This is a genomic window from bacterium (assembly GCA_035307765.1).
In the GTDB taxonomy this organism is placed as follows: domain Bacteria; phylum Sysuimicrobiota; class Sysuimicrobiia; order Sysuimicrobiales; family Segetimicrobiaceae; genus Segetimicrobium.
The window spans coordinates 1-44,362 of sequence record DATGHU010000017.1 but is presented as its reverse complement, the minus strand read 5'-3'; the positions used below and the strand labels follow the sequence as shown (position 1 = coordinate 44,362).

The window sequence follows — 44,362 nt, the reverse complement described above, 5'->3', positions numbered from 1 at the left end:
CCTGCCGCTCTGGGACCGGCTGAGCAACCTGCCGCTGCGGGGTCGGCTGGACAACCTGCCGCTCTGGGACCGGCTGAGCAACCTGCCGCTCTGGGGCCGCCTGGACAATCTGCCGCTGCGGGGTCGGCTGGACAACCTGCCGCTGCGGGGTCGGCCGAACGTAATTCACCTGGCTAATTGCATGAGCCGGCGCATCCCAGCGTGAATCACCTTGCCGCACCGGAACATCCCGATAGACCCCCGTGTACGGCCTGTACGTCGGCCGGTAATAGTGCTGCCGGTACGGCCCGTAGTAGGGGTAGCGGTAGAAATGATTGTCTGAGTCACGGGTGAGGATATATTGGAAACTGTTGACCACGACGATCCCAAGCACAAATCCCGTAATTGCCGGGGCGACCGTGATGATTGGCGCCGATGCAGGATAGTATCCTCGGTACGGCCCGTACTGAGGGCGGTAGTAGTAATGATAGTACGCGCCGTAGTAGGGATAGCGATAATACCCGTCATCGGGACCATGCACAATCAGATAGACGAGCCCAGCCGCGACGATCGTCCCCAGAACGGTGCCGACGATCGGCAGCGGCGACACCGCCGCCGATGGCGCAGGGACCACGGCCGCGGGTCCCGTCACATCGATCTGCGTGGCCGAGAATTGGCTGCCATCGGGGATGAGCCAGACGTTCGTTGGCGCGCCAATGTACCCTTCCAGACTACAGAAAGGAACGCTGGTCGAATTCACCAACACCGCCGTGTAGTCGCCTGTGCCGAACGTTTCGGAGCCGTCGGACGCATTCAGGACGACGGTTCCCGCCACGCAGTCCACCGACGCGATAGTCCCCTGCACTTCGATCGCCGATTGAGCTTGACCGATTCCGGTCAGCCCAAGGAGCGGTAAAAGGGCACCCAGCACAATAGAGATGATCGTTCGCATCGTGTGCCTCCTTCTCGGGCCGCTCTGCTGGCGGCTGTGCGCCACGGACCCTCTGGTTCCGCCACCGGACGCTTCCAGCGACCGGTGGCCGCGACCATCAGTGATCCGTGCCGCAATTCCACTGTAAGCATCGGCCGTGAAGACTCTGCCAAGGACTGATGTGGAACTTATGAAGGACCTTTTGGGTCTTTGTGCCCGTGCCATAGGATTCTAGATATGGGGAAAGCCGGAGGACTGGAAGATAGGAGACAGGCGCTCGGCCGGATAGCCGGGCGCGGGGGAGGCATCCACGGGTGGACCTCTGGCGGGGCCTGCCCGGAGATTGGTCAGGTGCCGAGTGCTCGTACTGTACTCCAGAAATAAGGGACGTTCCCTTTGTCCCGGTGTATAACACGGCTCCGGTTGTGATAGGTTCCGTCAAATATTCAGGCGGCCGAGACTTCGACTAAACTCGGCCGCCCGTCGGTTGTGGTGAAAAGGGGTGACTAATTAGTACGTGGCCCCACCGCTCGACGATCCGTCGCTCGACAGAGTAATCCACACGCTGTCGGTGCTGTCCAGAGGACTCTGTAGTCCGCTCATCGTAATCGTCACGTTCGTCGCTGTCCCAGTGATCGCCGGTGTGTTCCAATACGAGCCACCCGGCATCGCGAGCCCAAGCGCCCCCCCCGCAGAGTCGAATGTGTTGTATTGCTGATAGTAGGCCCATTCCAGGGTCTTCGTCTCCTGGAGAATGTTGTCCGCCTCAGACTTGTACGCCTTCTTCCGAGCGGCCAGGTAACGCGGGACGGCGAGGGCGATCAGGATTCCCAGGATAGCCAGAACGACCACCAGCTCGATCAGTGTGAACCCGTGGTCCTTGTGTTTCAGGGTCTTACGAAGCAACGAGAACATTCGCATCCCCTCCTGCCGTCTCTTAATGCCCAAGACACGCCAGAGGATGGACCGCCACGCCCTCATGCGTCCGAACGATATCTCTCATCCATCCGATACGCTGGCATGAAAGGCTGGGGCCCAATTTTGCACCAATTCGTGGAATTTGCGTGGAACCGACGGAGACTTCATGCAGCCATCACGCTCCGGAGCGGAGGACTTCTGCCGGATGCGCAGGATACCAGCCAAGATCCTGGCGCCCCCTCACCGACCCAAGTTGAGCGATCGGCCTCCCTCCCCAGGGCTGCCGAGGGCATGGGAGCCTGGCGGAAATGACCGAACGCTATGTGTGCAAGCGGACTGGATAAATATGCAGCCGAGGACGGTGCTTCACGGAGTGGGGTCCACAATGGAGGAAGAGGAGGAGCGGAAGTCTATTCGCGTCGGAATGCACCGGATCACCGCAGGCGGAAGCAGCGCAGCTGCGGTTTTCCCGAAGTCACTTCACCGCCCGGAGCAGGTAGACCCATATCTGACCCTTGAAGTCGTGCGCGCCGACCACCTGGTACGCCTTCCCGAGCGCCGGGAAGAACGCACGCATATAGGGACCATACGGGCTGTACGGCCGGGCGACGATCAACCACATGCGTGGGTAGCGTGCTGCCAGCCATCGCAGCTGCGGTTCCGCGATGGGCCTCCGCAGATCGGTCGTCACCGAGGGGAGGCCGGGCAAGTAGTAGGAGAACGGCAGTTGGGCTGTGGCGCGGCCGACGAACAACCCGACGTCGTGCGGCCCCATCCCCTGCGCGACCACCGTCGAGACGCCCCGCCAGTCACGGCGGGATGTGGTGTCCAGGTAGTAGTCGGCGAGTGCCGGCATGCCGTAGGCGAGGAGCGCGCCCGTCACCACAATCGTGGTCCAAGCCCTCCACCGCTCGGGGGCTCTGGCGCCAATGTCGACGATCCCTCTGGCCAGGAGCATCAGGTAGAATGGTCCCAGAAAGGAAACCCAACGTGCGAAGAAGATCGGCACCGCCAACCGGAAGGCGACCAACACGGCGAGCGTGAGGCCGAGCGGCATGGCGATGAGGGCGATGTCCGGTCGCTCTCGCCCCGCGAGGCCGCGCCACAGAACGGCGAGGAAGGGCAGGAGCACGACGAACTGACCGGCCGGCCCGAGCGTCCCGCGCCGGAAGAAGTCGCCCATGCCGAACAGCGAGCCGCCGAAGGACAGCATGCCGATGGTGTCGCCGACGATCACGTTCGGCGACGAACTCGGCAGGAGCGACGACCCCGCCGCTTGCAAGATCTGGGCCCACAGAGACGGCAGCCACGGGGCGTAGAAGATTATGGCAACTGCGGCCGCCGCGAGCCACAGCCCGAACCGTCGGCGCGCGTACAGCAACGCCCACGCCCCGTGCGCGGCGAGGGCGAGGAAGGCGAAGTCGTGGGTGTAGAGCATCAGGGCTGCTAAGATGGAGTAGGCGGCCCACGGCTTCGGCCCGCCCCGGACCGCCCCCTCGTGCAGGACGAGCGTCGACGCCAGGGCAAGCGCGCCGAGGAGCGCGTACATCCGAGCATCTTGCGCGGCCATGACCTGGAAGGGCGACACCGCGACGAGAAATGCACTGAGGAGCGCCGTCCCTTCGGCGGCGATCCGACGCATCAGAACGTAGGTCAGGGCGACCGACACGGCGGCGAAGCAGGCCGATGGGAACCGAAGCGCTGCCTCGCCTGTACCGGCGAGGCTCGTCCACGCCTTGATGAGCACGTAGTAGAGCGGCGGGTGCACGTCGCCCTGCCGCAGGATCGGCAGAATCTCCCGCCACCCGTGGCGCACGACCCAGACGACGAACGCCTCATCGTCCCACAGGCTATTGCGCCCAAGCGATACGAAGCGCATCGCCACCGCCAGCACCATGACGCCTGCGAGGGCGGCCTGGGGGGTAATGCGCACCTCCCGAGCCAGGCACAAGGGGCGCAAGGGACCCGGGAGGGCCCTGATTCCGCTACTGCCTCTCTGTCCCACGTCCATGAGCACTCTTCGCTGGCGTAGATCTGGCGGTCATCCGGTCGCGGCGCCCTCCAACACATCGGGCTTGCTCGCCTGAGGATCGCCGGATGGATCCTGCTACACGGTATCTGCCCGTATCCGACCTCCGGAAGACCAGGGGGTTAGCGCGCGCCGACCAGTGCGGGGCGGGGTCGTTTGACCGCCGCCGCGCCGTCACTGCATCTGCAACGACGGTGCGCGCGATGGCGCCGCCAGTGTACCGATCTTGGGAACCTTACGACACTCGACCGCCAGGGCGCGGGGCACAACGCGCGTGGCGGACCCCCCACCCCGTCGCCGATCGGAGCGGCCGCGGATGATCGGTCAGAGCGTGCCTCGGCCCCGATCCCGCTCCACCCGCTCCAGAAACGCGGTCACCGTGGACGCATACCGCTCCGGCTCCTCGGCATGGGAAAAGTGCGCGCTCTCTTCGAAGAGCACCCATTCCGACCCCGGGATCCGCCGCTGGATCGTCTCAGCCATCGCCGGCGTGCACTCGTCGTACCGGCCGCTGGTCACCAGGACCGGCACCCGCACCAGTCCCAGGCGCTCCTCGACGCTCCATTCCCGAAGCGTGCCGGTGACGTGGAACTCGCTGGGGCCGTTCATGGTCAGGTAGACTTCGGGGTTCCTCATCAGCTGGCCGATCGAGCGCTGGACGCAGTCGGGCCACGGCTTGACCCGACACACGTGCCGCTCATAGAAGACCATCATCGCCCGCTGGTACTCGGGATCGTCGGTGGTGCCGGCCCGCTCGTGCCGGTCCAGGACCCGCTGCACCTCGTCGGGAAGCTCGGCGCGGAGGCGTCGAGCCTCGTCCATCCACTGCCGCATGCTGGCCGGCGCGCTGGCCACGATCAGGCTGACGATGCCGGGCGGCTGGCGGGTGGCGTACTCGAGCCCCAACATGCCGCCCCAGGAGAGGCCGAGCAGGTGGACCGCCGGGAGCTGGAGGGCCCGCCTGACCACCGCCAGTTCCTCCAGGAAGAGGTCGATCGTCCACAGCGCGGGGTCGTGGGGCTGGTCCGAGCGGCCGCAGCCGAGCTGGTCATAGAAGATCACCCGGCGGCCGGTGCGGGCGAGGACCGCGAGCGGCTCCAGACAGTCGTGGGCCGCTCCCGGACCCCCGTGAAGCGTGAGCAGCGGATACTTCCCCGGCGCCTCGCCGGACCCGACGATCCGGTAAAAGACGCGGTGCCCGCGGAAGTCCACGAAGCCTTCGGTCTCGGTCACGGCCGTCACGAGGCGGCGCCCGCCGAATAGGCGTGGCTGTCGTAGAGCTCCTTCGGCGCCTGGAGCAGGACGTAGCAGAACTCGTCTCCCGCGCACGCCACCTCGTGGGCCGTCTCCGGCTGGACCAGGAACACCGCCCCCGGTTCGATCGGGTGGTCGCGCGCGGTCCCGGCGGCGTCCCAGGTCCGGATCCGGCCGCGTCCCCTGACGCAGAAGAAGATGTCGTCGATGGCGCTGTGCCGATGCGCGGGGATGCGCTGGCCCGGCCGGAGCCGGAACAGCGCCGCCTGCGAGCGGGCCGTCTCGAACAGCGGAGCGCACGCGATCCGCTGCCCCTCCACATCGATGGTGGGGCCACCCCGCGCCAGTTCCTCCGCCGCGTGATTCAGGTCGAACGGAAACACCGAGTCCGTCATCGCACGCTCCTTCTGATTGCGCGTTTCGCCAACCACCTCACCAGGTAAATGTCCCCCGGGCGGTCGCGAGGAGTTTGTCCTCGGGTCCGGTCAGGACCGCGTCCGCCGAGCCGAGGCGGCGGCCGACCCGCAGGACGGTCCCCGCGGCGACCAACGGGGCGCCCGCGGCCGGGCGAAGGAAATCGACCCGGAGATCCACCGTGAAGCAATCCTGCCCCGCCACGGAGATGACCGCGAAGCAGGCGGCGACATCGAGCGCGGTCATGATCGCGCCCCCGTGCACGGTCCCGCCCTCGCCCGAGCGCGCCATCGCCGGCGGGGTGAATCGAAACCGCACCCGGCCCGACTCCCAGTCCAACAGCTCTAGGCCCACGGCGCGGTGCAGCTCGCAGGAGGCGAAGAGGCGCTCCGCCTCCTCGCGGGACATCGCGACTTTGTCCGCCGGATGCGGATCGTTCATCGGCTGGCCTCCAGCCCGTCCGGCAGGAGCGCGCTCGCCCGGCGCTTCAGCGCGGTCCGATCCAGCTTGTTGGTGCTGGAGATCGGCAGCTGGTCGGTGAAGAAGACCCGGCGGGGATGGGCGTAGGCCGGTCCCCGGGCGAGGAAGTGCGCCTTCAGCTCGTCTTCCGTCGCTTCCGCCCCCGGCTTGAGGACGACGAAGGCCACCGGGGCCTCGCCCTTCACGGCGTGCGCCACCGGCACCACCCCCACGCTGTCCACCGCCGGGTGGGTGAGGACGATCGTCTCCACTTCTTTCGGGTACACGTTCTCGCCGCCGACGCTGATCATGTCGTCGGTGCGCCCGCAGAAGTAGCAGTACCCCTGCGCGTCGCGGCGCATCAGGTCCCCGGTCCGCACCCAGCCGTCGGATGTGAACCGCTGCGCGGTCAGTTCCGGCTCCTTGAGATACCCGAGCGCGTTGGCGGGGGAGCGCGACCAGAGTTCGCCCACCTCCCCCGGCGGGCAGTCGCGGGTGGGATCGTCCGGCGGGGTGACCCGGATCTCGACATCGGGCACCGGCAGCCCGGTGCTGCCGAGCTTCTGCACCCCCCAGCGGGGGCTCAGCAGGTTGGCGCCGGCCTCGGTCAGCCCGTAGGTCTCCACCACCTCGCAGGGGAAGGTCGCCTTGATCCGCGACATCAGCTCCTCCGGCACGGGCGCCGAGCCGCACTCCAGCAGCACGATCGAGGAGAGATCGAAGCGGGAGATCTCCGGGTCGGCGAGCAGGAGCGAGTACATGGACGGGGTGCCGGAGCTAAACGTCGCCCGGTGCGTGTGGATCGCCTCGAGCGCCCGGCGGGGGTCGAAGTCGCGGAGGATGACGACGCTGCCGCCCGTGAAGAGCATCGGCAGCAGGGCTCCCCAGAGGGCGTTGGCGTGATAGAGCGGCCCCATCACCAGCGCCCGGTCCGAGCGGTCGAGGAGCATGGTCCGGGCCGTGGAGCGGGCCTGCCACCACGTGTTGCTGTGGCTGAGCATGCAGCCCTTCGGGCGGCCCGTCGACCCCGAGGTGTACATCAACAGGGCCAGATCGTCCGGCGCGGCGGGACGGGACGGCGCGTCCGGGGCCGCCGCCAGCGCCTCCTCGTAGGGGATGCCGCCGCCATCGGCGCCGACCGCCAGCGTGGCCCGGAGGCCTTTCGCCGCCCCGATCATAGCTTGGAGCTTCGGGCCCAGCGCGCCGTCCGCCACGATGAGCCGGGTCTCGCTGTGCGCGGTGATGTAGGCAAGCGCGTCGGCCCCCAGCTTCACGTTCGCGAGGAGCGCGACGGCGCCGGCGCGCAGCGTGCCGAGCAGCGTCTCGAGAAAGCGCCAGTCGTTGCCGAGCGCGAGCGCCACCGTCTCGCCCGGGGCGACCCCCGACTCGACGAGCAGCCCCGCGAAGCGGCGGGCCCGCGCCTCGAGCTCGCCGTACGAGTGCTCTTCCTGGCCGGCGATCGCCGCGATGCGGCCGGGATCGAGCGCCGCGGCCTCGGCGGTGATGTCCCCCAGGTTCGGGGTGAGGATCCAGGGCCGGCGCCGGTTCACGGCCTCGCCTCCAGGCCCTGGTCGCTGTGGGTGAGCAGCTCGCAGCCGCGCTCGGTGATCAGCACGTCGTCCTCCAGCTTCATGTTCCCGATCCCCGGCGCGTACACGCCGGGCTCGATGCAGATCGTGATCCCCGGTTCGAGCGGGGCCTGCTCGCCGTCCAGGCTCGGCCACTCGAACGAGGTGGCCAGGCCGATGCCGTGGCCGATCCGGTGCTCCAGGCTGAACCCGGCGTCCGTGATGATCCGGGCCGCGGCGCGCTGGAGCTCGCAGCACGGCACCCCCGGCCGCGCCAGCCCGACCGCGGCCTCGTACGCCCTCCGCACCACGTCCCAGGCCCGCAGCTGGGCCCGGCTCGGCGCCCCCACCACGAACGTGCGGGTCGCGTCCGCCTGGTACCCCTCCACCTCCGCGCCCAGGTCCACCATCACGCTGTCGCCGACGGCGAGGGCGCGGCCGGTCGGGCGCCTGATCGACACGGGGGCGTCGACGCCCGAGACGACGGTGGTCTCGAAGGCGCACCGGGCGCCGCGCCTGAGCGGTATGACGGAGAGCTCGGCGGCGAGCTCGGCCTCGGTGACGCCGGGCCGCGCCATCGCCCGAGCGGCGTCGAGCATCATGTCCGTGATCCGCGCCGCCGCCCGAAGCCGCTCCACCTCCAAGGGTGATTTCCGCCGGCGCAGGCCGGCCACGGAGGCGCTGAGATCGACGACCCGCGCGGCCAGCCCGTCCGCCAGCGCCCCGTGAACCGGAACCGGCATCCGCTCCAGGCCGGCGATCCCGATCCGCGTCGGCCTCATCCCGCGCAGGACATCCCGCACCAGAGGCACCGGGTCGAAGGCGCCCTCCCAGCGCTCGATCCCCGACAGCGTCCGCGCCTCGGGGATCTGCCATTGGAAGGTGAGGACGCAGCGCTCCTCCGCCCCCAAGATCAGCCAGCTGTCGCCCAGCACCGGCGCGAAGTTGGTCAGGTAGCGGAAGTGCTCGTTGTGGCCGTCGCAGCCGAAGATCACCCCGACGTCGCAGCCGCTCTCCTCGAGCAGCCGCCGCACCCGCCCCCGCCGGGCCGCGAGCTCCGCCCGCCACTGTGGCGTCAACGCGGCCTCAGTCATCGGTGCCCCTCCCCTGCCGCCGGCCCAGGTAGAGCTCGATCACCATCTCGTTCTCGAGCAGCTCCCGCCCGCTGCCCTCGAACCGCTTCCGCCCGAGCTCGAGCACGTACCCGCGATCGGACAACGCGAGGGCCCGACGGGCGTTCTGCTCCACCACCAGCACGCTGACGCCGGCGCGGCGGATCTCGAGAATCTTCTCGAAGACGAGCGCAACGTACCCCGGCGCGAGGCCCGCCGACGGCTCGTCCAGGAGCAGAACGTCGGGGCGGAGCACGAGCGCCCTGGCCATGGCGACCATCTGCCGTTCGCCGCCCGACAGCAGGCCGGCCTGCCGGCGGCGCGCGGAGGCGAGGGCGGGGAACAGGGTCAGCAGCTCCGCCACCCGGCGCCGCGCCTCTTCCCGCCCCAGCGGGCCCGCCGACATCTCGAGGTTCTCCTCAACCGTGAGCGAGGGGAAGACGTTCTCCAGCTGGGGGACGTACCCCATCCCCCGCTCCACGATCTCGTGCGGGGTCAGCTGGTCGACCCGCTCGCCCCGCAGGCGGACCTGGCCGGCGCGGGGGCGCAGCAGCCCGAACATCACCTTGAGCAGGGTCGACTTGCCGGCCCCGTTCGGGCCGACCACGGTGACGATCTCGCCTCGACCGAGGTGCAGGTCCACCCCGGCCAGGATGTCGACGTCGGGGACGTAACCGGCGGCGACGCCCTCCACCTGGAGCAGGGGGAGGCCGACCGCGGCGACGCTCATCCCACGTCCTCCGCCCGCGAGCCCAGGTAGGCGTCGATCACCGCCCGATCGCGCCTCACCTCCGCGGGCCCGCCGCGGGCGATGACCCGGCCCTGGGCCATCACGATCACCACGTCGGCGTTGTTCATGACCACTTCCATGTCGTGCTCGATAAAGAAGAAGGTCATGCCGCGCTCGCGCCTCAGCGCGTGGATGTGGGAGAGGATCTCCCGGCCGAGCACCGGGTTCACGCCGGCCAGCGGCTCGTCCAGCAGCACCAGCTGCGGGTCGGCCATCAACAGCCTCGCCAGCTCCAGCAGCTTGCGCTGTCCGCCGGAGAGCGTGCCCGCGTACTCCCCCGCCTGGCCGCGGAGCCGGAACCGCTCCAGGAGCTCCATCGCCCGCGCGCGGTTCAGTGCCTCGCGGCGGCGCCAGCCCCGCGGGTGGGTGAGCAGGCCGAGCAGCCGCTCGCCGGGCTGGTCGCGCGCGGCCAGCAGCATGTTGTCGAGCACGGTCATCGCGGCGAGGGCCTTGGTGATCTGAAACGTCCGCATCATCCCCAGCCGCGCGATCGCGTGCGGGGATCGGCGGAACACAGCGTGACCGTCGAACTCCACCTCGCCCCGATCGGCCCGGATGAATCCCGTCACCAGGTTGAACAGCGTCGTCTTGCCGGCCCCGTTCGGGCCGATCAGCGCGGTGATCGAGCCGCGGGCGACCGCCAGACTCGTCCCGTCCACCGCCCGCAGCCCGCCGAAGCTGCGCGAGAGGCCGCGGACCTCCAGGATCCACGGGGGCGCCGCGGCCGGCTCAGCCACGGAGGACCATCTCCTGGCGCTTCCCCAGCAGGCCCTGCGGACGCAGCACCATCACCCCGATCAGGACCAGGCCCACGATCAGCATCCGGACCGCGGCGACCTTGTCGGCGGAGATGGGCAGCTGCATGAAGCTCGCGCCCTCGAGCACGGTCCAGAGCAGGATCGACCCCCAGGCCACCCCGGCGAAGCTCCCCAACCCGCCCAGCACCAGGATGGCGAAGCCGATGAACGTGAAGTCGGCCGAGAACGCCTGCGGGTAGATGAGGGTGACGTTGAGGGCGAGGAGGTAGCCGGCGATGGCGCCTACGGCCGCGGCGATGCCGAGCGACTGAAGCTTGTAGGCGTACGTGTTCTTGCCCAGCGCCTCGGCCGCCGCCTCGTCCTCCCGAATCGCCCGCAGCACGCGGCCCCACGGCGTGCGCAGGACGAGCCGCAGCACGACCACCAGGACGCCGAAGGTGAGCCAGGTGACGACGAAGAGCGGGACCTGGCTCTCGCCTCCCAGCCCCACGGCGGAAAGCCGGGCGAGCATCCAGCCGGCGAGCGCCGTCCAGCTCGCGTCGAATCCCAGAAGGCCCTGATTGCCCCCCGTCAACCCTCCGGCGTTCTGGACGACGCTCCCGACGATCTGCGCCGCGGCGAGGGTGGCCATGGCCAGGTAGTCGCCGCTCAACCGGATCGACGGGATGCCGACGATGACCCCCGCCACCACGGCGATGCCCGTCGCCACGGGCAGCGCCAGCAGCGGGGACCAGCCGAAGCTCAGGATCAGGATCGCCATCGCGTACGCGCCGACCGCCATGAACCCGGCCTGGCCGAAGTTGAAGAGGCCGGTGAACCCGACGTTCAGCTGCAGCCCCAGGGTGAAGATGCTGTAGATCCCGGCGACGATGCCGACCCCGAGCCAGAAATCGGGCGCGCCGAGTGCCCCGAGGTTGAAGGCCGCGAGCGTCATTTGAGGGCCGGCCTCCCCAGCACGCCGCTGGGGCGCAGCAGGAGCGTCAGGATGAGGATCGCGAAGCCGACGGCGAGCTTCCAGCGGGGATCGATGAACATCGTCGACCACTCCTCGGCCAGGCCGAGCAGCACCCCCCCCACCACGGCCCCGTAGGCGTTGCCGATGCCGCCCAGCACGGCGGCGGCGAAGAGGCTGAGCAGGAGCTGAAACCCGAAGTTCGGCGTCATCACCCCGGCGGCCGCCGCGGAGAGCACCCCGGCCAGCCCGGCGAGGCCGCCGCCAACGAGCCAGGTGGTGACGATGACCCGGCCGGTGTTGATCCCCGCCACCTCGGCCAGGGTCAGGTTGTCGGCCAGGGCGCGCATCTCCTTGCCCAGGCGGCTGAAGCGGAGGAGGGTGGCGACCCCGAGCAGCACCACCAGTCCGACGATCACCACCACGAGCTCAACCGTGCCGACGCGGAGCCCGCCGGGCAGGGCGATCGCGGTGGTGACGTTCACCCGGAGCTGGAGCGGGTCCGCCCCGGCGACGAGCTGGATGGCGTTTCGGATCACGAAGGCCAGCCCGATCGCGATCAGCAGCAGCTGGAGGCCGCCGGCGCGCCGCGCCCGCATCGGCCGCCAGATGACCAGCTCGGAGGCCGCCCCCAAGGCCGCGGTCGCGATCACCCCGCCCGCGACCGCCGTGACGATCGACTGGCGGAGCGTCACGTTGAGCAGGAGGGCGATGTAGGCGCCGAACGTCAGCATGTCGCCGTGCGCGAAGTTGACGAGGCGGAGCACCCCGAAGATGAGGGAGAGCCCGACGGCCCCCAGGGCGAAGTAGGTGCCGGTGACCAGCCCGTTGATCGTGGCCTGGGCGGTCGCCTGGCCCCCCCTGGAGGCGACGAGCAGGACGACCACCCCCAGGACCGCCGCGGATCCCCAGACGCGTCCCGCCGCAGGCCCCGCCGGACGCGCGGGGGCTTCAGCGGTGCGCGGCTGGACCAGGAAGCCCAGCCGCCTTGCCGCAAACCGCCAGGATGCGTTCAGCACCCCGCCCGCCCCTTCCCCTCGAGCGGGCCCGGCCGCCGCGTCGGCCGGGGGAAGCCGCCTGGGGTAGGGGCCGCCGCGACGGCGGCGGGACGGGAGGGGCCCCGATCGGCCCCTCTCCCCCCCTTGACCGCGTTCCTCCGGATCACCCCTTGGTGTCGATCTTCCGCACCAGGACCAGGGTGCCGTTCTTCCACGTCGAGAGATCGAAGGTACCGGAACTCGTGTCCCCGCGTGAGTCGAAGTCGATCGGGCCCGACACGCCCACGTAGTGGATCTGCTTTCCGGCGGCCAGCGCCTTCATCGCGCTGGAGAGCTTGAGGTAGGTGAACGGCTGCCCCGCCGGTCCCGAGATCTTGGGCAGCTCGGCGGCGATCTTCGCGGAGGCGTTCGAGCCGGCGGCGACGGCGGCGAGCCCGCAGAGGATCGCCGAGTCGAAGTTGTTCGCGTCGAGGGCGAAGCGCCGCGGCCCGGGCGCGGCCAGGTAGAGCGCGTTGAACGCCTTCGCCTCAGGGGTGCCGGTGGGGCTCCCGGCGTTGGTGGCGTGGGCTCCCTCCAGGCCGGCCGCTGGGATCGCGGACGGGATCGGGGAGACCGCGAGCGCATCGGACACAAACAGCTTGCTGGCGGAGAACTTGCCGGTGCGCAGCAGCGCGGCGATCACCTTGCCGAAGGTGTCCGGGAAGTCGGCGAAGACGAAGGCGTCCGGATTGTCCTTCACGATCGCGGCCGCCTCCGAGTCATAGCTGGCCTGGTTGGGATCGTATCCCACCGGGCCCTGGATCTTTCCCCCCATCGCCGTCCACTCCTGTTTGAAGGTGTTGGCCAGTCCCTCGCCATAGGGGGAGTTCTGGTAGCCGATCGCCACCGTCTTGCCCTGGGCGGCGCCCAGCGCGCCCTTGACGGCGAGGACCAGCGCGCGCGCCTGCAGATTATCCGGCGGAGCGGTCCTGAAGATGGTGTGCCCGTCGTCCACCTTCCGCAGCTTGGTGCTCGTCGCCGAGGGCATCATGGCGATGTGCTTGAGCTTGGTGACCGAGTTCAGGATGGCGGTCGCCTCGGGGGTGGTGGCGGGACCGGTGAGGCACGTCGCCCCCGCATCGATGACCTGCCGGGCTGCCAGGATCGCTCCCTGTGGATCCGTCCGCGTGTCCGCGGTCGACAGCTTGAAGGTGATCCTGAGCCCTGCCTGCTTGGCGGCCTGGTTGAGTTGCGCCGTGGCCAGCTTCACCGCCTTGTCCGCCGGCGCCCCGAGCGGCCCGAGGTCGCCGGTGTACGGCTCGACGTCGCCGATCGTCATCGTGAAGCTCGGGCTGGCCCCGCTGACACCGCCGCTCACGCCGAACCCCAGCGCCAGGGCCAGCGACACCCCTACGGCAACTTGCTTCCACTCCGTCCGCTTCATGGATCTCCACCCCTTCATCAATTGGCCTCCCTTTGACTCGGTCCGCATCCCGGTCGGGCACACAACGTGCTACACCGCCGCCCCCACCCTTTCAAGAGGGATACCCCCTCCCCCCTGCCTGCGCGACGCGGCCCAGCTGCGCGTCGGGCACCAGCAGCACCTTCCCGAACGCCCGACGCTGCTCGAGCTCCGCGACCGCCTCCCGCGCCCGGGAGAGCGGCAGTACGGCGTGGATGACGGGGTGCAGCTCCCCCGCGGCCACGAGCCGGCTCAGCTGGAGCAGATCGTCGCGCCCCCAGCCGTCGGAGCCGCGGACGTCCACCTCGCGCGCCCACAGGTAGCGCAGATCGGTCACCGCCTCGTACCCGGACGTCGCACCGCAGCAGACCAGCCTGCCGCCGTGCCGGAGCGAGCGGAGGGATTGAGGCCAGGTCTCCTTGCCGGAGTAATCGACCACCACGTCCGCGCCCCGCTTGCCGGTGAGCTCCCAGACCGCTCGCCCGAACTGCCCATCGGCGGCGACCACACAGTGATCCGCCCCCAGCTCGGTGAGGCGCCGCGCCTTCTGGTCGCTGCTGGTGACGGCAATCACCCGGGCGCCGATCCGCTTGCCGAGCTGCACGCAGGCCACGCCGACGCCGCCGCTCGCGCCGACCACCACCAGCAACTCCCCCCCCTCGAGCTTGGCTCGGGTGAAGAGCATCCGGTGGGCGGTCCCGTAGGCAACCGGCAGGCAGGCGAACTCGAGCAGGCGCGCTTCGTCCGGAAGCGGCAGCAGGCTGGTCGTCGGGACGCTGACGAACTCGGCCAGCCCGCCGCGCCTGGTCTCCCCCAGCATCCCGTGCTCGGAAGATGGGTCGACCAGCACCGGCGCCCCCACCGCGATTCCCCCGCCGCCCGGACCGAGCGCCTCCACCCAGCCGACGATGTCGCCCCCGCCGATGTGCGGGAGCGGGACCGGCAGGCCGGGCATCCCGCGCCGCACGAAAATGTCGAGGTGGTTGAGCGCGCAAGCGCCCACCCGCACCAGAACCTCACCGGGGCCGGGCTCGGGGCGCGCGAACTGCTCGACGACGAGATGGTCGGGACCGCCGTGCGTGCGAATCACCGCTGCCTGCATCGACGTGGCCATCCGCTCCATCCCCTCGTCAAGGCCACCGCAGCCGGCGCGGGGCGGGGTTATCGTGAACGAACTCCTGCAATCAGCGTGCGGGCCGGGCCGAGGCGAGCGCCCGACACACCGGGGCCGCGCTACACACCGCTGAACGCGCTGAAGCCTCCGTCGACGGGGATGACCGCGCCGTTGACGAAGCGGCTGCCCGGGCCGCAGAGCCAGATCAGCGTCCCCACCAATTCCTCCGGCTCGCCAAACCGCCCCGCGGGCGTGTGATCGACGATCCGCCTCCCCCGCGCGGTGAGGCTCCCGTCCGGGTTGATCAACAGCGTGCGGTTCTGGTCCCCGATGAAGAACCCGGGCGCGATAGCATTGACGCGCAGGCCCGGCCCGTGCTTGCGCGCGAGTTCGACCGCGAGCCAGCGGGTCAGGTTTTCCACCGCGGCCTTTCCCGCGGAGTAGGCCGGCACCCTGGTGAGCGATCGCTGCGCCGCCATGGACGAGATGTTGACGATGCACCCCTGCCCGGCCTCCGCCATCGCCGCGCCGAAGACCTGCACGGGGAGGAGCGTTCCCAGGAGATTCAGATCCACGACGGACGCCCACGCATCGAGCGGAAGGTTGAAGATCGATTCCCCCTCCTCCAGGGTCGCCCGGGGCAGGTTGCCGCCCGCGGCGTTGACCAGGATGTCGATGCCCCCCCATCGCTCGACGACCGTCTTCCGGCAGCGCTCCAGGTCCTCGCGGACGAGCACATCGGCGGGCAGCGGCATCGCCTCCCCACCGGCCCGCTCGATCTCGGCCGCCACCTGCCGGGCGCGTTCCTCCCGGCGGCCGAGGATCCCCAGCCTCGCCCCGGCGGCGGACAGGCCGCGCGCCATGACCGCACCCAGGACGCCCGTCCCGCCGGTGACCACCGCCACCTTGCCGGTCAGGCTGAAGAGCGGATCCAACGTCAGCCCCGCACCCCGGGCGTGGGGGCGGCGAGCGGAGAGAGGTGCCGGATGAAATGACGTTCCAGATTGGCGTCGTAGGCCTCGGGGTGCGCGCGCAGCAGGGCGTGCACGCGGTCTCCGTAGCGCGCCAGCGCCGATCCGAAGGTGACGTGCAGCATCTGCCGGGCGTCAAAGCTGTCGAGCAGCGAGGCGAGTGCCGCATCCGACACCGCATCGGGTGCCGCCGCGCGATCTCGGCTCGCCGATACGTGATAGCTGGCCCGATCCTGCTCGTAGCGATCGTGCGCCAGCGCGTAGATCTCACGGAACAACCCCGGATCCAGCGCCGCGATGGTGCGCAGCGCTTCCAGGTAACTGGTCCCGGCGGTCTTGACGTGGAGCAGGTTTCCCGCCCGACGTGCGAAGGCGCCGTAGACGCTCAGTTTGTCGGATCCGGAATGGAGGCTCAGCTTGTACGGCCCGAGCCGCCGCGCGATCGCCGCGTGCGTGGCGGCGTCGGCATCGAACGCGGCGGGGTCGCCCAGGTAGTCCACCCCCTTCTCGAAGCGGCCGACGAAGCGCGGGGCCAGACCCACCCAGCGGACGCCCAGGCGACGGAGCTCGGTGGCGATGTAGATGTGCTGGGCGGGGGTGGTGGGGGTCTCGGTCTCGTCCACGGAAATCTCCACCTCCGCATCAGCGCTGCGCGCCCGAAGGTGGCGGTACAGGAGCAGCGCGTGCGCCACGGCGCGGCCGTACTTGACGGCGGCCCGAACGACCTCCTCCTCGTCGACGCGCATCGATCGGCCGCCGAGGTCGAGCGTCTGGCTGCGGTAGCGGTCCCGCATCCGCCCGCTGCTGTCGTCGAGATCCCCCCAGGGGAGCGCCTCCAGCGCCGCGCGCAGCGCCCCCTCCGGCCGGCCCTCCGCGGCCGGGTCGACATATCCCCCCGGGTCGAACGTGAAGAACGTGTACCCCGCCGCCAGGCACGCGTCGACGTCGGCCGTCGTCTTCAGGTGATCGGCGTCGGCGCCGAACCCCTCCCGCCACCCTTCCGCGAACACCCCCCAGGTGGCGTCATCCAGCACCTGCTCGGGGCTGCGGCCGGTCCGCTCCATCTCGCGGATCGACTGCTGGGCGAAGATCGGGGCGAGCCCCCCGCCCGCCGCCCGCATCGCGCGGATGTGCCCGGGGGTGGCACATCCGAGGCGGTCCCCGAACCCGAAGGAGCGCTGCAGTCCGAGGGGCCGGGGCGTGAGCCATGGGAGCAGCGTTCGCAGCGCGCGCAGGTTTCGGGGAGTGGCCGGCCCGACCAGGAGCCACCCCCCCTCGAACGAGGTCGTGTCCCCCTCAAGCCCCTCCAGCGCGGTCGGCCGGGTGGGGGCCAGTGCCGCGAGCCGATCTCCCTCCCGGGTGCGCGCCATCCCCAACTCGGCGTCGCCGACCCGGACCAGGGACTGCGCCCGGACGTCGAGTCCCGGGACGGACCGCAATCCCGTCATCGACGTCGCCCCCGAAGCGACACCGCACCGCGTGAAGCGGGACCGGCCGCCGCGGTCACGTCGACACGCCCGGCGGGGCCGCGTTCAGTGTGAGCAGGCAACGTCCCCGCGGGACGCGTGGGCGCACAACGCCCGCGCTCGTTCCGCCGTTGACGATCCTCCCCGTACACCGCATCGGTGCCCCCCTCTTGAGTGGACGGCAACACCATCGGAAATAGCGCTCCGATCTCCGGGGTCGCAGGAATCGACCGCGCCGTCGCATCCGAGTTGTCCCGCGAGACCCCATCGGCGGGACTGGGCTCGACGCACGTCAGCCCCGGGACGACTCCCCGGTCCTCAGGAAGACGCGGTTCTCCCGCACCTCGGTCGGGTACACGGCGACCCGCTTGCTCCGGTCGGTCAGGCAGCGGCCGCTCATGAGATCGAACTCCCAGCCGTGCCAGGGGCAGGTGACGACGGGATGCTCGCGATCGACCTCCACCCGCCCCGCTCCGGCGGCGACGACCTTACCGAAGACCAGCCCGCGGCAGAGCGGTCCCGCTTGGTGCGGACAGACGTTGCGCAGCGCGTACACCTGCCGGCCGAGCCGGACGATGCCGATCTCCCGCCCCCCGACGCTGAGAATCCGCATCTGCCACTCGGGGAACTCCTCGAGGGGGCCGACGTCCCGGATCACCCCCGGGCCGTCCCCCCGCCGGCCTGCGCGGGCGCGGTCTTCGGCAGGCCGAAGAACTCCCGGGCGTTCTCGTAGAAGACCTTCGGCAGCCACGCCTCGGGCAGCTTGCGCGCGATGTACTGCGGATCGTCGGCGTCCCAGTGCGGGTAGTCGGTGGCGAAGCAGAGGAGATCCTCCATTCCGCCAAAGGACTCCAGCACCTCCATCAGCTGCTCGGGGCGGGCGGGGTCCTCCAGCGGTTGGGTGGTCAGCTTCACCCGCTCGCGGACGTACTCGCTGGGCCGCCTCTTCACCCACGGGCTCTCCCGCCGCCAGTACCGGTAATTGTCGTCGAGGTTCCACAAGAGCCACGGCAGCCAGGAAACGCCGTTCTCCACCAGCAGGATCTTGAGGTCGCGATACTTCTCGAAGACGCCGTGGGCGATCAGGCTGGTGAGGTGGTGCTGCTCCGCCTGAGGGGCGAGGGTGATGTTCTCGAGCCGGGTGCTCGGCACCCCGCCGCCCGCGATGTGCGCGCCGGTGGCGCTCAGCTCGCCCGCGACGTGGAGCGCGACCGGCAGGCCGACGTCGGCCGCGGCCTCGTAGATCGGGTGGTAGGCGGGGTGCCCGAACGGCTTCCCCAGGCCGTTGGAGATCAGGATGACCTCTTTCATCCTCGGATGGCGGCCGACTCGCCGGACCTCCGCCGCCGCCTCGTCCGGGACCTGGGTGGGGACCAGCACCGCCCCGTAGAGCCGGTCGTCGCGGCCGTCCAGCCAGCGGTCGATCGACCAGTCGTTGGCGGCGCGGCACACGGCGGTCGCCAGGTAGAGATTCGGCAGCGCGGCGTTGTGGCCGATGCTGTACGACAGGATCGCCGCCCGGACGTCCAGCGGATCGAGGAGCTGGCGCTTCATCGTGGCGTAGTCCGATCCCGGGCCGCCCCCGTTGGGCGGGTAGGTGTCGATGCGCTTGTTCGTGCCGCCGGTGTGCGGGTACGCCATCGTGGCGGGGCGAATGCGGTTCGTCGTCTTCCCCGGCAGCCGCACGTACTCCCGCCACTCCTTGGACAGGTACTGGTGGAGTTCCGCCTCCGACGCCCAATCGTGGTGGACGTCGGCGTCTATGCACGGGCCGCCGTACCGCATCGCTCCCCGCCTCCCTTGCGGACGTCTGCGCTGATTATACGACACGGCGCAGGCTCCGGGCGCACCGCGGGCCTACGGCGGGGAGGTCCCGCCCCCGGCGGCGGTGCCGGGGCCGCGCGGAGGGCTCCCGCCCGGCCATCGGTAGAACCCCGCGGCGTTGGTGTGAAAGACTTTGGCGTGCCACTCCGCCGGCAGCCGCTCGGATGCGGCCGCGGCGGGATCCATCTCCCGGTCGGGGTAGCCGCTGGCGTAGCAGAGGAGATCCTCGACGGGCCCGAAGGCGCGCATGTGCCGCACCAGCGCCTCGCGTCCCGGCGCCTGCTCCAGCGGCCACGTCCCGATCCGGATGCTGCTCCAGAGCACCTCGCTCGGCGACCGGTTCAGCCAGGGGACCTCGCGGCGAAAGGTCTTGTAGTTCGTGTCGAAGCGCCAGAACAGCGACGGCAGCCAGGCGATGCCGACGCCGGCCACCATCAGGCGGAACCCGCGGTATTTCTCGAAGACCCCCTGCACGATCATGTTCACGAGGTGCGTCATGACCGGCTGCGCCTTCAGCACCTCGTACTCGGCGTAGGTCGCCGGCAGCCCGCCGCCGGCGGTGTGGGTGATCACATCCGGGGTCGCGTCCCCGCCGGCGTGCAGCACGACGGGCAGATCGCACTCCGCCGCCGCCTCGTAGATCGGGTGGTAGACGGGATGGCCGAACGGCTTCCCCAGCCCGTTGCCCCCCATCACGACGCCGACGAAGCCGGGGGTGGCGGCGATCCGGCGGATCTCCTTGGCCGCTTCGTCGGGGAGCTGGTTCGGGACCATGGCCAGGCAGGCGATCCGCTCGTCGCGGCCGATCCACCGCTCGGCCGACCACGTGTTGGCCGCCTTGGCGACCTCCAGCGCCAGATAGTGGTTGGGCATCGTCGGCGCCACGATCGCCGCGTCGTGCGCGAGCACGACCCGCTCCAGACGGTTCCGGTCGAGCAGCTGATGCCGAAGGGTGTCCAGGTCGGAGCCGGGCGGACCACCCGCCTCCGGCCAGGCCTCGGTCAGCTTGTCGCCCTCCGGGTGCTGGTACTTGTGCACCGGGACGGCGGCCATCACCCCGCCGCCGGGAAACGCGCCCGGGCGTCCCAGGAACTCGCGCCACCCCTCCGGCATGTACTCCATCAGCTCCAGCTGATTCGTCCAGTGGTGGTGGGCGCAGGCATCGATCGTCGGCCCGCCGTAGGAGGTGCGCGCCCCTCCGGCCGGATCCTCAGGCATCGGACGGCCCTCCCTGCGTGGCGCCGCGGGCGTCGACCACCACCGCCCCCTCCCCCGCCCGGCGGACCAGCACCGGGTTCGCTTCCAGGTCGACGAGGCGGCCGTCGAGATCGGCCCCCAGCCAGCTCATCCGGCTCACGATCTCGGCGACCGCGTCGGCATCGAGCGCCGGTCGTCCTCGAAGGCCCTCCAGCACGGGCCAGACCCGAAGCGCTCGGAGCATCTCTCGCGCACGCTCGACCGAGACCGGGGCCAGCGCGATCTGGACGTCCCGCATCAGCTCGGCCAGGATGCCGCCGGCGCCGACCAGGACGACGGGGCCGAACTGGGGGTCGCGGCGGACGCCGACGATCACCTCCGCCTCCGCCCGCGCCATCGCCTGGACCAGGCAGCCCTCCACGACCGCGGCCGGGTCGTAGCGGCGGACCGCGTCGGCGACCGCGGCGAACGCCTCGCGCACCGAAGCGGCGTCGGCCAGGTTGAGGCGCACCGCCCCCGCCTCGGTCTTGTGCACCACCCGACGCGACACCGCCTTCAGGGCGACCGGATACCCGATCGCCCCGGCCACGGCGACCGCCTCGTCGCCCGTCGCCGCCATCCGGCCCGGGGTGACGGGAATGCCGTACGCCGCGATCAGCGTCTTCGCCTCGGGCTCGGTGAGGGCGCCCGCGGGAGCCCGGCGCAGCGCCTCCGCCGCGCCGGCGGGGCGCGGCGGGTCTCCCGGAGGCACGATGGCCGGGCGCTGGAGCGCCCGCCAGTACGCGGTCCAGATCTCCCAGATCCGCACGCCGTCGTCCAGCCGGTCGTAGAACGGGCATCCGCTCTGGCGCAGGACCTCCCTGGGGCGGTCGGCGGCGGACCCCGGCATCACGATCGTCACCACGGGCTTCCCCGAGGCGAGCGCGGCCTTGGCCAGCTCGCGCGTCACCTCGGCGAAGAACGGCGTGGTGCTGAGCATGATCATGAGGGCCGACACGTCCGGGTCGGCCGCCAGCGCGGCCATGGCTTGGCCGGCGTTCTCGATGATGTCGGCGGAGAGGCGCCCGCCCAGATCGAGCGGGTTGTTCACCTGCGGCGGAAGCAGCAGGCCGCGCAGGCGGTCCCGGGTCGAGGGGTGGAGCGCGGCCAGCCGGAGGCCGCGCTCGGTCAACCGGTCGGCGGTGACCGACACCCCGCCGCCGGACGGCGAGAGGACGCCGATCCCGTCCCCGCGCGGCGCGCCCCAGCGGGCCAGTACGTCGGCGGCCTGCACCATCCCGTCGTTGGGGTCGTCGGTGAGGATCACCCCCCGCTCCCGGCAGGCGGCCTCGATGACGGCGAAGTCACCGGCCAGGCTGGCCGTGTGCGACTTGGCGGCGCGCACGCCCGGGCCGGTCCGCCCGACCTTGACCATGATCACCGGTTTCCTCGCCCGCTGTGCGGATTCGGCGGCGCGGAGGAACCGCATCGGATCCTTGAACCCCTCCACGTACAGGCAGATCGCCCGCGTCAGCGGATCCTCGACCATGTATTCCAGGAAGTCGCAGATCTCGAGGTCCGCCTGATTCCCGAGCGAGGCGCAGGCGCTGAAGCCGATCCCCGAGGCGTGGGCCCGGTTGTGGATGGATACCATCAGCGCCCCGCTCTGGCTGATCAGCCCGATCGCGCCCGGGATCAGTGCGGGCACCTCCATCGCCACCGAGGAGGTCAGGGCCAGATGGTGGTGCGGGTTGATCAGGCCGAGGCAGTTGGGGCCGACCAGCCGGATCCCGTACCGCCGGCTGAGCTCGACCAGGCGGGCTTGGGCGGCGACGCCCTCGGGGGTGTCCGTCTCCGCGAACCCGATCGTCAGGATGACGCAGCACCCGACGCCGGCCTGCCCGCACTCCTCCACCATCGGCACGAGCACCTCGGGGGGAACGGCGAGGATGGCCACGTCGATCGGGCCGGGGGCGGCGCCGATGCGCGGCACGCAGGGGCGCCCGAACACCTCGCGGTGGCTGGGATTGATCGGCACCAACCGCCCCTCGAACCCGTGCCTGATCAGGTAGTGGGTGATCCGGCCGCCGAACTTGTCGGTGCTCTCGGACGCCCCGAACACCGCCACCGAGCGCGGGTGGAGGATCTCGCGAACGGTCGGGGTGGTGCGGCTAGACAAAGGCGGCCTCCCCCAGGAGCTCGCGTCCGACGATGAGGCGCTGAATGGCCGAGGTGCCGTCGATCACCGTCAGCATCCGCGCGGTCCGCCAGCACTCCTCGACCCCGGCCTCCTGGGAGAGCCCGTGGGCTCCCATGCAGTCCATGGCGTCACCGCACACCCGCACCGCCGCCTCGGTGGCGTACGCCTTGGCCATGGAGGCTTCGAGCGGGCAGCGCTCCCCGGCGTCGAGGAGGGCCAGCGCGCGCAGGGAGAGGAGGCGCGCCGCGTCCAGTTCGGCGGCGGCATCGGCCAGCCTCCCTTGGATGTCCTGGAACTTGGCGAGGGGCCGGCCGAAGGCGCTGCGCTCGCGGACGTAGGCCTTGGCGATGGAGAGGGCGTGGTCGGCGATGCCCACCGCCTCGATCGCGACGAAGGCGCGGGAGGCCTCGATCCCGCGGTAGAACGCCTCGGTGCCCTCCCCCGGGCTCCCCAGCAGGTTCCCGGCGTCGACGGGGACGTCGTCGAAGATGATCTCCGCCCAGCTGAGGTTACGCATCCCCACCCCCTCGACCTCGACCGCCTGCCAGGGCGAACGCGCGCGCTCCACGACGATCCGGCTCGTGCCGGCGGCGGCGCCGCGCTCCGGGTCCGTCACGATCAGCACCGCCATGAGGTCGGAGACGCCGCCGAGCTTGATCCACTTCTTGCGCCCCCGGAGGCGCAGCCCGTCGGCGGCGCGGACGATGGCGGTCCGGATGCCACGCACGTCGCTCCCGGCCTGCGGCTCGGTGATCGCGGAGGTGGAGATCCAGTCTCCCGCCAGCAGTGGGCCGAGCCAGCGGCGCTGCTGGTCGGCGTTGCCGAGGCGGTGGACGAGACGCGGCAGCACCACCTCGCCGAGCAGGACCGGACCGTGCGCCAGGGCCTCGAGCAGCAGGCCGTAGTCGACGTTCGTCATCCCCGCTCCGCCGGCGGACTCGGGGACCGTGCTGCCGAGGTAGCCCAGGGGGCGCAGGCCCGCGTAGATCCCGCGGAGCTGGTCGGGCGTCAGCTTCTGCCCGGGGAGCACCCCGGAGGCGACGGGCGCGACGACCCGCTCCACCGCCTCGCGTGCGCGGTCCTGCAGTTCCCGCTGCCGGGGAGTGAGGCGGAAGTCCACCCGGCGGCCCCTAGCGACCCTTGAAGGCCGGGCGGCGCTTTTCCTTGAACGCCGCCACCCCTTCGTGCGCGTCGTCGGTCGCCGCCACGAGGTCGGCCCAGCTTTCCTCGAGGACCTTGGCGCGGTCGTACCCATCGCGGTACTGCGCGCGGATCGCCTCCTTCACCGCCCGCACGGCGATCGGCGCCGAGCCGGCCAGCCGAAGCGCGATGCGGGCGAGTTCGGCGTCGAAGCGATCGTCCGGCACCACCCGGCTGACCAGGCCCATCCGCAGCGCCTCCTCCGCGCCCACATCCTCGCCGAGGAGGAGCATGTCCATCGCTCGGTTGCGCCCGACGTAGTGCACGAGCCGGACGAAGCCCATCCCCCAGGAGGGGACGAGGCCGAGGTAGACATCGGCGGTCCGGAACTTCGTCGTGGTGGAGGCCAGCCGGATGTCGCACGGCCAGGCCAGCGCGGTCCCGCCGCCGATGCACCAACCCCGAATCCCGGCCACGGTCGGCTTCGGAAACGTCTCGAGCCGATCGACGAGCGCCTGGCCGCGCTTCCGGAACCGGTACCCGCCGTCCCCTCCCCCGCGCGACTCCTCGCCCAGGTCGGCGCCGGCGCAGAACGCGCGGTCCCCCGCGCCGGTCAGGATCACCGCCCGGGTCTCCCCCCGCTGCTCGAGGAGGTCGAGGGCCGCGATGACCTCCTCCAGCAGGGTCGAGGTGACCAGGTTGAGCGGGGGCCGGTTGAGCGTGAGCCGAGACACGCCCCCGTCGTGCGAGAGCGCGATCGTCTCGTAGCGGGCCTCCGGCGCCATCACCGCAGGACCTTGCTCAGGAACTGCCGCGTGCGCTCGTTCTCGGGATTGGCGAAGAACCGATCCGGCATATTTTCCTCCACGATCCGTCCTCCCTCCATGAAGGCCACCCGGTCGGCGGTGGCGCGGGCGAACCCGATCTCGTGCGTGACGACGACCATCGTCATCCCGTCCCGGGACAGCTTGAGCATCACGTCGAGGACTTCGGTCACCATCTCGGGATCGAGGGCGGAGGTCGGCTCGTCGAACAGCATGAGCTTGGGGTGGATGGCCAGCGCCCGGGCGATCGCCACGCGCTGCTGCTGGCCGCCGGACAGCTGCTCGGGATAGGCGCTCGCCTTGTCGGAAAGGCCCACCAGAGCGAGCAGCCGCCGGGCGTCGTCGACCGCGGTCCGGCGGGCGACCCTGAGCACGTTCACCGGCGCGACGGTGATGTTTTCGAGCGCGGTCAGGTGGGCGAAGAGGTTGAACTGCTGAAAGACCATCCCGATCTCGCTGCGGTGCTTGGCGATCCTCGTTTCCGACAGTTCGACCAGGCGGCCGCCCGCTTCGCGATAGCCGATCAGATGCCCGCCGACCTTGACCCATCCCTGGTCGGCCCGTTCCAGGTGGTTGATGATCCGGAGGAACGTGCTCTTGCCGCCGCCGCTCGGGCCGACGATCACCACCACCTCGCCCTTGCTGACCCGCATGCTGATGCCCTTCAGCACGTGCTGGCGCCCGAAGAACTTGTGGACGTCCGCGACCTCGAGCACGGCGTCCCGAGCGTCCGCGCCCTTAGGAGACGGCGGCATCGTCGCGGCTATTGGGCATCGTGGGCGAGCAGCGACTGCTCGATCTGCTCCACCATACCCGGCGTCCGCCCCGTCGGACCCGGGCGCGAGCCGTGATAGGGGGCCACGCTGCGCGAGAAGTAGGCCTCGATGCGGGATTGGATCAAGCCCCACACCGTCGTGAACACGAGGTAGTAGAGCGCCGCCACCATCAGGATCTCCAGGACCTCGAACCGCAGCTGGATCAGCACTTCGCTGCGCCGCAGCAGCTCGTCCATCGAGATCACGGAGGCCAGCGAGGACGTCTTCAGCAGGCTGTTAAATGTGTTGCCGAGCGGCGGGACGATCACCCGAAGCGCCTGCGGGAACACGATCAGGCGCATCATCATCGGATAGGGCATGCCGACCGATCGGGCGGCGTCGAACTGCCCTTTCGGCACGGCGAGAATCCCGCTGCGGATGATCTCCGCCAGGTAGGCCCCCTCGTTCAGGCCGAGGCCGAGCAACGCCGATTGGACGACGTTCAGCCTGATCCCGATCTGGGGGAGCGCCGTGAAGATGATGATCAGCTGGACCAGGACCGGGGTCCCCCGCATCAGCCAGATATAGAAGAAGGCCGGCAGGTTGAGGATCGGCTTGCTGGAGAGGCGCATCAGGGCGGCGATCATCCCGCAACACAGGCCGATCGCCATCGAGGCGGTGGACAGCCAGAGCGTCGTCCACGCGCCGGCCAGCAGATACGGACTGACCAGGTTGCCGAAGAATGCCGGCCAGTGCCACATGGGCTACGCCGCGCATTCCCCGCTGGTCACGGGCTACCCGCCCGTGCTTTGGCAGGCTGGGGGCGGCAGCGGGCCGGTCGTGACCTGGTAGGGGCCCGGCAAGAGGCAATGGTGGTACGGCGCGAAGATCCTGTCCAGGGAGCCGTCCTGCTTCATTTGGTTCAGCACCCCCGCCACCCGATCGGCGAGGTCGCGGTCCTTGAAGGCCAGGGCCTCCGCGTGCGGATCGTACCCGGTGAGGGCGACGCGGAAGAACGTCTGTCCCTGCCGCTGGTAGTAGTAGGCCTCCTCCGTGCCGACGAACGCGGCGTCCACCTGGCCGGCCCGCAGCGCCTGCAGCACATCGGAGTAATTGGCGAAGGTGTGGACCTCGATCCCCGGTTTGCCCTCGGCCTTCAGGTCCTGGTCGGCCTTCGTCGCGTCGTTCGCATCCACGGTGCCGAGTTCGACGCCGAACTTCTTCCCGGAAAAGTCCTTCGGTCCCGTGATCTTGTCGGTGTCGGACCGCGGCACCAGGATCGCCAAGGTGCTCGCGCCGTACGGGATCATGATGACCTGAGCCGCCCGCTCCTCGGTGTAGAACATGAAGGAGTCGATCATGTCGAACCGGCCGTCCTTGAGGCCGGGGATCATCGTCGCGAACTGCAGGCTCCAGAACTGCATGGTCAGGCAGAGGCGCTTGGCGACCTCGTTTCCGAGGTCGACGTCCAGGCCGACGATCTTCCCGTCCTTGTCGACGTACTGGATCGGCGGCACCGTGGGGTTGATCGCGCCGATCAGCGTGCCGGTCTGGACGAGCGGGGGATGCGCGACCTTGGGCGGACAGTTCGGCGCGCCGCTCGCCACCGGCACGGACCCGCTCCCCAGGACCATCAGGACCAGCAGTGCCACCACGCCACCAACAGGAATCAACCGTTTCCCTACCATCGTTCTCCCCTCCCCTATCGGAGCTCTCCGAACGATCGGGTAGATCGGACACGTCCCGCGGCCGACCGTGTGCCCCGCTCGCGGGACATCGCCCTACTCATCGTAGACCAGCCCGCACTCAGCGTACTCCGGGCGGTTGAAGCCGGCGAGCAACTCGCAGACGCTCTCCGACTCGTTGCGGACGGCGTGCACGGTGTTCGCCGGAATGTAGATGCACGTCCCCGGGGACGCGGACACCACTTCCCCCCCGAGGTACACGGCGCACGTCCCCGCGATCACGAAATAGAACTCGGCGGCATTCGGATGGTGGTGGCGGATATGGTATTGGTGGGGCAGCATCCGGCAGTAGGTGATACGGAGATCCTCGGATCCGCTCCGCACCCGAGAGATCAGATTGCAGGTGAAGCCTTCCTCTCGCGGGTCCGCCTCGGGCTTGGCCGTCAGGGGCCGGAAGTCCTCTTCCGTGACGCGGGTGACCCACCGCGGCGAAAAGCCGGCCATTGCCTCTCCCCTTCGCCCATCTCCGCACCGACGAGCAGGCATTCGAAGCGGGATTCTGCGCGCGAGTAGTGTTCGGATGGCTTGAAAGCGATTCCTGCTCGCGTCCCGGTGAGCGACCGTGGAGGACGTGGCGACCGCGGGGACGTGTCGTCGATCTCGATGTGATGCCCCGCAGCCCTTGCGCCCCATTGGGGGGGCCTCCTCGCTGCCGACGGAACGCACACGGTGACGGCCGGCGGTCGGTCCCCGAGCATCGGCGATACGCGCGCTCCTACCCCGCACCGTCACCTTCAGCGAACAGGGGCACGTCGAGTGCCACACGAATCCCATACCTGACCTCGCCGCCGGGATGGCGACGCGTCCCTCCCGCGGCAGACCGGGGAACCTCGGACCTCGAGACAGGGAGCGGGGACGGCTCATGAACGCAGCACACGCCCGTAGCAGAATGCCGCTGTTGTGCGTGGTGATCGTGTTGGCGTTCTCCGCGACCGAGAGCGCGAAGGCCCAACCGCCAGGGATGAGGGAGCGGGTGGGCCCGGAGGCCGTCTGGAACCCGCCGCGAGAGGTCTTCCTGGAGATTGGGCGGGAGTGTGCGGGGAAGAGCGCGGGGTGTCTTCCGGGTCTGATGGAGCAGTCGGCGGCGTCGGCACAAGCCATCGAATTTAGTCGGTCGCTGGGTGGGGAAGGATATCTCGAGGCGCTTCGGGCGTTGGGACGGGTCGATCTGGCGACCATCGCCTATCCGTTTCGGGCAAACGATAATGAGGTCCCGGCCTTAATCAACGGCAAGCCTCCCGTGGTTGACGTCCAGAGTTCCGCGGCCTCGCTCGTTCTCGCGGGAGATCCCTACTATGACACCATCCTCCGGAGACATCCGAACGCGAGGTGGTTGGGGGATGTCCCGAGCTTCAAGGAGATGACGACCCTGCCGCAGGGAGGGCAGCGCTTTGTGTTCACGTTCGCCCTGCGAGACGGCTGCCACGCCTGCGCGATCCTCGGGAAAGCCTGGTTGGCGATGGATTTTGACGGCGCGGCGATATTGCAGCGGCCGGTGCGGTTGGGATGTACTGACCCGGGAGCCATCGGTCCCCCGCATGCAGCGGCGCAGAAGGAACCGCAGGGCGCCCCCGCCTCGACGAACCCTGTACCATCGGATCATCTCATTGCGCCTGCCTCGGTGGGGCCGGTGCGGGTTGGGATGACCATTGCACAGGCGCAAATCGCCCTGCACGGGCTGGAGGTGGCGAAAGGGACAAACGGCGACGGTGCCGTCATCTACGTCGTGCGGCACGGGACCCAGCGCGTGATGGTGCTCTTCCCCCTCCCCAAGCAGGCCTGGGATCCGGTCAACGAGCGTACGGGGATCCATGGGATCGAGGTGTATGCTCCGACCTATGCCACCGCCGGGGGGGTGCACCCGGGAATGCGGCTCCGGGATCTCGAACCGGTCTTTGGGAAATTGCTGAGGGTCCAGCGATCAGAGATCGAATCCCAGGAATTTGCCTTATTCCCCAAGCTCCCCCAGGGGATGGGGATCCGCGTGCCCGCGGGGACGGGCATCTATGCCGCGGGTGAGAACACGACGACTCACTACGCCCTCACGGCGCAAGTCCTGAGCATCGTGGTCACGTGGACGGGCCCGTGGTGATGGGCAAGATCCCACGGGGCAGCGCGCTCCTTCGGGAATGGCTACACGGTCCCGGGCGTGCGGGCGTTGGGCCGTCACCCGCGCAGCCCCTCAAGGAGGCAGGAAAATGAGGCGAGTCGTTTCCGTGGTGGGGGCACTGATGCTCGCCCTGGCGCTCGTGATGCCGCCCGGTCATGCCCAGACTCCTCGGAAGTCCATCATGGTCGTGGATTTTGCAGATCGGGCGGGCGGGTGGCAAAACACCCGGGAGGCGGTGACGACCCGGGTCATCAGCAAGCTGCGTGACGATCAGTCGCTGAGAGTGCTCCCGCGGGAGCGCGTTCAGGAGGCCCTCCAGCAGGCCAAGGTGGAGACGGCCGGGATGATCGACCCGGAGGACGCCCAGACGGTGGCCAAAACGCTCGCGGCAGACTTTGTGATCATGGGGGAAGTCACGTCGTTTGACCAACAGCGCACGGGCGGGTGCCTTCCCATCGTCGGGTGCACCTATACCGACACGGCAACGGTCAGCATCCACGGGAAGGTCCTGGACGCGTCGACCGGACAGATGGTGGCTGAACCCAAGGCCGACGTCAAGAAACAGACGGGCAGCACCTCGGTGTGGGTCGGATGGGGGAATGTCAGCCTCGACAACTTCGACGGACAACTCATCGGAAAAGCCACCTTGGAGGCGGTGGACAAGTTCGTTGGGGCGGTGAAGCCGAAACTGAACTGAACGCGGCGCCGGACGTCCCGCCCGTCGCGCATCGCAGAGCAGCCGATCGGACGATCAGGGGGTGTGACGTCCCTCGGGTGCGGTCACAGCCGATCCAGTGCCCTATTGACCAAGAGCGTTGTTGAATCCGGCACCAGCGCGTTCGGGTCCGGCAGGTCATGAAAATACCGCAGGTCGAGGGTGAATGCGATGTCTCCCTTCTCGACTTGAACGGCGTTCACCAGGTTGACGAAGGCCGCGTCTCCCAATCCGGGAACCGGCTGGAACGGGGGGATCCAGCCTTTCGGGTTGGATTTCGTCAGGGTTTCGTAGGCCGTCGCCCTCTGCTGGAGGGCTCTCCGGCCGCCGGTCCAGAGGACCTCAACCCGCACCCATTCCCGCGCGTTGTCACCCTTGTAGGTGCAGCCGGTGGTGTCCTCGGTGGCGTGGGTGAAGGTGACCCCGAGCACGCTGGTCAGCTCCGCCTTCGTAAAGAGGCTGCACTGCCCATCCTTGGCGGTGACGTGTCGGACTTCGGTTGGAGGTTCGACCGGTTTCTGGGGTGGCGTCGCCACGGGTGTTTGGACCACAGGTGGCGTCGGCGCCCCCGGAGCCGGCGCTTGCGGGCTGAGAGGCGATACTTCGGCCGTCTTAAGGGTGCGGCTATTCAGGTGCGTGAGGCCGGCAACAAGAAGCGCGAGGAGAACGACCGCACCGCCTGCAAGGGCAAGATTCCTCGGGAGTCGGCTTGGGAGCTTCGAAACAGCGCTCCGACCGGCGGACGCACCCGGAGGATGGGACGCCGCGGCGGGAGCGGGGGGCGCATTGCCAATGACCGCTTTGCCGCATTCGCTGCAGTATTTCTGCTGCGGCTGCAGCGGCGCACCGCATTCGGCGCAAAACTTCGCCAAGGCGCTACCTCCCGTCCGGGATCTCACCCCGAATACTCGCCGCCCCGGCCCGCAGAGCTGACATGGAGTTACTTCCGCGGCCCGACCAGCGAGGTCAGTGCGTCAGCATGGCCGGCCGTGGCGGCGGTCACAAAGCCACGGCCGGTGACATCGGTGCCCGCCTCGACTGACGTGGCGCCTTTCTCGTTCTTGAGTGCCATGAAACCGTTCTGAGAGGTGCCGGACCCGAAATCGGCAACCTGATTGGCGTTCTTGTTGAACATCACAAGATGTGCGTCTTGGTCGGCATCGCTGGCCCCGGCGAGTTCCACGGTCTTGGACACGCCCTTGAGAAGCTCCAGCTTAGGCCTGCCGTCAATGATGCCCGCCAGGAACTCTTGATCCGGAACGCCGCCCGTGCCACCAGTGGCCCCGACCAGAGCGATGGCGCCGCCCCCGCTCTGCCCCACGCCGATCTCCACCCCAGCGCGCCCGGTGTTGCTATTAATTTCCACCAACCCCCCCTGCTTGCCGGCGAGGACCTCCAGAATCGTCGTGCCAGCGCCGTTCACCACCCGAAAGGGTGCTTTGGCCGACGCCGGGCCCGCGCCCGGGGTCGGAGCGACCCAACCAAGCACGAGCAGGAGGGAGACCACCCCGCTAAAGATGAGGGTCCACTGACGCGTCGCCCGTCGTCGCCAGTACTCGAAAGCGCGAATGCGTTCATTCGCCCTCCGCAACTCACCCTCGAGCACTGCCACCCGTTGTTCTAAGGTTGCGGACCGTCTCTCCGCCATCGCCCTCCTCCTCATCGACCGCCCCGCCCGCGCATCGAGGACAGGGGCTCACGAACTCCAATGGTGCAGATGGCGCCGGAATTCTCGCTTATCGACCCGTCGGCCCTCCCCCGCACACCGCTCAGCCACTGATCTTCTGGTACCCGGGGGGAATTTCGAACAGGCTAGCCGGTTGCTGTCCTTCTTTGATGTTCCGAAGCTCGAAGAGGTCGGACCCGTCTGCATTTCGCGCCCTGACGATAAAGTGCAGCATCGGGTCAATCCAGAAGTACCCGGTCCTCGCGGGCCCCGGAGGCGTCTGTGTCGTCCCGACCCACTTCACCGTATTGCGGCCGTTCACGGTTTCGCCGCCGACGCTTTTGCAGTCCAGCAGTTTTGTGGCCGGAGAGGCCACTCGACTAATTTGCAGCAGTTGCGGGCAGGGATTGCCGGGATCTATGGGCTGCAAGAGCCGGAGAAGCGTCGCGATCCCAGGCATGTTCGCTTCCCGGAACGTCTTCTGGCTCGGATCCAGTGCCTGCGCGATCTGCGTCTTGAGGTCCACAATGAAAATGAACGTTTGTTGTCCTTGGGAAGATTCGATGCGCACTTTGTCGGACCCCACGTACAATCGATCGAGTGTCCCCCTTGGATTCGCCACATCGGCGGAGAACTGCGGCAACGCGGTTTGCGCGTTCGTCAACGTGGCAGAGACCAGCATCCCGATCAGGAAAGTCACACACCCGACGGCCACCCTCCACATCGCAGACCTCCCATCTCCCGGTGCAACATCGCGATCGACGCTCGGCCAAGGACAGGGCATCGCCCCGCCCGGCCGATCAATGCCCGCCGCCCCATGCCGAACCCTGCGCCCGAACCGATCGAGCGACATGGGGAGCGGGCGTTGAGAAGATCTGCCACCCACTCGATGCGCTTGGTATCCATCCGATCTTTGTTCAAAACTCACGCGTGTGTCGGCAACGTATTCGGCATCATTCATCCAGCGCTGATCGCGTTCGCGGAAATGCTCGACCGTCCCGCTCAGCATGGTCCTCACATTGGTGCCACGGGGGTCGGCGTTCCAAACCAGGGTGCGACCGCGGTGGCCAGGCCAAAGAGAAGAAGACCGAGGCCCACCAACCGGCCAATGAGTGGACCGTGCCGGAAGATCTTCTCGATGAAGATCACGGTCGCCAGCAGAATCATCCACCCCAGATTCATCAACCCCACCGCGAACAACACCACCATCAGTCCCCAACAGCACCCCACGCAGTAGGCGCCGTGGGAGACCCCCATGAAAAACGCGCCGCCGTAGCCAGCGCGCCACGACTGGAGCATGAACGCCAATGGAGAGCGGCAGTGTTGCAGGCAGACGCCCTTCCAGGGGCTCCATTGATACGCCCCGGCCAGAACCAGCACAAATCCCCCTACCAGCGGGCTGTGTGCCCTGAGACCGGGAGCGGCCATGCCCACGGCGGGCACCACCAGGGAGAGCAGATACGCGGCAACCCCGAACATACTCCACACCGCTAAATAGCCGACGAGGAAGACCCACGTCGGCGCCGCCGACCCACCGGCGCTCCGCTGATGGCGGCCCATCGTGGAGAAGAGTGACAGCATCGGCACCACCGACGGGAACATCATCGCCACCATCATGGCGACCCAGACGGGCAGAAAGACCAGGACTGGACTCGGCCCCCCCACCATTCCCCCCATGCCCGGCATGCTCCCCATCCCCCGGGCTTGGATCGCGGTGACGGCCCACCCGATGGCGGCCAGCAGTAACGCGACCAGCCACAATACGATCTGCGGCCGCCTGGAGATCCCGAGGGGGGCCGTGGACATCGGGCTCAAGCCTCAGCGAGGAGAACCGACCCGGTCGCTATGTGGATACCGAATGCTCATGCGGCCCACGAAAACGGAGCAGAGTGGCCGTTCTTTCCATCGTTGGAAAACTCCAACCCGAACGCCTTCACTCGCGCCGTTGTCGTCTTGGCAATGGTGAGGGTCGAGTTCGCCGGATGGAACGCTCCCGTGATTTTGGACACCTCGCCGGTGGGACTCCCCGGCGGCACGAAGTCCTCGATCTCAATCGCCGCGGCGTTGCCGATCTTCACCCGGTGCCGGCGCCCGTCGTCCCGGTACTCGATGGGCACAACCTCCACTCCCAACATCTCCCCGATCAACGGCGCCAGGCCGGCCATCGGGCCACCGAGTTTCCCCGAGAACACGGCACCGAGCTTCTCCGCCTGTTTGGAGGAGGCGGTCGAATCCATGAACACACCCACGCGCCACTGCCCATCGAGCATCTGCCGTGGGGTGTCGGCCAATACGGCCACGGTGAGGTTGCTCACGTCCACCCCCTCGACATCGCCCGAGGCGACGTGGAACACCAGCACGACCCGGCAGCGCTCGTTGTCCGCGGGCATCGTCAGGCCGGAGGTGCTACATGGGCAGACCATGTTGCAGTTGCAACTTTCAAAGTACGTCCCTTTGAGGCGCCACGCCATCGTGCTCCACCCCCTTTTGAGTGAGGCCCTCGTGCGGTGTGCTAAGGCGGAGGGTAACAGGTGCATCGAGCTACCCCCCGGTCAGGATAGGGCCGACGATCACCTTGGCACGCACGTGTTTCTCTCCGTCATGGAGATCTCCTTCGCCGGACCGTACAGCATCCAACCGTCCCGCCCTTGTTCGCGAGGAGAGGATGCTTCGTCAAGAGCCCCGGCCTGAGACCGCAGTCCCGTGAGGCAATCGGCGGGAAGCGCACATCAGGACCGCCGTGACCGGCCGCGGGCGGCGCCGCCTGTTCGGAGGCCTTCTGGTCCTCAATGGGCATCCCGGAGCGGGAGCGCGCGCGTGAAGGGGACGGTTCCGCACGGTACCGAAGGAAACGCCGTGTGCCCTTAGACGAGTTCCGGCCACCGGTGGGGCGGATCGAGGTCCACCCTACACGGAACGCAGACGAAGAGAAGCAAGGTCAACCGGGGGCTCCGGCGAACGGGGGGTAAACCATCCATGGCGATCCGTGTCTCGGAATGGGTCGATGTCGACAAATTGGCCACCGGGTCCCGCCACGCCTTCGATTTCGCCATCACACACTTCGCCGATGGGTCCTCGCTCACGGTTCCGGTCCAGGTGGCGATCGGGTCGCGGCGACGCCCCCGGTGTGTTGCGATCGCGGGGATCCATGGTGACGAACCGGAAGGGATGCTGGCGCTATTGGACTTCTGGCGCGGATGCGACCCAACGATTCTGCGGGGCACAGTCATCCTCATTCCCGTTGCCAACTCTCCCGCCTTTGCGGCGCACCAGCGCCGCAGCCCCGTGGACGGCTTGGATCTCAATCGCATCTTTCCCGGCAATGCCGAAGGGACGCCGTCCGAACGCCTGGCCTACCACCTCATCCACGACATCGTTGCGGGGGCAGACTTTGTCTTTACGCTCCACAGCTGGTTCGCTACCGGGATGGTGAGCCCGTACGCAGAGCTTCCGGAGGGGACCGGGACGATCGCCCAACGGAGCCGGGACGCCGCCGTGGCCGCCGGGTTCACGCGGCTCCGCGAAGGCGGCTGGATCCCGGGGGTCCTCGGAACCACCGCAGTGGAATTGGGCGTGCCGGTGATCGAGGCGGAGATCGGCGGCGGGGGCCGCACATGCGCGGAGAATCGCCGAACATACGAACAACACTTCGTGCGGCTGCTTCAGCATCTGGGCATTCTCGAGGGAACGCCACCTCCGAACCCCGTGCCGGAGTTCTACGATCGGGGGATGCTGTATGCTCCAACGGGGGGGATGCTCCGACTTCGAGTATCGCCGGGGGAGCGCGTCGAAGCCGGCGCAGGACTCGCCGCCATTACGGACCTTCACGGCGAACCGCTCGTGGAGATGCGCGCGCCCTATGCCGGCCTCGTGGCCGCGGTCCGTCAATTCGTCTCGGTTAACCCCGGAGAACTCGTCATTGCCCTCTTCCCTCGTCGCAGATAACGTCGGGCCGAAGTCGTCGGCGCGCCATCCATCCGGCGGAAGCCCCGAGGCCATCTATCCAAATCGCGACGATCGGAGGGACGAGGAGGGATGCAGCGAATGAATGGCTTTTCGTCGGCACAGGGGCTGACGTGCCTCACGTGCGGACGGGGCTATCCCCTGGGCCCGATGCTTGAAGGATGCCCGGAGTGCCGAAGGGTGGGATCTCCGGCATCGCTCGATGTCACGTATGAGTACGGAGAACGCGTGATCCCCCAGCTTACCACCGGCGGGGTCCACCGGCTCTGGGACTACCACACCCTCCTGCCGATCGTCGATGAACGCGCGGTTGTCACGCTGGGAGAGGGCGCCACTCCCTTGGTGGGCCTGCCAACAATCGCCGATAAAATGGGAGCCTCCTCTGTCTGGGTCAAGCACGAGGCCGTGAATCCTACGCACTCCTTCAAAGACAGGACGAACGCGGTCACCGTCGCCTCGGCCGTTCAATTCGGATTCGAGAAAATCTTGTGCACTTCGACTGGGAACCATGGCGTGTCGCTCGCCGCGTACGCCGCTCGTGCCGGCCTGCGGTGCCTGGTTCTCCTCTCCCCGGGTGCCCCCGCGACCGCGGTCAGAGAGATTCGCTACTTCGGAGCGGGCGCGGTGACCGTGCCCGATGGGGCGGTCACTCCCCTCATGGCCGACCTGGTGCGACAACACCGCTGGTACGTCGCCCAGCGAAACTCGCCCGGCGCGGGTGGGCGGCCGACCGGTAACCCCTTCGGGCTGGAGGGGTACAAGACCATGGCGTATGAGATCTTTCATCAGTTGGGGGGGACGGTCCCCGACGAAGTGTTTATTCCCGTGGCCGGCGGCGATGGCGCCTGGGGGTTGTACAAGGGGTTTCACGAACTCGCCCGCCTCGGGCTCGCCCCCGCCGTGCCGAGAATCATCGCGTGTCAGTCCGCGGCGGGCGCACCGCTCGAGCCGGCGTGGCGTCTGAACCTCCCCCACGTCGAGCCGGTCTCCACCGGTCCTTCAGACGCCCGATCCATTGTCGACCGACAGTCGGGGGAGCACGCTCTGCTGGCCGTTCGGCGGTCGAACGGACGTGCCCTGGCCCTCACCGATACCGCCTTGCGGACGGCCCAAGAGCACCTGCGGCGCGTCGGCCTCTGCGTGGAACTGTCTTCGGCCGCTCCGCTCGCCGGACTGAGGGTCCTCCACCCGGAGGGGACGAATGCCGGAGGTCCGACCATCGTCCTCATCGCCACCGGGGCGGGTCTGCGCTGGCCCGCGACCTTCGAGCCGATCGACAAGAGCGAGCCGCCCGTCGCGGAGACCGTTGACGCGCTGAAGGAGCTGATTTCCGTGTGAGGCGTCGACCGATCGCACCTGGCGTACGGCCTAGGACGTGCGCCTCCAGTCGGCGACGTTCGGCGTCGCGTTGTCGAAGGGACTCAAATTACGACCCGTATCGAGGGTGCGGGCGTGGGCGGCCACGGTCCTCCGGTCGATGATCGGAAGCTCCACCGCCTGGCCGACGACAAGGTCATTCATTTTGATCCAGAGGGCGTCGTTCTTCTTGGGGTCCAGTTCGACCTGTGCCTGTTGGTAGAGGGTGTTGTATTCCTCGTTCTGCCACCGGGTCACGTCCTGCCCCGACCAATTGTTGTCCTTCTGCGGGATCGTCTTTGCCGGGTCCCCGCTGAAGAACTGCGCCATATAGAGGCTGGGAAATAGCGAAAAGTTCTGCGTGTACATCTCGACGTCGCTGTAGAAATGCAGAAAGGTGTCGTTGTTCAGCGTCGTGCTGAAGAACACGCTGGACTCGATGGCCTTCAGGTCCACCGCGACGCCGATCTTCTCCCAGCCGGCCTTGACGATCTCCTGTTCTTTCTGCCGCAGGGTATTGACGCTCGTCACGTACGTCAGGTGGAGCCGCATGCCCCCCTTGACTCTCACGCCGTCCGGTCCGCGTTGCCAGCCCGCTTCGTCGAGCAACTGATTGGCTTTGGCGATGTCGAAGATCAAGCGGGTATTTTTCGAGGCATACCGGGTCGGCGTCGTGAGGGCATTCGCCGTCGCCCCCCCCTCCTCACCGTACAACTGCTTGGCCACCGTCTCGCGGTCGATCGCGAGCCCCAACGCCTGCCGAACCCTCACGTCGGTCAGAAAGGGATGGGGCGCCATGATGGAGGAACGCTGGCCATCGATCTCTTTGTTCGGGTCGGTCATGTTGCAGTAGACGGCCTCGATGCCGCCCCCCTGAACGGTTTGCACCACTCCCTTACCGGCGCTCGCCATCTGTTCCAGCACCGGCCATTCGACCTGCAGATTGAACGCGAAATCGTACTCGCCCGTTTCCAGCACCGCCCGCGCCGCTGACGTCGCGTCGCCTCCGCCTTTCAACTGCACCTGACCGAACGCCGGCTTCGTGGGCTCCCGGTAGAGCTCGTTGATGGAATACAACACGTGATCGCCGGGCGCAAAATCGTCAACCTTGTAGGGGCCGGTGCCAAAGCATTTCATGTTGAAGGGCGCACGGCGTGCGCTTTCCCCCAGGTAACTTTCCATGACGTGCTGCGGCAGGACCAGGCCCTTGTCGCCCACAAAGGGCAGGAACCATGCGGGGGTGGGCGCTTTGAACGTGATCTTCACCGTGGAGGGATCCGGGGCCTCAACGGTCTCGATGCCGTCATAGCTGGCGTACCAAGTGGCGCCGGTCTGCTTGTTGGTGATGAACCTCCAGGTGAAGATCACATCCTGCGCACTAAACGGCTGTCCATCCGCCCAGCGGATCCCTCGCTTCAGCTTGTAGGTCACCGATCTGCCGTCCGCGGACAGTCCTCCGTTCGCCCGGGTCGGAACCGCCGCCGCCAGCACAGGGGTGAACGCACCCGCCACGTCCACCGTGAGGAGAGGCTCCAGGCAGAGGCGGGCCGCCTGCAGGTCCTGATTTGACCCCGTGAGGTGTGGGTTGAGAATCGTCGGCGCCTGCCAGTAGAGCATCTTCAGAACGCCGCTGGCGCCGCGGGCCCCCGGTGCCGCCGCCCACGATGGGCGGGGAACGGCGGCCGCCAGGACGGATGCGATGCCGCCCGCCGAAAGGCCGAGGCCGGTCAACCGCACGAGCGCCTCACGCCGGGTGAGCCGCCCTGCCCGAAGATCCGCCGTTAAAAGCTCGAGTTCACGCTCGCCGATCTTCATCATCTCGCCTCCTCAGGGCCTCGCCTCCAGGAGCGGCACCGTGCGGGGTCACCATCGATCGTGCAGCTTCCTTCGATGAAATGATTGAGACACTTCGATCGTGGCCTCGCTCCCCCCTCTCCCCTGCCGCCGAGCCCGAACCGGAACCGATCGGCACGGCCGCCAGAGTGCACGACGGCTTCGGTGGTCTGCACTCGGGATTCAGCCAGGGCAACCCCGAAGGCTCGAAAGGAGAAATAGAGTCCGCCTCTAGCGGCGGGCTTGATAGCTCTCGTGACGCAGGCACGGGTCGTGACCAGTCAGTCTGAACGCGCGAAGCTGTACGCGCAAATCGCAGAACTCGCGGCTCGGGATCGCGATGATACCGATCGCCCGCACCAAGGTGCCAATCTGATGCGGAACGGCGTCGAAGGTCTTGTGCCGCAGCGGGACGGAAACGAGTACATCGAGACCATGGCGCTAAGCAACTTCGCGGCGATACGATCCATCCAGGCTCGGCAGGGGGATTCCCGGCCCCGCCCCGTGGAAGTCCCTCTGCCGTCGGAGGCCACACTCGCCATGACCGCATTGTATCCAGGGATCGACCCGTACGACCACGGAATGCTCGAGGTGGGTGACGGCCATCTCGTGTATTGGGAGACATGCGGCCGTCCCACTGGCAAGCCGATCGTGGTCCTGCACGGCGGCCCCGGCTCGGGGTGCACGAACTGGCACCGCAGGCTGTTCGATCCAAACGCGTACCGCATCGTGCTCTTCGACCAGCGGGGCTGCGGGCGGAGCACGCCGCACGCAAGCGTCGCTGGTACGGGCCTCGCGAGCAACACCACATCACACCTGATGGCGGACATCGAACGGCTGCGGCGGCATCTCGAGATTGACCGTTGGTCGGTGATAGGCGGCTCTTGGGGCAGCACCCTCGCCCTTGCCTACGCTGAAAGGCACCCGGATCGGATCACGGAGATGATCCTGTTCGGCGTGACGACCGGACGGCGCAAGGAATTCGACTGGTGGTTCCGGAGCGGCGCCGCAGTCCTGCTTCCCGCGCAGTGGGAACGCCTCCGCGCCGCGGTGCCAGCCGGCGAACGCGAAGGCGATATCGTCGAGGCATACCATCGACTACTGCACGATCCCGATCCCACGGTTCGTGAGCGGGCCGCCGTCGAATGGTGCACGTGGGAGTCCGCCACCCCCGATTGGCCCCCCGCCCCGCGGCTGTCGCCACGATTCACCGATCCCGCCTTCGCGATGGCGTTTGCGCGTCTGGTCACCCACTACGTGCGACACAATGCGTGGATCGAGGACGGCAGTCTGCTCCGCGGCGCGGACTCACTGGCCAGTATCCCCGGGATCATGGTCCACGGACGCCTCGATCTACAAGCCCCGATCGCGTGGGCCTGGGACCTTAAACGCGTCTGGCCCCGGGCTGAATTAGTGGTCGTTGACGGTGCGGCGCACGCCGCCGACGACCCCGGCATCACCCGGGAACTCGTACGCGCCACCGACCGATTCGCATCAATCCGGTAGGGGTTCTACGGATGTACGACACCCCCGGATCCGGTGTAATGGCGGGGGTTTAGGAGCTTCATGAGGAGAGAAGGCCACACGGATTGCGGTGTCCCCAAAGGGACCGGCCGGCCGGGCCCTTTCATCTAGAACAAAAAGGGAACCACCCTCACCCTTGACGTGAGTGGCCGGCCGGTTGAAGGCGTGACGGACGGGCCGAACCACGATTCGGCAACAGTCGCCAGCGGCCGACGGCGACAAACGCCGAGAGGAGCCCGACCACGAGCGGGATCAGTGCCAGCGCGGCGCCCATTTCGACCAGCGTGAACGCGGTCGCCCCGATCATAACGATCACCAGCCCGGCCGCGGCCAGCGGTGTCAGGCCCTCCCGAATGCCCAAGAGCCCGGGGAGGATCAAGCCGATCGCTCCGAGCACCTCCGCCACCCCCACGAACCGCAAGAGCAGCCCCGGCAGCGGCACTTGCTTCGTCAGTGCCTCGAGCGGCAACATCAGCTTCATTCCACCGGTGAACAGAAAGATGAGCGCGAGCAGCCCTTGAACGATCCACAGTGCAAAGATCATGATTCGTCCCCCCTTGCGGCGGCTCACCGCCATCCACCATGCCGGCCCCCGGCGAAGCGGTCACTCCTCCCTGAGGTACATCCTGAGGCGGTCCAGGCGTTGTGCCCAGCCCGCCTCAATCCCCTCGAGATACGGCGCCGGCCTTAGCGGTCGATGTGACGACACGCGCATTCACCGAGAGGGTCGTCTCGCCACTGTGCTCCGCGAAGGTGACGGTGTGACCTGGCCGCCACGCACAACGACGTCGTGCCTCCGACGTTGCGCCAGTGTGGAGCACCGCCAGAAACCCCACCCGACGGGGCATGGTTAGAACCCGGCGGTCCTCCCCCGTTCTAATTCCCGCTTGGCGACGTCGAGCATCCGGCCAACATGCTGCGCAATATTCCGCTTCAGGAGGGGGCCGAGGAAACCTGCGGCCAGCCCTCCCATCCTGATCTCGATGTCACAGGTCAGGTTGGATCCGGTCTCCGCCGGGACGCACGCATACCGCAGATTGAATTGGAGTCCGTGGCTCGGTGGCAACGATCGCAGCACGATCAACCGGTTAGGTTCAAAAGCGGCAACGTCCGCGACGAGTTCCATCCGCCTCATCCCGGGTACCGTGACGAGAAGGTGGACGGTCCGAGGCCTGCCGTCTTCTGATTCGACCCGAAGCACCTGGAGGCGGGGGTCCAAACGGCCGGCACGAAAGCGATCGGCGACGAACCCAAAGACGCTCGCCGGTGGGGCGTCAATGTGGACCGTCTGGGAGGATCGAGCCACCTCAGTGCTGGCTTGTGCCGACCCGTTCGATCTCGAGGTCCCGGACCAGCCGGGTTGCCTCCACCTTCGCCTCCTCGACCATCCCCTTCATCTCCTCCCCGAGCTCGAGCGCCTTACGAATCCCGCGAACGAAGTATGGACGCGCGATCTCCCGGGCCTTCGGTGAAAAGGCAAGCACCGCGGCGAGCGCAAGGGCCTCGCCGAAGAGAATCGTCGACACACCTCTTCCGAACTCCCCCGCCATGAGTCTCCCTCCTTCATAGTGTCGGCGTCTGCCGGGGTGACACAGCCGGCAGCTGGACCGAACCCCACAGTGCGCGATCGGCAACCATGGCGATGCCCAAGATCTGCGCCCACGCCCACGGGCTCAGGGATGTCGTCCCAAAAACACGTCGCAAGGGCGGAAGGGCCATCACGCCGACCAGCGCCGCCCACGAGACCCCCTGCGATGCGTAGAAGAAACGGTCACCCCGACCGCCGCTGCTCCAGTTGTGGGCTTGGACTAATTGACTTGCCACCAAACCCGCCAGACCCATCGAACGGCGTCTGGCCGACCCCGCCCCTCCGCCCAGGCCACGGATCGCCGTGGCGGCGGTGCCGGTGACGAGTCCACGGCGAAGGACATCCCGGTAGAAGGACGGATCAAAGAGATTCTGCCCCTCTCGGGGCCCTACCTGGTCGGGCGACGACGGCAGGGCGGCCAGCGCCATTACCGGAAGGGCATCGGTGAACAAGTTCACAAGCAGGACGTGAAGGGGTAGGAGCGGTACCTCGCCAGAAAGGAGCGTGCCGCTCAGCATGAACAGGGCCTCGCCCAGGTTTCCGCCGAGGAGAAACCCAATCGAGCGGCGTAGATTGCGCTGCACGCCGCGGCCCTCCTCAATCGCGTACACAATCGACTCGAAGGAGTCGTCGCCTATCACGATCGAGGAGGCCTGGCGAGTCACTTCGCTCCCGGTGTGACCCATGGCGATCCCCACATCGGCCCGCTTGACCGCGGGGGCATCGTTGACCCCGTCGCCGGTCATCGCCACCACTTCACCGGCAGCCTGCATCGTGCGTACAATCCGGACCTTCTGCTCCGGCGTGACTCGCGCGAAGACCTGTGTCTGTGGAAGCAACGCCGCGAGCTCTTGGTCCGTAATCGCCTCCAGTTGAGTGCCATCGAGCATGCCCTCGCGGGCGAAGACGAGGCCGAGTTGCCGAGCAATCGCAATCGCCGTCGAGCGATGATCGCCCGTCGCCATTACCACACGCACACCGTAACTGCGGCAGCGTTCCACCGCGTCCCGCACTTCTGGCCGCAGGGGGTCTCCCATCCCGACAAGGCCGGCAAAGATACACCCACGTGGGTGCTCCAGCGATTCCGGAGTGGGCACGCTGTCGAGGGGACGATAGGCCATGCCCAGAACCCGCATCGCCTCATAGGCCATGCGATCGGAGACGGTCAGCGCCTGTTTCTTCCCGGCCGCATCGAACGACGAGACGGTCCCATCGAGAAGTCGGCGGTCGCAAAACTCGACCACAATCTCGGGAGCGCCCTTGAGCATGAGGACGGGACCCACCTGGGGATCGCGGATCACCACGGCCATGAACCCGCGCTCATTGGAAAACGGCAGCTCGGTCTGGCGGGGGTGCGCATACCACAGCCCAGCAGGATCGAGCCCTGCGTCGGCGGCCGCCAAGAGCAGCGCGCCCTCCGTAGAACTGCCCATCGTCGTGCGCCCGGCCGCATCGACGAGCACCGCATCGTTGCACAGCGCGCCGATCGTCAGCACCTGCCGCGCGTCTGGATCGAGCGCACTCCAGCGTGGTTCCTCGCCGGCCCATTCCAGCGGGCCCGCGGCAAGCGCGCGCACCGTCATCTTGTTTTGGGTGAGCGTACCGGTCTTGTCGCAACAGACCACCGTGACCCGCCCCAGCGTTTCAACGGCGCTCAGCCGGCGCACGATCAACGACCGGCGGCTCATCCGCTGCACCGCCGCACTGAGCGCGATCGTGACGGTGGCCGGCAGCCCTTCGGGGATGGCGGCCGTGACGAGGGTGATGCCACCGAGCGCGAGCGTGCTGAACGGCAAGCGCCGCAGCAACCCGGCGCCGACAAAAGCGATCCCGGCTAACATCGAACCGCCGGCCATGACGTTGCTCACTTTGCTTAACCGCATCTGCAAGGGTACCGCCGCGTCCTCCTGGGTCAAGAGCCCGGCGATCCGGCCGATCGCGGTGTCCTTCCCCGTCGCCACGACGATCGCCCTCGCCCGCCCAACGACGACCCCGCTCCCCATATAGACCATCGAAGCCCGGTCGCCGAGTTCCGCGTTCACCCGGACCGGGAGGACGCCTTTCTGGACGGCCTGCGACTCCCCGGTGAGCACCGCCTCCTCGATCTCGAGCTCGTAGCTCTCGATGAGCCGGGCATCGGCCGGGACGGTATCCCCGGCACGCAGCATGACCACGTCCCCCGGGACCAACTGCGTCGCCGGAATCTCCTGAAGGTCCCCGTCGCGACGACAGTGCGCGGTAGGCGCCGCGTAGCTCCGAAGCGCCGCCACCGCCTGCTCGGCCCGCAACTCCTGGAAGGCGCCGAGGCCCGCATTCACCAGCACGACGCCACCGATCAAAACCGCGCTGAGCGGCTCCGAGATCGCGAGAGAGACAGCCGCGGCCGCGCCGAGGACCAGCGTCATTCCGGTGGCGAGTTGTTTGACGTAGAGGGTGCCAAAGGTCGGCGGGGCTACCTCGGCCAGCGCGTTCACCCCGTACCGCCGCAGCCGGCGACCGGCCTCCGCGGTACCGAGGCCGCTGTCGCTATCGGTCGCCAGAAACCGCGCGACCTCAACCGACGGGAGCGCGTGCCACGGCGGCGCTTGGCCCCGCTCAACGTCTTCCGTTCGCGACCCACCGATAGGAAACACGCTGAGACGTCTGGAGTTGACCAGCAGGGCGAGGGTGAGTAACTGGTTGACCTCGTCGGCGACGAAGAGTGGCAGCAACCCGGCGACCGCGGCGGCCGCGCCAACCGTCGATACCACGGTGGCGATGGCGAAGTTTTGCCGGTACACGTCTTGCAA

General features: G+C 68.4%; 41 protein-coding genes. 5 read left to right on the top strand and 36 right to left on the bottom strand.

Annotated features, from left to right (window positions below; genetic code table 11):
- The 26 genes from VKV57_06100 to VKV57_05975 all read right to left on the bottom strand — a co-directional run.
- Positions 1 to 931: hypothetical protein (locus VKV57_06100; protein ID HLW59485.1), on the bottom strand; the 931-nt coding region annotated here is incomplete at its 3' end.
- Between the two features lie 489 nt (positions 932 to 1,420).
- Positions 1,421 to 1,831, bottom strand: coding sequence for a type II secretion system protein (locus tag VKV57_06095; GenBank protein ID HLW59484.1), 411 nt, complete (start codon positions 1,829 to 1,831; stop codon positions 1,421 to 1,423).
- A gap of 472 nt (positions 1,832 to 2,303) precedes the next feature.
- Positions 2,304 to 3,761 carry a glycosyltransferase family 39 protein gene (locus VKV57_06090; GenBank protein HLW59483.1) on the bottom strand — a complete coding sequence of 486 codons (1,458 nt, stop codon included), beginning with the start codon at positions 3,759 to 3,761 and terminating at the stop codon, positions 2,304 to 2,306.
- Positions 3,762 to 4,181: 420 nt separating this feature from the next.
- Complete coding sequence (locus VKV57_06085; GenBank protein ID HLW59482.1) at positions 4,182 to 5,099, bottom strand: proline iminopeptidase-family hydrolase; 918 nt, start codon at positions 5,097 to 5,099, stop codon at positions 4,182 to 4,184.
- Entirely contained in the window at positions 5,096 to 5,506 is a 411-nt protein-coding gene (locus VKV57_06080; GenBank protein HLW59481.1) for a cupin domain-containing protein, read from the bottom strand. Before VKV57_06080 ends, VKV57_06085 begins: the two co-directional genes overlap by 4 nt.
- Before the next feature lie 37 nt (positions 5,507 to 5,543).
- Positions 5,544 to 5,966, bottom strand: a complete 423-nt coding sequence (locus VKV57_06075; GenBank protein HLW59480.1) for a PaaI family thioesterase — start codon at positions 5,964 to 5,966, stop codon at positions 5,544 to 5,546.
- Positions 5,963 to 7,534 carry a class I adenylate-forming enzyme family protein gene (locus tag VKV57_06070; protein HLW59479.1) on the bottom strand — a complete coding sequence of 524 codons (1,572 nt, stop codon included), beginning with the start codon at positions 7,532 to 7,534 and terminating at the stop codon, positions 5,963 to 5,965. Before VKV57_06070 ends, VKV57_06075 begins: the two co-directional genes overlap by 4 nt.
- The gene (locus VKV57_06065) at positions 7,531 to 8,646 is read right to left on the bottom strand and encodes a Xaa-Pro peptidase family protein (GenBank protein HLW59478.1); all 1,116 of its coding nucleotides are present in this window, start codon (positions 8,644 to 8,646) and stop codon (positions 7,531 to 7,533) included. The genes VKV57_06070 and VKV57_06065 overlap by 4 nt, the downstream gene beginning before the upstream one ends.
- The gene (locus VKV57_06060; GenBank protein ID HLW59477.1) at positions 8,639 to 9,394 is read right to left on the bottom strand and encodes an ABC transporter ATP-binding protein; all 756 of its coding nucleotides are present in this window, start codon (positions 9,392 to 9,394) and stop codon (positions 8,639 to 8,641) included. Before VKV57_06060 ends, VKV57_06065 begins: the two co-directional genes overlap by 8 nt.
- Positions 9,391 to 10,191, bottom strand: coding sequence for an ABC transporter ATP-binding protein (locus VKV57_06055; protein HLW59476.1), 801 nt, complete (start codon positions 10,189 to 10,191; stop codon positions 9,391 to 9,393). The genes VKV57_06060 and VKV57_06055 overlap by 4 nt, the downstream gene beginning before the upstream one ends.
- A complete protein-coding gene (locus VKV57_06050) occupies positions 10,184 to 11,146 on the bottom strand; it encodes a branched-chain amino acid ABC transporter permease (GenBank protein HLW59475.1) in 963 nt (320 codons plus the stop codon). The genes VKV57_06055 and VKV57_06050 overlap by 8 nt, the downstream gene beginning before the upstream one ends.
- Positions 11,143 to 12,183 carry a branched-chain amino acid ABC transporter permease gene (locus VKV57_06045; protein ID HLW59474.1) on the bottom strand — a complete coding sequence of 347 codons (1,041 nt, stop codon included), beginning with the start codon at positions 12,181 to 12,183 and terminating at the stop codon, positions 11,143 to 11,145. Before VKV57_06045 ends, VKV57_06050 begins: the two co-directional genes overlap by 4 nt.
- Positions 12,184 to 12,325: 142 nt before the next feature.
- Positions 12,326 to 13,585: an ABC transporter substrate-binding protein gene (locus VKV57_06040; GenBank protein ID HLW59473.1), complete on the bottom strand. Its 1,260-nt coding sequence runs from the start codon at positions 13,583 to 13,585 to the stop codon at positions 12,326 to 12,328.
- Between the two features lie 91 nt (positions 13,586 to 13,676).
- On the bottom strand, positions 13,677 to 14,726 hold the full coding sequence (locus VKV57_06035) for a zinc-binding dehydrogenase (protein HLW59472.1): 1,050 nt from the start codon (positions 14,724 to 14,726) through the stop codon (positions 13,677 to 13,679).
- A gap of 110 nt (positions 14,727 to 14,836) precedes the next feature.
- Positions 14,837 to 15,658, bottom strand: coding sequence for an SDR family oxidoreductase (locus tag VKV57_06030; protein HLW59471.1), 822 nt, complete (start codon positions 15,656 to 15,658; stop codon positions 14,837 to 14,839).
- Positions 15,655 to 17,136 carry a tagaturonate epimerase family protein gene (locus VKV57_06025; GenBank protein ID HLW59470.1) on the bottom strand — a complete coding sequence of 494 codons (1,482 nt, stop codon included), beginning with the start codon at positions 17,134 to 17,136 and terminating at the stop codon, positions 15,655 to 15,657. Before VKV57_06025 ends, VKV57_06030 begins: the two co-directional genes overlap by 4 nt.
- 310 nt (positions 17,137 to 17,446) lie before the next feature.
- The gene (locus VKV57_06020) at positions 17,447 to 17,812 is read right to left on the bottom strand and encodes a nitrite reductase (NAD(P)H) small subunit (GenBank protein ID HLW59469.1); all 366 of its coding nucleotides are present in this window, start codon (positions 17,810 to 17,812) and stop codon (positions 17,447 to 17,449) included.
- Positions 17,809 to 18,939, bottom strand: coding sequence for an amidohydrolase family protein (locus tag VKV57_06015; protein HLW59468.1), 1,131 nt, complete (start codon positions 18,937 to 18,939; stop codon positions 17,809 to 17,811). Before VKV57_06015 ends, VKV57_06020 begins: the two co-directional genes overlap by 4 nt.
- A gap of 72 nt (positions 18,940 to 19,011) precedes the next feature.
- Entirely contained in the window at positions 19,012 to 20,196 is a 1,185-nt protein-coding gene (locus tag VKV57_06010) for an amidohydrolase family protein (protein HLW59467.1), read from the bottom strand.
- Complete coding sequence (locus tag VKV57_06005; GenBank protein ID HLW59466.1) at positions 20,189 to 22,333, bottom strand: acetate--CoA ligase family protein; 2,145 nt, start codon at positions 22,331 to 22,333, stop codon at positions 20,189 to 20,191. The genes VKV57_06010 and VKV57_06005 overlap by 8 nt, the downstream gene beginning before the upstream one ends.
- Entirely contained in the window at positions 22,326 to 23,474 is a 1,149-nt protein-coding gene (locus tag VKV57_06000; GenBank protein ID HLW59465.1) for an acyl-CoA dehydrogenase family protein, read from the bottom strand. Before VKV57_06000 ends, VKV57_06005 begins: the two co-directional genes overlap by 8 nt.
- Before the next feature lie 10 nt (positions 23,475 to 23,484).
- A complete protein-coding gene (locus VKV57_05995) occupies positions 23,485 to 24,279 on the bottom strand; it encodes an enoyl-CoA hydratase/isomerase family protein (protein HLW59464.1) in 795 nt (264 codons plus the stop codon).
- On the bottom strand, positions 24,279 to 25,073 hold the full coding sequence (locus tag VKV57_05990) for an amino acid ABC transporter ATP-binding protein (protein HLW59463.1): 795 nt from the start codon (positions 25,071 to 25,073) through the stop codon (positions 24,279 to 24,281). Before VKV57_05990 ends, VKV57_05995 begins: the two co-directional genes overlap by 1 nt.
- Before the next feature lie 8 nt (positions 25,074 to 25,081).
- Positions 25,082 to 25,834, bottom strand: a complete 753-nt coding sequence (locus VKV57_05985; protein ID HLW59462.1) for an amino acid ABC transporter permease — start codon at positions 25,832 to 25,834, stop codon at positions 25,082 to 25,084.
- 33 nt (positions 25,835 to 25,867) lie between these two features.
- A complete protein-coding gene (locus VKV57_05980) occupies positions 25,868 to 26,761 on the bottom strand; it encodes an ABC transporter substrate-binding protein (GenBank protein ID HLW59461.1) in 894 nt (297 codons plus the stop codon).
- Positions 26,762 to 26,854: 93 nt separating this feature from the next.
- A complete protein-coding gene (locus VKV57_05975; GenBank protein HLW59460.1) occupies positions 26,855 to 27,262 on the bottom strand; it encodes a cupin domain-containing protein in 408 nt (135 codons plus the stop codon).
- A gap of 418 nt (positions 27,263 to 27,680) precedes the next feature.
- Here VKV57_05975 and VKV57_05970 point away from each other — a divergent pair, with 418 nt between their 5' ends.
- Together VKV57_05970 and VKV57_05965 are read left to right on the top strand one after the other, a co-directional pair.
- Complete coding sequence (locus VKV57_05970) at positions 27,681 to 28,910, top strand: hypothetical protein (GenBank protein ID HLW59459.1); 1,230 nt, start codon at positions 27,681 to 27,683, stop codon at positions 28,908 to 28,910.
- Positions 28,911 to 29,016: 106 nt separating this feature from the next.
- A complete protein-coding gene (locus tag VKV57_05965) occupies positions 29,017 to 29,625 on the top strand; it encodes a CsgG/HfaB family protein (protein HLW59458.1) in 609 nt (202 codons plus the stop codon).
- Positions 29,626 to 29,708: 83 nt separating this feature from the next.
- Here the strand turns inward: VKV57_05965 and VKV57_05960 are convergent, their stop codons facing one another.
- From VKV57_05960 to VKV57_05940, 5 genes are all read right to left on the bottom strand, one after another.
- On the bottom strand, positions 29,709 to 30,179 hold the full coding sequence (locus tag VKV57_05960) for a hypothetical protein (protein HLW59457.1): 471 nt from the start codon (positions 30,177 to 30,179) through the stop codon (positions 29,709 to 29,711).
- Positions 30,180 to 30,583: 404 nt separating this feature from the next.
- Positions 30,584 to 31,291 carry a hypothetical protein gene (locus VKV57_05955; GenBank protein ID HLW59456.1) on the bottom strand — a complete coding sequence of 236 codons (708 nt, stop codon included), beginning with the start codon at positions 31,289 to 31,291 and terminating at the stop codon, positions 30,584 to 30,586.
- A gap of 121 nt (positions 31,292 to 31,412) precedes the next feature.
- A complete protein-coding gene (locus tag VKV57_05950; protein HLW59455.1) occupies positions 31,413 to 32,318 on the bottom strand; it encodes a hypothetical protein in 906 nt (301 codons plus the stop codon).
- A 5-nt stretch (positions 32,319 to 32,323) separates the two neighbouring features.
- Positions 32,324 to 33,115, bottom strand: coding sequence for a DUF2182 domain-containing protein (locus tag VKV57_05945; GenBank protein HLW59454.1), 792 nt, complete (start codon positions 33,113 to 33,115; stop codon positions 32,324 to 32,326).
- Positions 33,116 to 33,171: 56 nt separating this feature from the next.
- On the bottom strand, positions 33,172 to 33,780 hold the full coding sequence (locus VKV57_05940; protein HLW59453.1) for a DUF1326 domain-containing protein: 609 nt from the start codon (positions 33,778 to 33,780) through the stop codon (positions 33,172 to 33,174).
- Between the two features lie 505 nt (positions 33,781 to 34,285).
- Here VKV57_05940 and VKV57_05935 point away from each other — a divergent pair.
- Complete coding sequence (locus tag VKV57_05935; protein ID HLW59452.1) at positions 34,286 to 35,254, top strand: succinylglutamate desuccinylase/aspartoacylase family protein; 969 nt, start codon at positions 34,286 to 34,288, stop codon at positions 35,252 to 35,254.
- Positions 35,255 to 35,452: 198 nt separating this feature from the next.
- The gene (locus VKV57_05930) at positions 35,453 to 36,610 is read left to right on the top strand and encodes a pyridoxal-phosphate dependent enzyme (protein HLW59451.1); all 1,158 of its coding nucleotides are present in this window, start codon (positions 35,453 to 35,455) and stop codon (positions 36,608 to 36,610) included.
- Between the two features lie 30 nt (positions 36,611 to 36,640).
- Here VKV57_05930 and VKV57_05925 read toward each other — a convergent pair whose 3' ends face one another.
- Positions 36,641 to 38,446, bottom strand: coding sequence for a peptide ABC transporter substrate-binding protein (locus VKV57_05925; GenBank protein HLW59450.1), 1,806 nt, complete (start codon positions 38,444 to 38,446; stop codon positions 36,641 to 36,643).
- Positions 38,447 to 38,836: 390 nt separating this feature from the next.
- On the opposite strand from VKV57_05925, the gene pip reads away from it, so the two are divergent.
- Entirely contained in the window at positions 38,837 to 39,967 is a 1,131-nt protein-coding gene (pip, locus tag VKV57_05920) for a prolyl aminopeptidase (GenBank protein ID HLW59449.1), read from the top strand.
- Positions 39,968 to 40,115: 148 nt separating this feature from the next.
- Here the strand turns inward: pip and VKV57_05915 are convergent, their stop codons facing one another.
- From VKV57_05915 to VKV57_05900, 4 genes are all read right to left on the bottom strand, one after another.
- The gene (locus VKV57_05915; GenBank protein HLW59448.1) at positions 40,116 to 40,529 is read right to left on the bottom strand and encodes a DoxX family protein; all 414 of its coding nucleotides are present in this window, start codon (positions 40,527 to 40,529) and stop codon (positions 40,116 to 40,118) included.
- Positions 40,530 to 40,835: 306 nt separating this feature from the next.
- Complete coding sequence (locus VKV57_05910; protein ID HLW59447.1) at positions 40,836 to 41,291, bottom strand: SRPBCC family protein; 456 nt, start codon at positions 41,289 to 41,291, stop codon at positions 40,836 to 40,838.
- A 1-nt stretch (position 41,292) separates the two neighbouring features.
- Positions 41,293 to 41,535, bottom strand: coding sequence for a hypothetical protein (locus VKV57_05905; GenBank protein ID HLW59446.1), 243 nt, complete (start codon positions 41,533 to 41,535; stop codon positions 41,293 to 41,295).
- A 13-nt stretch (positions 41,536 to 41,548) separates the two neighbouring features.
- Positions 41,549 to 44,362: cation-translocating P-type ATPase (locus tag VKV57_05900; GenBank protein ID HLW59445.1), on the bottom strand; the 2,814-nt coding region annotated here is incomplete at its 5' end.

Excerpts from the sequence above, each read along its gene's own strand:
- VKV57_05980 (HLW59461.1), bottom strand. The coding sequence starts at position 26,761 with ATGGTAGGGAAACGGTTGATTCCTGTTGGTGGCGTGGTGGCACTGCTG.
- VKV57_05975 (HLW59460.1), bottom strand. The coding sequence starts at position 27,262 with ATGGCCGGCTTTTCGCCGCGGTGGGTCACCCGCGTCACGGAAGAGGAC.
- VKV57_06095 (HLW59484.1), bottom strand. The coding sequence starts at position 1,831 with ATGCGAATGTTCTCGTTGCTTCGTAAGACCCTGAAACACAAGGACCAC.
- VKV57_06080 (HLW59481.1), bottom strand. The coding sequence starts at position 5,506 with ATGACGGACTCGGTGTTTCCGTTCGACCTGAATCACGCGGCGGAGGAA.
- VKV57_06065 (HLW59478.1), bottom strand. The coding sequence starts at position 8,646 with ATGACTGAGGCCGCGTTGACGCCACAGTGGCGGGCGGAGCTCGCGGCC.
- VKV57_05905 (HLW59446.1), bottom strand. The coding sequence starts at position 41,535 with ATGGCGGGGGAGTTCGGAAGAGGTGTGTCGACGATTCTCTTCGGCGAG.
- VKV57_05985 (HLW59462.1), bottom strand. The coding sequence starts at position 25,834 with ATGTGGCACTGGCCGGCATTCTTCGGCAACCTGGTCAGTCCGTATCTG.
- VKV57_05995 (HLW59464.1), bottom strand. The coding sequence starts at position 24,279 with ATGGCGCCGGAGGCCCGCTACGAGACGATCGCGCTCTCGCACGACGGG.
- VKV57_06075 (HLW59480.1), bottom strand. The coding sequence starts at position 5,966 with ATGAACGATCCGCATCCGGCGGACAAAGTCGCGATGTCCCGCGAGGAG.
- VKV57_05940 (HLW59453.1), bottom strand. The coding sequence starts at position 33,780 with ATGGCGTGGCGCCTCAAAGGGACGTACTTTGAAAGTTGCAACTGCAAC.
- VKV57_06010 (HLW59467.1), bottom strand. The coding sequence starts at position 20,196 with ATGCCTGAGGATCCGGCCGGAGGGGCGCGCACCTCCTACGGCGGGCCG.
- VKV57_06050 (HLW59475.1), bottom strand. The coding sequence starts at position 11,146 with ATGACGCTCGCGGCCTTCAACCTCGGGGCACTCGGCGCGCCCGATTTC.
- pip (HLW59449.1), top strand. The coding sequence starts at position 38,837 with ATGCGGAACGGCGTCGAAGGTCTTGTGCCGCAGCGGGACGGAAACGAG.
- VKV57_05925 (HLW59450.1), bottom strand. The coding sequence starts at position 38,446 with ATGATGAAGATCGGCGAGCGTGAACTCGAGCTTTTAACGGCGGATCTT.
- VKV57_05955 (HLW59456.1), bottom strand. The coding sequence starts at position 31,291 with ATGGCGGAGAGACGGTCCGCAACCTTAGAACAACGGGTGGCAGTGCTC.
- VKV57_05950 (HLW59455.1), bottom strand. The coding sequence starts at position 32,318 with ATGCTGAGCGGGACGGTCGAGCATTTCCGCGAACGCGATCAGCGCTGG.
- VKV57_06025 (HLW59470.1), bottom strand. The coding sequence starts at position 17,136 with ATGACGGGATTGCGGTCCGTCCCGGGACTCGACGTCCGGGCGCAGTCC.
- VKV57_06015 (HLW59468.1), bottom strand. The coding sequence starts at position 18,939 with ATGCGGTACGGCGGCCCGTGCATAGACGCCGACGTCCACCACGATTGG.
- VKV57_05990 (HLW59463.1), bottom strand. The coding sequence starts at position 25,073 with ATGCCGCCGTCTCCTAAGGGCGCGGACGCTCGGGACGCCGTGCTCGAG.
- VKV57_05965 (HLW59458.1), top strand. The coding sequence starts at position 29,017 with ATGAGGCGAGTCGTTTCCGTGGTGGGGGCACTGATGCTCGCCCTGGCG.
- VKV57_05945 (HLW59454.1), bottom strand. The coding sequence starts at position 33,115 with ATGTCCACGGCCCCCCTCGGGATCTCCAGGCGGCCGCAGATCGTATTG.
- VKV57_06040 (HLW59473.1), bottom strand. The coding sequence starts at position 13,585 with ATGAAGCGGACGGAGTGGAAGCAAGTTGCCGTAGGGGTGTCGCTGGCC.
- VKV57_05915 (HLW59448.1), bottom strand. The coding sequence starts at position 40,529 with ATGATCTTTGCACTGTGGATCGTTCAAGGGCTGCTCGCGCTCATCTTT.
- VKV57_05970 (HLW59459.1), top strand. The coding sequence starts at position 27,681 with ATGAACGCAGCACACGCCCGTAGCAGAATGCCGCTGTTGTGCGTGGTG.
- VKV57_05935 (HLW59452.1), top strand. The coding sequence starts at position 34,286 with ATGGCGATCCGTGTCTCGGAATGGGTCGATGTCGACAAATTGGCCACC.
- VKV57_06060 (HLW59477.1), bottom strand. The coding sequence starts at position 9,394 with ATGAGCGTCGCCGCGGTCGGCCTCCCCCTGCTCCAGGTGGAGGGCGTC.
- VKV57_06035 (HLW59472.1), bottom strand. The coding sequence starts at position 14,726 with ATGGAGCGGATGGCCACGTCGATGCAGGCAGCGGTGATTCGCACGCAC.